Origin of the sequence: Novosphingobium sp., from assembly GCF_020852455.1 — a bacterium.
Lineage (GTDB): Bacteria > Pseudomonadota > Alphaproteobacteria > Sphingomonadales > Sphingomonadaceae > Novosphingobium.
On sequence record NZ_JADZAT010000002.1, the window covers coordinates 1 to 42,361 of the forward strand.

General features: G+C 64.5%; 33 protein-coding genes and 1 tRNA gene. 18 read left to right on the forward strand and 16 right to left on the reverse strand.

All coding sequences use genetic code 11. The features are described from left to right. From IT549_RS00825 to IT549_RS00850, 7 genes are all read right to left on the reverse strand, one after another. A partial coding sequence (locus IT549_RS00825) for a DUF2285 domain-containing protein (protein WP_292969265.1) occupies positions 1 to 410 on the reverse strand: 410 nt, incomplete at its 3' end. Further along, the gene (locus tag IT549_RS16155; protein WP_080758809.1) at positions 343 to 558 is read right to left on the reverse strand and encodes a DUF6499 domain-containing protein; all 216 of its coding nucleotides are present in this window, start codon (positions 556 to 558) and stop codon (positions 343 to 345) included. The genes IT549_RS16155 and IT549_RS00825, both read right to left, overlap by 68 nt. Positions 559 to 758: 200 nt before the next feature. Next, positions 759 to 1,289 (reverse strand): antirestriction protein ArdA, encoded by a 531-nt coding sequence (locus tag IT549_RS00830; protein WP_292969267.1) that lies wholly within the window; start codon positions 1,287 to 1,289, stop codon positions 759 to 761. 361 nt (positions 1,290 to 1,650) lie between these two features. Continuing rightward, a complete protein-coding gene (locus IT549_RS00835; RefSeq protein ID WP_292969268.1) occupies positions 1,651 to 2,757 on the reverse strand; it encodes a hypothetical protein in 1,107 nt (368 codons plus the stop codon). After that, complete coding sequence (locus tag IT549_RS00840; protein WP_292969270.1) at positions 2,754 to 3,587, reverse strand: hypothetical protein; 834 nt, start codon at positions 3,585 to 3,587, stop codon at positions 2,754 to 2,756. The genes IT549_RS00835 and IT549_RS00840 overlap by 4 nt, the downstream gene beginning before the upstream one ends. 163 nt (positions 3,588 to 3,750) lie before the next feature. Beyond that, complete coding sequence (locus IT549_RS00845) at positions 3,751 to 4,617, reverse strand: site-specific DNA-methyltransferase (protein ID WP_292969272.1); 867 nt, start codon at positions 4,615 to 4,617, stop codon at positions 3,751 to 3,753. After that, a complete protein-coding gene (locus IT549_RS00850) occupies positions 4,614 to 6,440 on the reverse strand; it encodes an N-6 DNA methylase (RefSeq protein ID WP_292969274.1) in 1,827 nt (608 codons plus the stop codon). The genes IT549_RS00845 and IT549_RS00850 overlap by 4 nt, the downstream gene beginning before the upstream one ends. A gap of 486 nt (positions 6,441 to 6,926) precedes the next feature. On the opposite strand from IT549_RS00850, the gene IT549_RS00855 reads away from it, so the two are divergent. After that, positions 6,927 to 8,108, forward strand: coding sequence for a phospholipase D-like domain-containing protein (locus IT549_RS00855; RefSeq protein WP_292969275.1), 1,182 nt, complete (start codon positions 6,927 to 6,929; stop codon positions 8,106 to 8,108). 287 nt (positions 8,109 to 8,395) lie between these two features. On the opposite strand, the gene acs is transcribed toward IT549_RS00855, so the two are convergent. Next, positions 8,396 to 10,336: an acetate--CoA ligase gene (gene acs, locus IT549_RS00860; RefSeq protein WP_292969278.1), complete on the reverse strand. Its 1,941-nt coding sequence runs from the start codon at positions 10,334 to 10,336 to the stop codon at positions 8,396 to 8,398. Between the two features lie 115 nt (positions 10,337 to 10,451). Between acs and IT549_RS00865 the strand changes: the two genes are divergently transcribed. After that, positions 10,452 to 12,197, forward strand: coding sequence for an MFS transporter (locus IT549_RS00865; protein WP_292969280.1), 1,746 nt, complete (start codon positions 10,452 to 10,454; stop codon positions 12,195 to 12,197). Further along, entirely contained in the window at positions 12,194 to 14,062 is a 1,869-nt protein-coding gene (locus tag IT549_RS00870; protein WP_292969282.1) for an AMP-binding protein, read from the forward strand. Before IT549_RS00865 ends, IT549_RS00870 begins: the two co-directional genes overlap by 4 nt. Here the strand turns inward: IT549_RS00870 and IT549_RS00875 are convergent. Continuing rightward, positions 13,993 to 15,447, reverse strand: a complete 1,455-nt coding sequence (locus IT549_RS00875) for a phospholipid carrier-dependent glycosyltransferase (protein ID WP_292969284.1) — start codon at positions 15,445 to 15,447, stop codon at positions 13,993 to 13,995. The two genes, IT549_RS00870 and IT549_RS00875, sit on opposite strands and share 70 nt — an antisense overlap. An 86-nt stretch (positions 15,448 to 15,533) precedes the next feature. Between IT549_RS00875 and IT549_RS00880 the strand changes: the two genes are divergently transcribed. The 3 genes from IT549_RS00880 to IT549_RS00890 are packed head-to-tail and all read left to right on the forward strand — an operon-like array spanning position 15,534 to position 18,066. Beyond that, positions 15,534 to 17,036: a phospholipase D-like domain-containing protein gene (locus IT549_RS00880; protein WP_292969286.1), complete on the forward strand. Its 1,503-nt coding sequence runs from the start codon at positions 15,534 to 15,536 to the stop codon at positions 17,034 to 17,036. Continuing rightward, positions 17,033 to 17,641, forward strand: coding sequence for a GTP cyclohydrolase I FolE (gene folE / locus IT549_RS00885; protein ID WP_292969287.1), 609 nt, complete (start codon positions 17,033 to 17,035; stop codon positions 17,639 to 17,641). Before IT549_RS00880 ends, folE begins: the two co-directional genes overlap by 4 nt. Before the next feature lie 2 nt (positions 17,642 to 17,643). After that, positions 17,644 to 18,066, forward strand: a complete 423-nt coding sequence (locus IT549_RS00890) for a PaaI family thioesterase (RefSeq protein ID WP_292969289.1) — start codon at positions 17,644 to 17,646, stop codon at positions 18,064 to 18,066. A gap of 193 nt (positions 18,067 to 18,259) precedes the next feature. On the opposite strand, the gene IT549_RS00895 is transcribed toward IT549_RS00890, so the two are convergent. Then, entirely contained in the window at positions 18,260 to 18,739 is a 480-nt protein-coding gene (locus IT549_RS00895) for a peroxiredoxin (protein ID WP_292969291.1), read from the reverse strand. Between the two features lie 175 nt (positions 18,740 to 18,914). On the opposite strand from IT549_RS00895, the gene IT549_RS00900 reads away from it, so the two are divergent. The 9 genes from IT549_RS00900 (at position 18,915) to trxA (ending at position 32,581) form a co-directional block, all read left to right on the forward strand. Further along, complete coding sequence (locus tag IT549_RS00900) at positions 18,915 to 19,367, forward strand: S-adenosyl-L-homocysteine hydrolase (RefSeq protein WP_292969293.1); 453 nt, start codon at positions 18,915 to 18,917, stop codon at positions 19,365 to 19,367. 197 nt (positions 19,368 to 19,564) lie between these two features. Next, on the forward strand, positions 19,565 to 20,977 hold the full coding sequence (gene ahcY / locus IT549_RS00905) for an adenosylhomocysteinase (protein ID WP_292969295.1): 1,413 nt from the start codon (positions 19,565 to 19,567) through the stop codon (positions 20,975 to 20,977). A gap of 212 nt (positions 20,978 to 21,189) precedes the next feature. After that, a complete protein-coding gene (locus tag IT549_RS00910) occupies positions 21,190 to 23,547 on the forward strand; it encodes a PAS domain-containing sensor histidine kinase (RefSeq protein ID WP_292969296.1) in 2,358 nt (785 codons plus the stop codon). Beyond that, positions 23,544 to 23,987, forward strand: coding sequence for a tRNA (adenosine(37)-N6)-threonylcarbamoyltransferase complex ATPase subunit type 1 TsaE (gene tsaE, locus IT549_RS00915; protein WP_292969298.1), 444 nt, complete (start codon positions 23,544 to 23,546; stop codon positions 23,985 to 23,987). The genes IT549_RS00910 and tsaE overlap by 4 nt, the downstream gene beginning before the upstream one ends. Beyond that, a complete protein-coding gene (locus IT549_RS00920; protein ID WP_292969300.1) occupies positions 23,984 to 24,967 on the forward strand; it encodes a phosphotransferase in 984 nt (327 codons plus the stop codon). Before tsaE ends, IT549_RS00920 begins: the two co-directional genes overlap by 4 nt. Further along, positions 24,964 to 25,695: a nucleotidyltransferase family protein gene (locus IT549_RS00925; RefSeq protein WP_292969302.1), complete on the forward strand. Its 732-nt coding sequence runs from the start codon at positions 24,964 to 24,966 to the stop codon at positions 25,693 to 25,695. Before IT549_RS00920 ends, IT549_RS00925 begins: the two co-directional genes overlap by 4 nt. Beyond that, complete coding sequence (gene addB / locus IT549_RS00930) at positions 25,688 to 28,675, forward strand: double-strand break repair protein AddB (protein WP_292969304.1); 2,988 nt, start codon at positions 25,688 to 25,690, stop codon at positions 28,673 to 28,675. Before IT549_RS00925 ends, addB begins: the two co-directional genes overlap by 8 nt. Further along, entirely contained in the window at positions 28,672 to 32,184 is a 3,513-nt protein-coding gene (gene addA, locus IT549_RS00935) for a double-strand break repair helicase AddA (RefSeq protein ID WP_292969305.1), read from the forward strand. Before addB ends, addA begins: the two co-directional genes overlap by 4 nt. Before the next feature lie 76 nt (positions 32,185 to 32,260). Continuing rightward, positions 32,261 to 32,581 (forward strand): thioredoxin, encoded by a 321-nt coding sequence (gene trxA / locus IT549_RS00940; protein ID WP_292969307.1) that lies wholly within the window; start codon positions 32,261 to 32,263, stop codon positions 32,579 to 32,581. A 96-nt stretch (positions 32,582 to 32,677) separates the two neighbouring features. On the opposite strand, the gene IT549_RS00945 is transcribed toward trxA, so the two are convergent. The 4 genes from IT549_RS00945 to rlmB all read right to left on the reverse strand — a co-directional run bounded on the left by IT549_RS00945 (position 32,678) and on the right by rlmB (position 36,608). Then, a complete protein-coding gene (locus IT549_RS00945) occupies positions 32,678 to 33,511 on the reverse strand; it encodes an inositol monophosphatase family protein (protein ID WP_292969309.1) in 834 nt (277 codons plus the stop codon). A gap of 121 nt (positions 33,512 to 33,632) precedes the next feature. Further along, entirely contained in the window at positions 33,633 to 34,859 is a 1,227-nt protein-coding gene (gene argJ / locus IT549_RS00950) for a bifunctional glutamate N-acetyltransferase/amino-acid acetyltransferase ArgJ (protein WP_292969311.1), read from the reverse strand. 68 nt (positions 34,860 to 34,927) lie between these two features. Beyond that, complete coding sequence (locus IT549_RS00955; RefSeq protein WP_292969312.1) at positions 34,928 to 35,791, reverse strand: hypothetical protein; 864 nt, start codon at positions 35,789 to 35,791, stop codon at positions 34,928 to 34,930. A 16-nt stretch (positions 35,792 to 35,807) separates the two neighbouring features. Beyond that, a complete protein-coding gene (rlmB, locus tag IT549_RS00960) occupies positions 35,808 to 36,608 on the reverse strand; it encodes a 23S rRNA (guanosine(2251)-2'-O)-methyltransferase RlmB (RefSeq protein ID WP_292969314.1) in 801 nt (266 codons plus the stop codon). 145 nt (positions 36,609 to 36,753) lie between these two features. Between rlmB and IT549_RS00965 the strand changes: the two genes are divergently transcribed. Both IT549_RS00965 and IT549_RS00970 read left to right on the forward strand, forming a co-directional pair. Continuing rightward, a tRNA-Tyr gene (locus IT549_RS00965) sits at positions 36,754 to 36,839 on the forward strand. Between the two features lie 196 nt (positions 36,840 to 37,035). Further along, complete coding sequence (locus tag IT549_RS00970) at positions 37,036 to 38,247, forward strand: site-specific integrase (protein ID WP_292969315.1); 1,212 nt, start codon at positions 37,036 to 37,038, stop codon at positions 38,245 to 38,247. Here the strand turns inward: IT549_RS00970 and IT549_RS00975 are convergent. Together IT549_RS00975 and traA are read right to left on the reverse strand one after the other, a co-directional pair. Next, entirely contained in the window at positions 38,244 to 38,999 is a 756-nt protein-coding gene (locus tag IT549_RS00975; RefSeq protein WP_292969316.1) for a DUF6118 family protein, read from the reverse strand. The genes IT549_RS00970 and IT549_RS00975 overlap by 4 nt on opposite strands. A 10-nt stretch (positions 39,000 to 39,009) precedes the next feature. Beyond that, complete coding sequence (gene traA, locus IT549_RS00980) at positions 39,010 to 41,895, reverse strand: Ti-type conjugative transfer relaxase TraA (RefSeq protein ID WP_292969317.1); 2,886 nt, start codon at positions 41,893 to 41,895, stop codon at positions 39,010 to 39,012. A 172-nt stretch (positions 41,896 to 42,067) separates the two neighbouring features. Between traA and IT549_RS00985 the strand changes: the two genes are divergently transcribed. Further along, positions 42,068 to 42,361: conjugal transfer protein TraD (locus IT549_RS00985; protein ID WP_292969319.1), on the forward strand; the 294-nt coding region annotated here is incomplete at its 3' end.

A 42,361-nucleotide genomic window follows, 5' to 3' on the forward strand; every position in this document is an offset into this window, starting at 1 on the left:
AGCTGGGCGGGAACGGCCCGGAAGTCGGGACCGGGTGCGCGGCCGTTGAGGGACCGCCAGAAACGGCGCGCAGCGTGTGCGCGAAGCTCCAGAAAGGAATCCATCGGCAGGGTGACGGCATAGAAGGCGGCGGCATCCGGCACCGGCTCGGGAAGCCAGAATTGATGTGCGACGCCATCCACCTGCCAGATGCCGTGCCAGCCATCGGCAGCGCGGCGCAGATCGAGGCCGGCGAGATGGGCAAGCGTCAATATCGGTTCGGTGTCGCCGTCCTTATGCTCGACCGGCGAGAGCATCACCGCTTGCGGTTGAAGGCTCGGACTCCAGATTGGTGGCGGCCGGTCATGCGGCGCGTCGGGATCGCACGGGAAATCGCAACCCCCAGCGATCCGCGAACGCTTCAAGGTCACGGCCGGACGGTCCTCCGGTTAGTGCGATGGTCTGGAACTCCTGACGATAATCGTCATTCCGGCGCAGATATTCCCAAGCGAAACCGGCGGCCGAAATGTGCTTCGCGTGCCTGTATGCCACCGGCGAACGCCAGTCGATGCTAAGCATGGCGTCACCTCCCAAAGCCGGGGCGCGCAAGGCAGCGCCCAGCCCTTAGAGGTTCAAAGATCGCTGGAAATATAGAAGCCGCTCAAAGCAGATACCTTGAGCGGCCAGCCCGATCATTCTTGGTTATTTTCTGCTTAACACTATTTCGATGATTCTGCGAGACGCCCGCCCGCAAAAGTGCGGGCAAGACGCTCCGGCTTTCATTGGCTGGAAAACACATGCACCTCGTCATGTGCGGTTTCGACTGTGAAAAACTCGCCGTTCATTTCAGCGTCGCGGGCCATTGCTTTCCAATCAATGTAGTAGCGTAGCGCCTCGGGGATCGCCATGCCGCTTTCAGCGGTCAAGTCCTCCATGAAGTCGGCAAGGCTGGCGAACTGCCCATGATAGCAGTCTTGCAAGGCGGTTTCGGCTTGGTCCATGTCATCGTCGCACTGATCCAGCAGGCCAGCGCCTAGCGCGCCATGCTCGGCGATGAAAGCGCCCATGCGTGCCACGGTTTCGATGCCGGCATATTCGCTGATCGTAACGCCCTCGAAGCCCTCATAATCATGGATGGCATATTCCTCCGCGTGCTCGATGGGGGACTGTGCGAGCATGGCGGCAATCTCGTCCCTGATTTGGTCCGCGTCCTGATCCGCGTCGATCCAAGCCCCGTGCAGATACCCGTTATTGTAGGCGGCAAGGCAGGCGACATAGATGCGGGGATTGCTGTCGGAAAGGTTGGTCATGTCTCTGATCCTCGCGTTTGGGGTTCAGAGCAGCGAAGCGCCGCTCCTGAACCCTTGCCCGGCGGCGAGCCACGGGTAGCAAGGTGCAGGAGAAGTCTTTGGCACCGTGGAATAAATGGAGGGGACCCGCTTGCGGGGAGCGGGCCGTTTATGCCGCGAAAGGCTGGAGAGTTTTCTTGCGCCGCGCGAGGGCAACGCCCTTAGCAATCTTCTTCGTAACGATCAGATGAGACGCGGCGGCAGTCGCTCCGGCCCGGAGGCGAACGCGCTTTCACATTGCGCTGTAGAGAGCCGGAGGGCCGCCAGTGACAAAGCCCCGGCGCGAGCGCGGCGAAGCCTCTGGGGATGGGTGAGTAGTTGCCTAGCGAGTTTGAGGCAGCACGCGCCACCACGTCGCCCCTCGCTGCGTCTTCCGTGTGCTGCCGTCTCGCATGCCTTCGTTCAATAGTTTCACGATTTCACGCCCATCTGTGGAAGAAGCATCATGTACTACGAACATGATGCCGTCATCGCCGCGATCGAAGCGAGCAACCGGATCGGCCATTTCGGCGATCTCGGGAAGCTGTAGCTTCATCGTGTTGGGTGCCTCGCCGGCCTTCCTAGATAGCGTCATCGACCTTATACGTCCGGTCCTCGCATCCCGCAAAGTTCGGCTTCCGGCAAAAAAGTGGTCGACGACGCGCAGAGGAATCTGCGTCTGCGTTCGTCCTCGACCATGTCGAAGTCGCATGACTAAAGATCGTGCAGGCGCAACATCGTCGATCGGAGTCGCAGACTGGCCGAGATCTTCGAGCACAATTTCTAGTTGCCATCCAAGGGCTTTGGTGGCGAAGGCAAGCTCGGGCAGATCATCTAGCCTAAAATCCCGTATACGCGGCAACCTTAGTTCGAGAATCGCCTGTCTCTGAGACAAATGCATAGACCCCAAGACTTCAACTATCTTTGGCACCATGCTATAGCGTCTGACCAAATCGCGGCGCGCAAGCCGGGTGAGATAACTGTTTACCCGCCACCGGTCTGCTCTGCTAATACCCCAGTTTCGTGTCAGCCACTCATAGGCAACTGCCGCACACCGTGCGGCTTCTGAGCGATCAATTCCCTCGGCCAATGCGAGTAGCGAAAGTGGGGAAGCGTACTCCATCTCGCCATGGTATGCCCCCGTGCTCTCCCACAGCTCTGCCCTTGTGCCAACGTGCACTTTATCGCGCCAGATGAATACGTCGATCCATATATCGCCATGAACAGCGGAGCGGAATTGGGAAGCATCGAGAACTTGGGCTTCCGTCGTCGAGTACAACTCGAAAGCGCTGATATGAGCAGCAGGGTCGCCTGGTGCTGATGGTATCGCGGCATGAAGTGCGTTTGCAGTCGGGGAAGTCGCGAAGAGCGGCAAAGCGAGGCCATGGTCGGTCAAACGCTCGTAAGCAATGAGCACCATAGTTAGGTCGCTATCACCAAGGGCGGTCATGCAGCTAAGGCTCCGAGCCGGCGCTTCATAATTTGGGTGATGATGTCAGCAAACGAATCTGGTGTTTCGTTAGGACGCCAATCGTAGGTTTCAAAATCTACATTCAAGCCACGAATAGAATTTAGAAATTCAGTGTTTGTTCCGTTCGGATCCTCAAGTAGTTGTTCTGGGAAGATTAATAACCGACCGTGCCCTTGCCTGAGATCTACGGACTGAGCATACGCGAGTTCTATGGCTGAAGCGCGACGGTCCGGTTTATCGCGGCCCGTGGAGGCAAGCGAAGCAATACGGAGCCAATTCTGAGCTACGGACCGCCAAATTGGAACTGTGCCAGAAAGCCCTGATCTAATCCTCGCATCAAAATATTCATCAACTCCTCCGAAAGCCCATGTGATGTGCCGTAGAGCTGACGCTAAGTCGGGCTCAAGTTCATAATCATCGATGTAAATTGAAGGGTCTGCGACCTCGTCATAAAAACCCGCCATGTATGCGCCGGTATCAAACGGATACACGTGGTATGGAGCCGGAAGCGCGTCCGGGGACAGCGCTATCGCGAACGGAAAGAAGTTTAGCTGATCACTTTTTTCACCGCCTCGACCGAAGCGATAAGCAGGACGTGCAACGAAAAAGTAAACGAGTTCTTTACCAAAAACGTTGCATTGACGTCGCTCTAAAATTCCTTGATCGATGATACGCCTTCCCCAGCCTACTGAGGTAACATGTATTAGGTCAGGAGGAGAGATAGACACCGTTGGATAAGCCGCCTTGGCAAGCTCAACGAGCTCACGATTAGCGGCAACTCCACGAGGCTTTCTCTTGGCGTCTGTCATCACCAAATTTCACTCCTTCCACCTGAAGTTTGAGCAACCTGCGGAGGTTGCCGCAAGCTAAGAAGCTCGCATGTTCGGGACTACCTTCCCAGATCGGGCGGCCCATCGATCCACGTGAAGATATAAACGCTGCCGCGTGCCGGTTTCCAGTCCTCGAAAACCGTTACTCCGCTGCAAGCGTAGAAGGCTGAATTCCCATCACCTCATCGTACCGCCTAACCTTCGCGCCCTTCGACCGAGAGACGCCAGGCTTTGCAAATATAATGATGTATTCGTGCACGTTCTTGAAGAGGAAATTCGGTGGGTAAGGGTAGCTCCCGAATATCGGTCGTTGGCCATTTGCTGAACCCCAGCGACCTCCGGTTCCGTCCTTCGACCAGATGATCTCGTTTATCATTACAAGGCCTATTTCGCGCAGCATCACACCAATGTCCGTACTGAGCGGGAACGTGAGTAGCCCGTGATCGGTCATCTGGTTGACATTCGCAGTTACAACGCACAGCTTCCGCCCTGGCCGGAGCACTCGGTAGCACTCCTTAAATACTTGTCGGAGTTCATCCAGAAAGTCGACGTAACTTCCTGCGGTGCCAATGTCGGTGTTTCGGCCCCCGTAGTCTGCCTTGTCCCAATAGGGAGGGCTGGTGACGATCAGGTCGATGCTTCCGTCGTCAATTCCAGATAGATCGCGAGAGTCGCCTTGGCGTGCCTCGAAAGCGTTAAGGTCGAGTTGCTCCCTTTCCACCCTCGACCGCATCTCTTTGACAAAGTCAGCATTCTGGTCAATGCAGATTGTCCGGCGTCCCTCCCGGATCGCGGCAACCGCCGTTGAGCCGACCCCACCGAAAGGATCGAGCACCGTCTCGCCCCAGAAGCTGAACAACTTGGTTAGGCGCTTGGGAATTTCGGTCGGGAAGGTTGCCGGGTGGATTTCATGACTGACATTAGCGATACTCCATACCGTCTTTGTATATTCTCGCCACTCTTCTTTGGTGAGTGCGCTGAGCGCCTTTACCTCTGCACTAGGCTTCATTTCTGTACTCCTATGTCTCTTTTATTCCTCGCGAGCCGGACTGTGCCGTCGATCGACACCACTTGTCGCTCGAAGTCGCGCAACATCGCGGAGGCATCGGTGTCGATACCAATCAGACCCGCTAACAGCATGTCGATCTCGCTTCGCACATCGCCGATCTCTGTTGGTCGAAAAGCAAATGTCAGCCGGTCGCGATTGGCGCTGCAGATCACGTCTCGCTGTAGACCAGCCCAAGCTGACCTCCCGAGACGCGCAAGCTCTTTCGCTGGTCCCTTCTGAATTTGCATATTCAGAAGCGGTAGTTCCGCAAGAAACCAAGCTGGCACATGGAAACCGTCGCACTCAACGTGCCATAGCCAATAGGCCATTCGCGACGACAGAATCGCCGTCACGATGTCGGCCTCCTCCATTGTTGCGCAGCGCATCCGATTAATTCCGCTGGCGCTCAGCGTTCCGCGCCAGCTGAGCTGGTCGGGGTAGTTTCGAAACACATTAAGAAAATTATAGGCTGTGCCAGCCACGAATACGTCTGCACTCAATGTAGTTCCGACAATCTCCGATGCGGTCGCCTTTGTCGGTTCCGGGCGTGCGCCTGATCGAAGTCGGTAAGGCTCTAGCGCGCGGTAGAGTGCGAATTCTGCGCCGGAGCCGAGCTTAGGCACGAGACGTGCTATAGATGCTTGACCGATCTTCACAGCTCTCGCCTCCGAAAAGATGGTCGAGCGCTGCCTACTCGTCCACTTCAGAAGACGGCTTGTCCGAATAGACGCAGGCGCCGGCCCAGGGCGCCGAATTGCAATCGTTGCACGGGTTTTCGCTTCTTCTCCAAATAGGGCGTGTGGCTGACGGTCGAAGAATAGAAGGGTCCACTCCCCTCCGTGGGCAGTCATCGCTGAGCGGCAGCGCCGGTGATCGCTGGATCGATTCGCGCCAAGAGCTAGTGGCACGACCAGAGCAGCAGCGTCATCCAGACCGCTCGCCACTGTCCAACTCATCTCGATGAAGGGAAGATAAAGCGAGGTTGTCGGCCGACCATCGGCCATGTGCACGGCTCCGCCGGTCGCGTAGGGCGGATTACAGATGAGGCGAAGCGGCCCTTTCCCCGGAGCTAGTCGCGCGCGCAGATCGCCAGACCGGGCAGCCGTGGGCGTATCGACTGCCAGCAGGTTACTTCGAATGGCAGCCCACGTAGCCAAAGGATTCTGGGTTTCACCCGCAACCTCGGCTAGCAACGTGAAAGCTGCAAAGTCGCAAGCCTGAGGAGAGATGTCACACCCAGTAAGCCTAGATTCTGCAAATTTTACCCGGTCATCCGCTCGATAACGACGCAATGCAGCCGCTAGGAAGACACCACTGCCGACAGCAGGATCGAGCCACCACTCGTCAGATTCAGCTCTCGCCGAATCCGCGATGGCTGACACCATGAAATCTGCCACGTCGGCCGGCGTGTAGAATGACCCAACCTTTTTGCGTTCGGCCCGACTGAACGAGAGCGACGTATCTCGCATCACATCGAGCCGAGTGGTTCGGCCATAAGTATCAAGCAGATAAGGGAGTAATTCCGACAGGTTCGTTTGGCCGTTGAGTGGTTCTAGCGGAGCATTGAGCGCCGACCACTCCGCAGAGCTGCCTACGCCAAACCAGCCGTAGGCACGAACGCCGTCAGCCGGAAGACCTGTGCGAATCATGTCGACTAGGGTTATAGCGACCGCAGCCCATGCAGCCCTTTCGAGCAAGGGCACTCGCATCATGTCGCGTAAGGACGCATCCTCGATCCAACTACCATCCAGCTTAAACTTACGGGCGACGCCAACTGCTGCCAAGACATGCTCACGCAGAGGCGCAACCAAACCTTCAAGCGAGCGCCCTGCTCTGGGCGATGCCGATCTTACCTTCGTCATAGACGAACCTCAGGCACCGCCAATAACGCAGTTTTCAACCACCGTTCATTCAGTTCGCGCTCTACGAGCTCAGCCGCGCAATCCGAGTTGGACCGCCCAAGCGAATCGGCGTGAGCACGAAACCGTTCAGCGTGATCCGCCTGCACATAGGCAGATACCTTTTTCGAGCGTGCCTCGTGAGCTGATAACGATCCGGTAACTGGCTGAAGTTGCCGGAGCTCGATCTCGCGCAAAATGAGAAGGGTCAGAAGAGCTGAACCGCTCGTCAGGCCAATTTCCTTAAGGTAGGCTTCGAATCGAAGATGGCTGTTGGCTCGCACGTACGCATGTACGGCAAGCTTTCCCGCTCTCTCTCTGGATTCTGGATTACACCTCATCATGAGGTGAATATGACTGACTCAAGATGAGGTGTCAACTGAGTTCATCTTTTGTTCTGATATTATTTGGGGTGTCTCGTTAATGCTCATTCCTCAGTTCTATGGGCGACCGTTCGTCGATACGTTGGTACGCGAGTTCGCCGGGGCCGATCGGGCTTATGTTGCCACGGCTTGGGTAAGGGCATCCGGCGTCGGCCTTCTCTGGGACAGCATCACCAACATGCTTGGACGGGGAGGGCGGCTGAGAATTGTAGCCGGTATCGATCGCGAAAACACCTCGCGAGAGGGCTTAGCGATGCTCTTGGCCCTAGAGGGAGACGTGCGCGTTTACGTCCGACACAATGAGGCAACTCCGATCTTTCACCCGAAGCTATATGGCTTTCGAGCAGGAGGAGAGTGCCGCGTGCTTGTCGGCTCCAACAACTTAACTGGAGGGGGGCTGTCGCAAAATGAGGAGCTGTCCGCACTGCTCGTCGAGGAAGTCGGGGGCGTTCTCGAACGTTCACTGAGGGCATACATGCGGCAACTGCGCAACCCCGCCGATGACCTTGTAAAACTACTGGATGCAGAACTTCTCGATCACCTCACGATATCTGGCTATGTAGAAGCGGAAGCTCGGCTAAGAGGCAAGGCGAGCAACACAGGTCCATCCCGTCTACCGGAAAATAGACTATTCGGGTCGCGACAGCCTATCCGCCGCCGCATCCCGTCGACAGTGCCGATCCCGAACGCTATTAATCCGCGCCCAGACACGCCAGTGGCCGACTGGACTCGTGTATTTGTAAAGCTGCGATTGGCTCGTGGAACGCAAGGCCAGTTGCCGCTTGCAGTTGCACGCGAGGTCAGGCGTCGATTAGGCGAGATCAATTTGGACGGACCGTTTACCGTCATCGATCGGCACACCCGAGCAGAGCGTCAGATCAGCCCCACTTATCCAAAACGTCGTCCGGAAATTGCCAATACATATAAGATTGAAGCCATGCCGGCGGAGGGACACGCAATTCTAAAACTTGAACTGGTGGGCAGGCGAGTGCTGGCAGAGTTCTTCGATAGCGCAGAAGCGGATGGCCAAGCAGTTTACGAGTTTCTGATCGATGGCTTGAGATCGGAGCCTGCGAGCACCGTGGACCCAAATGGTGCCGCCGCACGGCGTCATGTGGGGCAGAGTCTAGAAGAAGCGACCGAAGGAGTAACACTTTACCGCTTTGACTGATGCTCAAACTTGGGTGCGCCCATAGTACGGCGCAGACTGCTGCGCTCGCCTTTTTCTGATCTCGCACTCGGATGACACACCCGAACCGCCTGAAGGGCGCTAGCGCCACTAGCCACTAAAGCCGGAATCCATTGTGATTTCGAGTCTCTTGGCCTGTCGGTGGGAGCGAGTTTAGAGGGCTATAGCGTAAACGTAGCTATCATCATCACCCGGTGCGGCGCGCCATTACAAAAACGGCCCTCCGCAAGGAGGGCCGTTTTCGTTTCGGACGCTGCCTTGCGGCCCGGTTACGCGTTCGGGCGATTGGCCAGCAGGTGATCGACCACCGATGGATCGGCCAGGGTCGAGGTGTCGCCCAGATTGCCCACGTCGTTCTCGCCGATCTTGCGCAGGATCCGGCGCATGATCTTGCCCGAGCGGGTCTTGGGCAGGCCCGGGGCGAACTGGATCACGTCGGGCGTGGCGATCGGGCCGATCTCATGCCGCACCCAGGCGACCAGTTCCTTGCGCAGCGCTTCATCGGGTTCGACATTGGCGTTGGTGGTGACGAAGGCATAGATGCCCTGACCCTTGATATCGTGCGGCATGCCGACCACCGCAGCCTCGGCCACCTTGGCATGGGCAACCAGCGCGCTTTCGATTTCGGCGGTACCCATCCGGTGGCCGGAGACGTTGATCACATCATCGATCCGGCCGGTGATCCAGTAATAGCCATCTTCATCGCGGCGGCAGCCATCGCCGGTGAAGTACAGCCCCTTGAAGGTGCTGAAATAGGTCTGGAAGAAGCGTTCGTGATCGCCCCAGACGGTGCGCATCTGCCCCGGCCAGCTGTCCTTGATCACCAGACAGCCATCGCCCGCGCCGCGGATTTCGACCCCGTCGTTATCGACCAGCATCGGCTCCACGCCGAAGAACGGCTTGGTCGCCGAACCGGGCTTCAATGCGGTGGCGCCGGGCAGGGGGCTGATCAGCACCCCGCCGGTTTCGGTCTGCCACCAGGTATCGACGATCGGGCAGCGGCTGTCGCCAACCACGCGGTGATACCATTCCCAGGCTTCGGGGTTGATCGGTTCGCCAACCGAGCCAAGCAGGCGCAGGCTGGACCGGCTGGTGCGCTTCACGAACTCATCGCCTTCGCGCATCAGCGCGCGCAGCGCGGTGGGCGCGGTGTAGAAGATTTCGACCTGGTGCTTGTCGATCACCTGCCAGAACCGGCTGGGATCGGGATAGTTGGGCACGCCTTCGAACATCAGTGTGGTCGCGCCGTTGATCAGCGGGCCATAGACGATGTAGCTGTGGCCCGTCACCCAGCCCACATCGGCGGTGCACCAGTAGATCTGCCCGGGCCGGTAATCGAACACGTACTGATGCGTCATCGAGGCCCAGACGCCATAGCCGCCGGTGGTGTGCAGCACGCCCTTGGGCTTGCCGGTGGAGCCCGAGGTATAGAGGATGAACAGCGGATCTTCCGCGCCCATTTCCTCGGCCGGGCAGTCGGCGGATTGGGCGGCGGTGCCCTGGTGCCAATCGACATCGCGGCCTTCGACCATGGTGACAGCCGCGCCGGTGCGCTTCAGCACGATTACCGTATCGACCGATCCGACCTTGGTCAGCGCTTCATCGACGTTGGCTTTCAGCGGAACGGCCTTGCCGCCGCGCAGCCCTTCGTCGGCGGTCAGCACCACGGTGCTGTCGCAGTCCTCGATCCGGCTGGCGAGCGAATCCGGGCTGAAGCCGCCGAACACCACCGAATGGATTGCGCCGATCCGCGCGCAGGCCAGCATCGCCACGGCGGCTTCGGGCACCATCGGCAGGTAGATCGTGACCCGGTCACCCTTCTTGACCCCGCGCGCCTTCAGCAGGTTGGCGAACCGGCAGGTATCGGCGTGCAGTTCGCGGTAGGTGATATGGCGGGCGGGTTCGTCCGGGCTGTCGGGCTCCCAGATGATCGCCACGGTATCGCCGTGCTGGGCCAGATGCCGGTCAAGCGCATTGGCGGCCAGGTTCAGCGTGCCATCGGCGAACCATTTGATCCCGAAATCGGCTTCGTTGAAGCTGGTCTGCTTGACCGTGGTGAAAGGCCTGATCCAGTCGATCCGCTGGGCTTCGGCGCGCCAGAAGGCATCGGCATCATCCAGCGAGTGCCGGTACATGTCGTGGTAGCGCGCTTCGTCGATCAGCGCTCCGCTGGCCCACTGTGCCGGCACCGGATAGATCGCATCGCCCATTGTCGCACTCCCGTCGATTGTCTAGCCTGCCTTGGCCCAAGCCATGCGGCGGCTTCAAGTCCAATCTGCAACGCTGCGGCAAAGGTGTATCGAATAAGAGACGGGGGACCACGAATTGACCGAGCCGGCCGCGCTGCCCAAGCATCATCCTGCCACCCATGACGAGAAACTGGTGATCACCGCCAGCTCGCTGGGCACGGTGTTCGAATGGTATGACTTCTATCTCTACGGCCTGCTGACCGCGATCATCGCGGCGCAGTTCCTGACCGGGCTCAATCAGACCACGTCCTACATCATGGCGCTGCTGGTGTTCGCGGCCGGCTTTATCGTCCGACCGTTTGGCGCGCTGGTGTTCGGGCGGATCGGCGACATGGTGGGGCGGCGTTACACCTTCATCATCACGCTGCTGGTGATGGGCCTTTCGACCTTTCTGGTCGGCTGCCTGCCCACTTACAAGACCGCGGGCGTACTGGCTCCGATCCTGCTGGTGGTGCTGCGAATGTTTCAGGGACTGGCGCTGGGCGGCGAATATGGCGGCGCGGCGACCTATGTGGCTGAACATGCCCCTGACGGGAAGCGCGGGTTCTACACCAGCTGGATCCAGATCACCGCCACCGCCGGACTGGCGATGGCCTTGCTGATCGTGATCCTGGTCCGATCGCCGGTGACCGGGGTAGGCGAAGAGGCGTTCAAGGAGTGGGGCTGGCGCATTCCCTATCTGCTGTCGGGCCTGTTCCTGGCCGTGGGGCTGTGGCTGCGGCTGAAGCTGCACGAATCGCCGGTGTTCCAGAAGATGAAGGAAGAAGGCAGCGCGTCGAAGCGGCCGCTGTCCGAAGCCTTTGGCGAATGGAAGAACCTGAAGGTGGTGCTGATCGCGTTCTTCGGTGCGATCGCCGGGCAGGCGGTGGTGTGGTACACCGGCCAGCTCTATGCGATGTTCTTCCTTGAAAAGATGCTCAAGGTCGATGGCATCACCGCCAACACCCTGATCGCCATTGCCTTGCTGCTGGGGGCGCCGTTCTTCCTGTTCTTCGGCTGGCTTTCGGACAAGGTCGGGCGCAAGCCGATCATCATGGTGGGCTGCGCGCTGGCGGCGCTGACGCTGTTCCCGGTGTTCCACAGCCTGACCAGCGCCGCGAACCCGGCGCTGGCCCGGGCACTGGCGCAGGCTCCGGTAACGGTCACCGCGAACCCGGCCGAATGCTCTTCGCAGTTCGATCCGGTCGGCAAGAACCCGTTCGACACCACCAGCTGCGATATCGTCAAGAACGCGCTGGCCAAGGCGGCGGTGAACTATACCAATGTCGATGCCCCGGCAGGGACCCTGGCCTCGGTGACGATCGGCGGGCAGACCTTTGTTGCACCCGATCCCGCGAAGCTTGGCGGCGATGAGCGCAAGCAGGCGATCGCCGCCTTTTCTGCCCAGGTGATCGGCGCGCCGGCCGTGGCCGCGGTTCCGGCCAAGGACGGCAAGTCCGCGGTCGAGGCCAAGCCGGCGGTGACCGGCGAACTGGCCAAGGTCGGCTATCCGACCAAGGCCGATCCGGCGCAGATGAACAAGGTGCTGGTCGTGGCGATCCTGTTCTACCTCGTGCTGCTGGTGACCATGGTCTATGGCCCGATCGCGGCGATGCTGGTCGAACTGTTCCCCAGCCGGATCCGCTACACCTCGATGTCGCTGCCCTATCATATCGGCAACGGCTGGCTGGGCGGGCTGCTGCCGGCGATCGGTTTCGCGATGGTCGCGGCCAAGGGCGATATCTATTACGGGTTCTGGTACCCGGTGGTGGTCGCCGCGGCGACGCTGGTGATCGGGCTGCTGGTCCTGCCCGAAACCTACAAACGGAATATCGACGGATGAGCGAAAAGTATCAGCGGGCCATTCAGGAAAGCCGCGAGGACGCCGAACTCTTCTGGACCCGGGCGGCGGCGCTGATCGACTGGATCACGCCGCCGGCCCGGGCCTATGGCGAACCGCGCGGCTGGTTTCCGGGCGGCACGCTCAACACCGCGTACAACTGTATTGACCGGCACATCGCCGCCGGGCGCGGTGATCAGCTTGCGCTCGCCTATGACAGCCCGGTGACCGATACGGTCCGGCGCTTCACTTACGCCGAACTGCACGAAGAGGTTGGCCGGGTTGCCGCGATGCTGGCCAGCCTGGGGGTGGCCAAGGGTGACCGGGTGATCATCTACATGCCGATGGTGCCCGAAACCGCCTTCGCGATGCTGGCCTGCGCGCGGCTGGGGGCGGTGCATTCGGTGGTGTTCGGCGGCTTTGCGCCGCTCGAGCTGGCCAAGCGGATCGACGATGCCACCCCCAGGGTGCTGCTGACCGCGAGCTGCGGGATCGAGGGCGCGCGGACCATCGCTTACAAACCGATGGTCGATGAGGCGCTGGAGCTGGCTGCGCACAAGGTCCAGGACGTGGTGCTGTTCCAGCGGGAACGGCTGCCCGCCGAGTTGAAACCCGGTGAGCACGACTGGATGGAACTGCGCGCCGCGACCGCCGGCGATCCGATCCCGCCCTGCGCCGAACTCGCCGCGGACGATCCGCTCTATATTCTCTACACCTCTGGCACCACCGGCACGCCCAAGGGGGTGGTGCGCGAAAATGGCGGCCATGCAGTGGCGCTGGCCTGGTCGATGGCCAATATCTACGGGATCGGGATCGGCGATCCGTTCTGGGCGGCCAGCGATGTGGGCTGGGTCGTGGGCCACAGCTATATCGTCTATGGTCCGCTGATCGCCGGGGCGACTTCGGTGCTGTTCGAAGGCAAACCGGTTGGCACGCCCGATCCGGGCACCTTCTGGCGGGTGATGCGCCGCCACGGGGTGAAAAGCTTCTTCACCGCCCCCACCGCGATCCGCGCGGTACGCAAGGAAGACCCCGAGGCGAAGCTGCTCGCCGAGATCGGGACCGGCGATTGCCGGGTGATCTTCCTGGCCGGCGAACGCGCCGATCCCGATACGATCGCCTGGCTGGAGGAAAAGAGCGGGCTGCCGGTGATCGATCACTGGTGGCAGACCGAGCTGGGCTGGCCGGCGATTGCCAGCTGCTTCGGCCTTGATGATCTACGCCGCAAGCGTGGCAGCGCGGGCTTGCCGGTGCCGGGCTATCACTTCGCGATCCTGGGCGAGGATGGCCAGCCAGTGCCGCAGGGGCAAAGCGGGGCAGTGGCGATCAAGGCGCCGCTGGCGCCCGGCGCCTTCCGCACGCTGTGGAACAACCCCGCCGGGTTCGACAGGAACTTCGCCTCGTACCCCGGCTGGTACGAAACCGGCGATGCCGGGCATTTCGACGACGATGGCTTCCTGCACATCATGGGCCGCACCGATGACATCATCAATGTCGCCGGGCATCGCCTCTCCACCGGGCAGATGGAGCAGATCGTCGCGCAGCAGGATGGCGTCGCCGAATGCGCGGTGATCGGCGCTGACGACGCGATCAAGGGGATGATTCCGATCGCCTTCGTGGTGCCGCGCGCCGGGTTTGAAGGCGATGACAGCATGGCCACACGGGTGCTGGGCGCGGTGCGGCACGAACTGGGCGCGGTGGCCGCGCTCAAGACCGCCTATGTGGTCGGCTCATTGCCCAAGACCCGTTCGGGCAAGATCCTGCGCAATCTGCTGCGCAAGATCGTCAATGGCGAGGATTACGGCATTCCGCCGACGATCGAGGACCCGGCGGTGCCCGATCTGATCGCGCTGGCAGTGCGCGGCTGAAGCGAGCTGTCGCACCGGGCCAGCCCGGCCTGGCACAACCAGTCCGGCACCGGGCGGAAGGTTGCCAGCGGCCAGGCCAGCAGGCCGAAGCCGACCACCAGCGCACCCAGCACCAGCGCCGGGCGGCGCGGCAGGCCGTGGTGCTGCCATTCCAGCGCGGCCAGCGCATGGCCCAGCAGCAACGGGATGAAATAGTGATAGCTGTACAGCACCCGCTGGCTGTCGAGCCATTGCAGCGCGGCCATATTGGCCAGCCAGCCCGCCAGCAGCGCGGTGCGCAGCGGGCTTTCGCGCAGCCGCCGGGGCAGCAGGCAGGTCAGCACGCCGCCCAGCGAGATCAGCCAGGCCGCCAGGTTCGGCACCAGCCCGATCGAACGCAGCCGGCCCTCGCTGCGGTCCGCGCGGTACAGGATCACGCCCTGGCCCAGCAGCCACTGCCAGGGGTGTGATCCGTTGGCGTCGCTGGGCGGGGTGATCGCCAGATCGTGGGCCATATAGGCACGGATGCTGCCCGCCGCGTTCAGCGCGTCGCTCAGGCTCCAGTCGCCGGTTTGATAGACATGGACCCGGTCGGGCGGATCGAACGTCTGGTCCTGCTGCCCGGCGGGAGTGGTGGGGTCGGGGGGATAAGTGGAGAGGTTCATCCAGGCACCCAGCACCAGCACAGCTGCCAGCAGTCCGCCTGCGGCTCCCGCCAGGCAGCGCGCGGCGACTGCGCGCCAGTCACGCGCCTTGAGCCACGGCCACAGCAACACCGGGACCATCGCGCCCAGCACCAGCGCATTGGCCCGCACCAGCGCGGCAAGCGCGATGAACAGCCCGAACAGCACATACCCGCCAAGCCGCTGCCCGCGCAGGATCGCGGCGGCGGCCAGCAGCGCGGCCAGCACGAAGCTCAACTGAAAGGGATCGAGCTGGGCAGACCGGAACTGCACCAGTAGAGCGGTATCGCCCAGCACCAGCAATGACAGCAGCAGCGCGGCGGGGGCGCTGCCGGTCAATTGCAGCATCAGGGCGGCAAACAGCACGGCGGCCAGCGTACCGAACAGCGCCGGGGCCAGGCGCGGGCCTGCATAGTCAAATCCGCGGGGCATCGCCGCCGCTTCGATCTTTTTGGTCGCGCCTATCGCTTGCCAGTCAGCCCCGGCATTGCGCCCGCTGGCCTTGTCGCCCGCCGCGATCAGCATGGTGCCCAGCGGCGGGTGGGTGGAATACTGGGTCCGGTGTTGATGATAGCGCGCAGTGCTGGTCAGGTAATAGGCCTCGTCCCAGACCGGCGCCTGGGGTTCGCCCAGCCGGTTGAAGCACAGCCAGCCGGCCACCAGCGCGACCAGCGCCAGCAGCAGCGCGGCATGGTGCAGGGGCGGGGCAGGGCGCATCTCCATCGCCCTGCGGCATGTCACAAGCCGCGCTTCGGGAAAAGCGCAGTGCGGGCGTGACCTGGCCCGCTGTCGTGGATAAGAGTAGCGCCATGGACCCGGCGCCCGCATCGCAATCGCCTTCGGTCTGGCGCTTTGCCCGCGCCAGCCGCGCCCATGTGGTGATCGATGCGGCGGCCTATTTCACGCTGATGCAGCAGGCGATGGTTGAGGCGCGCCAGCGAATCCACCTGATCGGCTGGGATTTCGATACCCGGGTGCGGCTGGGGCCGGGGCGGCGGTTCTGGAACCTGCCGCGCAAGGGGATCAACCCGGCGCGGCTGGGGGCCTTTGTGGTGTGGCTGTGCGAACGCACGCCCGGATTGCAGGTGCGGGTGCTCAAGTGGAATTTCGGTGCGCTCAAATTCCTGCTGCGCGGCACCATGATCCTCGATCTGCTGCGCTGGTTCCTGCATCCGCGGATCGATTTCAAATTCGATTCCGCGCACCCGCTGGGCTGCAGCCACCATCAGAAGGTGGTGGTGATCGACGATAATTTCGCGGTCAGCGGCGGGATCGATATGACCTCTGACCGGTGGGACACGCCCGAACACCTGGAAGACGATCCGCGCCGCCGCCGGCCCTATGGCACCAAGCTGTATGGCCCCTGGCACGACCTGTCGATGATGGTCGAGGGGGAGGCCGCAGCGGCGCTGGGCGAACTGGGGCGCGAACGCTGGTTGCTGGCTGGCGGCGCGCCGATGCTGCCCTGTGCCCCGCAAGCCGAAACGGCTTGGCCACCCTCGCTCAAGGCCGAATTCCGCGATGTCGAAGTCGGGATCGCCCGGACCCGTTCGGCCTGGAACGGGTTGGACGAGGTGCGCGAGATCGAGGCGCTGTTTGTCGAACACATCCTGCGCGCGCGGCGCTTCATCTATGCCGAAAGCCAGTACTTCGCCTCGCGCGCGGTGGCCGATGCGATTGCGCGGCGGCTGGCCATGCCCGATCCGCCGGAAATTGTGCTGATCAATCCTGAAAGTGCTGACGGCTGGCTGGAACAGACTGCGATGGACGGGGCCCGGGTGCGGCTGTGCCACGCGGTGGGCGAATGCGATCCGCAGGGCCGGTTCCGGATCTTCATTCCCTACAACGCAGCAGGCACGGCGATCTATGTCCACGCCAAGCTGATGATCGTCGATGACGAAATTGTCCGGATCGGTTCGGCCAACATGAACAACCGGTCGATGGGGCTCGACAGCGAATGCGATGTGTTCATCGATGCCGCGCGCCCCGGCAACGATCACGCCGCGCCGGCGATCCACCGCCTGCGGGTGACGTTGCTGGCCGAACACACCGGGTTGTCGCGGGAAGAGGTGGAAGCGGGGCTGGCCGCCAATCCATCCATGATCGACCTGATCGAAGCTGCCCCCGGCAAGGGCAAGCGGCTTGAACCTTTTGTCTTGCGTCCGCTGACGGATGCAGAGAAAGCGGTTGCCGATAATGCGCTGCTCGATCCAGAGCGGCCGGAGGATCTGTTCGAACCGTTCAGCAAACGGCACGGGCTGTTCCGTCGGGGTGGTTTCCTGCGCCGCCCGCGTGAGTGGAGAAGACGATGAGTTGCGATTCCGATTGCGGTGATGCCGGGCCGATGGCCAAGCTGCCGGTGCCCGAAGATGTACAGGAAGCGATCCGCACCCTGATCCGCTGGTCGGGCGATGATCCGCAGCGCGAAGGGCTGATCGACACGCCGGCGCGGGTCGCGCGGGCGTGGAAGGAATATTGCCAGGGTTATGATGAAGACCCGGCGCTGCACCTGGCCCGCCAGTTCGAGGAAGTCGGCGGCTATGACGAACTGGTGCTGCTGAAGGACATCCCGTTCCAGTCGCACTGCGAACATCACATGGCCCCGATCACCGGCAAGGCGGCGATCGCCTATATGCCCAAGGACAAGGTCGTCGGCATTTCCAAGCTGGCCCGCGTCCTCCACGGTTTTGCCCAGCGCCTGCAGATCCAGGAACGGCTGACTGCCGAAGTGGCGCAATGCATCTGGGACAACCTGCACCCGCACGGCGTTGCCGTGGTGATCGAGGCGCAGCACGGCTGCATGACCGGGCGCGGGGTCAAGACCCCTGGCGTGGGCATGGTCACCAGCCGGCTGATGGGCTGCTTTCTGGAAGACCATCGCAGCCGCAAGGAAGTGCTCAGCCTGATGGGCTACTGATCATGGCTGCATTTCAGCCGGTGATGAGCGTCGAGGAAATGGAGGCCTTCTTCGTTGAGGCCTTTCCCCAGCGCGGCAGCCAGACCCGCGTCACCGAAATCGCCCCCGGCCGGGCCCGGGTGGTGCTCGATCCAGTCGATGCCAACCTGCGCCCCGGCAACCTTGTTTCGGGTCCGACCCAGATGGGGCTGGCCGATCATGCCGCCTATGCGGTGATCCTGGCGCACATCGGCCCGGTCGCCATGGCGGTGACCAGCAACCTCAACTTCAGTTTCCTGCGCGGGGTGCAGATGCGCCAGGTAGTGGCCGATGCCCGCCTGCTCAAGCTGGGGCGGCGGCTGGCGACGGTGGACGTGGTGCTGTGGCAGGATGACGAGAGCAACCTGGTGGCGCAATCGACCGTCACTTACGCGATCCCCGGTTAGCCGCATAAAAAGGCCCGGGCGATCCGGTTGGACTGCCCGGGCTTAAGTGAGGGTTGGGGGTGCCTTCCCTCTGGGTCGCAACATTTTAGTAGCGATTCGCAACTGAAATTGCATTGCGCGAAATCAAAACCCTGCGACAGAATCAAAACCCCTCCCGAGATGGGAGGGGTTGTTTGTTTCGCCTTGATGGAAATCAGAGCTGGTCGAGCATGTATTCCGCGCTCGAGACCCGGAATTCGCCGGGGGCTTCAACGTGCAGCTGCTCGACGGTGCCGTCGTTGATCACCATGGCGAAGCGCTGGCCGCGCTTGCCCAGGCCAAAGGCGCTGCCGTCCATGGTCAGGCCCAGCGCTTCGGCGAAATCGCCGTTGCCGTCGGCCAGCATGGTCACGTCCTGGCTGCCGCCCGACTTGCCCCAGGCGCCCATCACGAAGGGATCGTTGACCGCGGTGCAGGCGATCTCGTCAATCCCCTTGGCCTTGAGCTCACCCGCCTTGTCGACAAAGCCGGGCAGGTGCTTGGCCGAACAGGTCGGCGTGAAGGCTCCCGGAACCGAGAACAGCGCGACTCGCTTGCCGGCGAAATAGTCGGCGCTTTGCACCGCTTCGGGACCCTGTTCGGTCGCCTTGACCAGTTTCACATCGGGCAGCTTGTCGCCAACAGCGATCGTCATCGGAATTCTCCCTTGCTGGAATGCAGTGTTTGTGCAGCAACATATAGGTGCTGATGGCCGCTCCGCAACCGGCTGGGGACATGGTTAAGATCGCTTTACTGCCCCGCTTTAAGATTGGGTAAACCGGTTGGGCGAAGCTCTCTCTTACGGGAACAGGCCCGTCGGGAGACTGCACATGAAAATCAAAGGGGTCGCGGCAAGCCTCGCCGCATTCGCACTGACCGTTTCATTTCCGGCTGCGGCGGGCGGTTACAGCCAGGCCGAGAAGATTCGCCGGCTTGATATCATGCTGATGGTCACCGGGCTGCGCTGCCGCACCACGGCCGACAACTTCCAGCCCGAATACGGCCGGTTCACCACCAATCACATCGGCACGCTGAACGCCGCCGCCCAAACCCTCAAGGCCGAATTCGTGGCGCGCCACGGCGCGGTGGGGGCCAATCGCGCGCTGGACCGGCTGAGTGTGCAGATGGCCAACCAGTATGGCCAGGGGCACCCGTGGCTCAACTGCCGTGAACTCAAGCAGGTTACCCGCACCCTGGCCGACATGCGCGGAACCGCGCCGCTGTATGAAGCAGCCGATGATCTCCTGAACGATGGCAGCCGCCAGATGGCCTGGCTGCGGTAAGCTCCCTGGCAGGAATTCGGGTGAGGCGGTGCGCCTGTCGGGTGCAGTGCCGGCGTCTCACCCGAACCGCCGGGAAAAGGATATAAAGCTATCGTTATATTTGCCACGAAGGCGGCAAGCGGCTAAGTGCGGCGGCATTCATGGCGCCGCCCTGGTTCGTATGGCGGGCGCCCGACCGATCTTAAAGGAGTTGCCCCGTGGCCAGCCTTGCCGCCCAACATGACTATGTGATTGCCGATCTTTCGCTGGCCGAATTCGGCCGCGCCGAAATCCGGATTGCCGAAACCGAAATGCCCGGGCTGATGGCCCTGCGTGAGGAATTCGGCGCCTCGCAGCCGCTCAAGGGCGCGCGGATCACCGGTTCGCTGCACATGACGATCCAGACCGCGGTGCTGATCGAAACGCTGGTCGCGCTGGGCGCCGAAGTGCGCTGGGCCACCTGCAACATCTATTCGACCCAGGACCACGCCGCCGCCGCGATCGCCGCTGCCGGGATCCCGGTGTTCGCGATCAAGGGCGAAAGCCTGGCCGAATACTGGGACTATGTCGGTTCGATCTTCGATTGGGACGACGGCACCGGGCGCACTGCCAACATGATCCTGGATGACGGCGGCGATGCCACCATGTTCGCGCTGTGGGGCGCACGGGTTGAAGCCGGCGAGCCGCTGTTCGAACCCAGCAATGCCGAGGAAATCGAATTCGTCCGCGCGCTCAAGGAATTCATGAAGCGCAAGCCCGGCTACCTTTCGGCTTCGGTCGCGCACATCAAGGGCGTGTCGGAAGAAACCACCACCGGCGTCCACCGGCTCTACCAGATCGCCAAGGACGGCAAGCTGCCGTTCCCGGCGATCAATGTGAACGATTCGGTCACCAAGTCGAAGTTCGACAACCTCTATGGCTGCAAGGAATCGCTGGTTGATGCGATCCGCCGCGCGACCGACGTGATGCTGGCCGGCAAGGTCGCCTGCGTCGCCGGGTTCGGCGATGTCGGAAAGGGCTCGGCCGCCTCGCTGCGCCAGGGCGGCGCGCGGGTGATGGTCACTGAAATCGATCCGATCTGCGCGCTGCAGGCGGCGATGGAAGGCTATGAAGTGGTGACCATGGAAGAAGCGGTCCAGCGCTGCGACATCTTCGTCACCGCCACCGGCAACGAGGACGTGATTACCGCCGAACACATGAAGGCGATGAAGCCGATGAGCATCGTCTGCAACATCGGCCACTTCGACAGCGAGATCCAGATCGCCGCGCTCGACAACTACAAGTGGACCGAAGTTAAGCCCGGCACCGACCTGGTCGAATTCCCCGATGGCAAGCAGATCATCGTGCTGGCCAAGGGCCGCCTGGTCAACCTGGGCTGCGCCACCGGGCACCCCAGCTTTGTGATGAGCAGCAGCTTCACCAACCAGACGCTGGCCCAGATCGAGCTGTTCACCCGCAACGACAGCTATGAAAACCGCGTCTATGTGCTGCCCAAGCACCTCGACGAAAAGGTTGCCGCGCTGCATCTGGAAAAGCTGGGCGTGAAGCTGACCAAGCTCAGCCAGAAGCAGGCCGACTATATCGGCGTTTCGGCCGAAGGTCCGTTCAAGCCGGAACATTATCGGTATTGAGGCATTTCAGATCCTCCCCAAATTCGCGCAGCGCATTTGGGGAGGTGGCAGCGGCTGCAAGCCGCTGACGGAGGGGTAATGACGCGAGGGCCGAAACCCCTCCGTCATTTGCTGACGCAAATGCCACCTCCCCATTTGTGGCCTTCGCCAAAAATGGGAAGGATCTTGGTCATGTGCTTGCCATTCCGCCGCCCCGCGCATAGCTGTCGGCCATGACCCTTTCCCCCAACGCGCTGGTTCTGCTGGGGCTGCTGCTGGCGGCCTGGACCATGGCCGCGCTGTGGGCGGTGGCGAGCGCGCGAACGCGTGAACGCAAGGCCGAGGCCGGGCTGCGCCACGCCAAGCGGCTGGGGCGGATGGTCGATGAAAGCCCGGCCTTGCCGCTGCTGGTTCGGGTCGATGGCAAGATCGAGGCGCCGCAGCGGTTGGCCAACTGGCTGGGGCTGGAAAGCGTGCCGCAGTTCCTGACCGAACTGGATGGCGGGCGGATCGATGGTGGCGGCGGCGGGCTGACCAAGGAACAGCTCGACGAGCTGACCGAGGCCGTGCGCCGCACCCAGCGCACCGCGGCGCCGTTCCGGATGGTCGTCACCCCGCGCGGATCGAAGCGCAGCCTGGCGCTGCGCGGGCATCTGGCCGATCCGCAGGTCTCGCCCGGCGGCGCGGCGCTGGTCTGGGTGTTCGACTTTTCCGACAGCGAGAGCGAGCTGGTCCAGCTGCGCGATGAAGCGGCGCGGGCGCGCGGCGATTTCGAAGCGCTGGTCGGCCTGATCGAGGCCGCACCGATGCCGATGTGGTTCCGCGGGCCCGATGGCGCGCTGCAACTGGTCAACCAGGCCTATGTCCGCGCGGTCGCCGGGCAGGACGCGCGCCAGGTAGTGGCCGACGCGGTGGAGCTGATCGAAAGCGTTGACGGGCTGACCGCGCGGCAGGTCGCCACGCAGGCCGCGGCCAAGCAATTGCCGATCGAACGGCTGGTTTCCGCAACTATCGACGGCCAGCGCCGGGCGCTGCGCGTGTCGGACCTGCCGCTGGGCGACAGCGGGGTGGCGGGCTATGCCGTGGACGTCGAGGAAGCCGAAGAGCTGGCCCGCACGCTCAAGGCCTTCAGCGATGCCCAGCGCGCCACTTTGGGCCAGCTCTCGGCCGGGGTGGCCCAGTTCGATGCCCGGCACCAGCTGGTCTTTGCCAATCCGCCGTTCCAGCGGATCTTTGCGCTGGGGCCGGCGACCATGCTCGATCTGCCGCCGTTCGAGCGTCTGCTCGATCTGGCCCGCGATGCCGGGCGGGTGCCCGAAGCGCGCGATTTCCCGGCCTGGCGGCGCGAACGCGCGGCCTGGTTCCTGGCCAGCCAGGCCCAGGAAGAAGCCTGGGTGCTGTCCGATGGCACGCACCTCAGGATCGTGGCCCAGCCGCTGCCCGATGGCGGGCTGACGCTGATTGCCGAGGATCGCACCGAACAGCTCAAGCTCTCGGCCGCGCGCGACACCCTGCTGCGCACCCGCACCGCGACCTTCGACAGCCTGTTCGAATCGCTGGCGGTGTTCTCTCCCGACGGGCGGATGCAGCTGTGGAACCGCCGCTTTGCCGCCGACTGGGGGCTGGAAAACGACTTCCTTGATACCCACCCCAAGATCGAGCTGCTGCTGGAAAAGATCACCCGCAAGCTTGAGCGGCCGATCAAGGCCAAGCAGGTCGGCGATGTGGTCCGCGCCGCGACGCTCGATCGCCGCCAGACCCGGGGCCGCGCGGTGCTGACCGACGGGCGCACGCTGGAATTTGCCGGGGTGCCGCTGCCCGATGGCAATGGCCTGCTGACCGTGCTGGACATTACCGATACCCAGAAGGCCGCCGAAGCGCTGAAACAGCGTAACGCCGCGCTGGAAGAAGCCGATGCGATGAAGACCCGCTTCCTGGCCAACATGAGCTATGAATTCCGCACGCCGCTGACCTCGATCGGCGGTTTTGCCGAACTGCTGCAGGCCGGGCTGGGCGGCGAGCTGTCGGATTCGGGCAAGGACTATGTCTCGGCAATTCTCCAGTCAGTTGAACGACTTGGTGAGCAGATCGAATCCGTTCTCGACCTTTCGCAAAGCGAAGCCGGAATGCTGCCGCTAGTCCAGGACGAGCTGGATGTGCTGGATCTGGTCAAGGCGCTGGTCGCCGATCGCGCGGGCCGGATCAAGGAAGCCGGGCTGACGCTTGACCTGCGCGGCGACAAGAGCGCGGGGCGGATCGTTGGCGACCGGCGGCGGCTGGGCCGGGCCATCGGCCACCTGATCGACAACGCGATTGCGGCCACGCCTTCCGGCGGGCGGGTGCTGATCGAGGCGACCGGGCGCAAGGGCAAGGCGCAGGTGGTGATTTCCGACAACGGCGCGGGGATGGACGCGGCCACGCTGGCCCGGGCCATGGAAGGGATCAAGATGGCGGCTGACGGCAAGGGGGTTGAGCGCCGCCAGGGCCTGGGCCTGCCACTTGCCCGGCAACTGATCGAGGCGCACGGCGGCACCCTGCAACTGATGTCCGAACCGGGGCAGGGAACCGCGGCGATTGTCGAGCTGCCGTGATCGTCGAACTGCCCGACCTCACTGCAACCGAAGCATTCGGCGCGCGGATCGCCGCGCAGCTGCGGCCTGGCGATGTGGTGGCACTGTCGGGCGGGCTGGGAGCGGGCAAGACTACGCTGGCCCGCGCGATCATTGCCGCGCTGGGGCATAGCGGCGAGGTGCCTTCGCCCACTTTCGCGATCATCGAAACCTATGATCCGCCGCAGGTGCGGCTGCCGCTGGTCCATGCCGATTTCTATCGGCTCAACGATCCGGCCGAGGCCGAGGAGCTGGGGCTTGATCACTATCGCGAAGGGGCCGTTCTGCTGGCCGAATGGCCTGAACAGGCCGGCGGTTTCGGGCACGAGCCCGGCTGTCTGGCGATCCGGCTGGAAAGTGCGGACAGCGCGCGGATTGCCATTGTCGAACCGGGACCTGATTGGCTAGGGCGCCTGCCATGAGCGATGCACTTCCCGCCGGCCTTGATGCCTTTCTTGCCAATGCCGGATGGAGCGGCGCAGACGTTGAACCGTTGCCCGGCGATGCCTCGTTCCGCCGCTATTTCCGCGTCCGCAAGGGTGAGAAAAGCGCCATGCTGATGGACGCCCCGCCGCCCAACGAAGATCCTACGCCGTTCCTGCGCTCGGCCACCTGGCTCGATGCCAACGGCCTGCGCGCGCCGCGGATTCTGGCGGAGGAGGCCGCGCGCGGGCTGGTGCTGCTGGAAGATTTCGGCGACGTGCGGATGCGCGAATATGTCGAAGAGTGGCCCGATGACGAACGCGTGATCTATCGCGCGGCGATCGACGTACTGACCGAACTGCACCGCCTGCCGCCCGGGCCGTTCCTGGACTATTCGATGAGCGAATATGTCCGCGAGGCGAAGCTGCTGACCGAATGGTATTGCCCGGCGCAGAACCTCTATCCCGATACCGCCGGCTATATCACCGCCTGGGAACAGGTGCTGGCCCCGATCCTGCCGCGCCAGCGCCCCGGCGTCTGCGTGCTGCGCGATTATCATGCGGAAAACATCATGCTGCTGGGTTCGACCGAGGAGCAGGGGCTGCTCGATTTCCAGGACGCGCTCAACGGCCATCCGGCCTATGATCTGGTTTCGCTGCTGCAGGATGCCCGGCGCGACGTTTCGCCCGAACTGGAGACCGAGATGTTCGACTATTACGTCGAGCAGACCGGCGCGGGCGATCAGTTTCTGGCCGATTACGCGGTGCTGGGCGCCCAGCGCAACGCCAAGATCGTGGGCATTTTCGTGCGGCTGTGGAAGCGCGATGGCAAGCCGCGCTATCTGGGCATGATCCCGCGCGTCTGGGCGCTGCTGGAACGCGACCTGACCCACCCGGCGCTGGCCCCGGTGGCAAAGTGGTTCGATGCCAATGTGTCCGCCGAGCTGCGCGCGGCGGGCGGGGGCAGCTGGCCGGTATGAGCCGGGGCAGGCTGGTTTCGGATACCGCGATGGTCATGGCCGCCGGGCTGGGCAAGCGCATGCTGCCGCTGACGGCGAACAAGCCCAAGCCGCTGATCGAGGTGGCCGGGCGCACATTGCTTGATCTGATGCTCGATCACCTAGAGGACGCGGGGATCGCCCGGGCGGTGGTCAATGTCCACTATCTGCCCGAACAGATCGAAGCACACCTCGCCGGGCGGGCACAGCCACATTCGGTGATCTCCGACGAGCGCGATTTGCTGCTCGAAACCGGCGGCGGGATGGTCAAGGCCTGGCGTGCCGGGCTGCTGCCTGACCCGTTCTACTGCGTGAACAGTGACAACGTCTGGATCGATGGTCCGCGCAACACGCTGTTCGATCTTTCCGAAGCCTGGGACGCGGAACGGATGGATGCGCTGCTGCTGGTCGTCCCGCGCGAGCGCGCCTTCGAGCATCGCGGCAGGGGCGATTTTCACGTCGAGGCGGATGGCCGCCTGCGCCGGCGCGGGCCTGACGAGGACAGCGCGCCCTTCATCTTCATCGGCGCACAGGTCGTTTCGCACCGCTTGCTGCGCGATGCGCCCGACGGGCCGTTTTCGACCAACGTGCTGTGGGATCGGGCGATCACCGAAAGGCGGCTCTACGGTGTGGTTCACGCCGGCGAGTGGTTTGACATGGGCACACCGCAATCGATCGCGCCGGCGGAAGCCCGGCTCGCCGGTGGCTGAGCGCCGCGCCCCCCACGTCTATTCGATCGCCGCGCATCGCGGGTTTGCCGATGCGCTGGTTGCGGGGCTGATCCCGCGCTATGCCGAGCCTGAGCTGGGCCTCGCGCGGCTAACCCTCCTGCTGCCCAGCCGCCGCGCCGAACGGATCGTGACCGAGGCTTTCGTGCGCCTCTCAGGCGGCGGGATGCTGCTGCCGCGCATGGCGATGGTCGGCGATCTTGATCTGGACGAGACCCTGGGTCCGCTGCTCGATCCGCTGGGCGCGGGCAGCGATGTGCCGCCCGCCGCCGACCCGGCGCGGCGCTGGCTGCGGCTGGCCGAACTGCTGCGCGCGGCGATGGGCGATCAGGCCCCCAAGGCGCCCGGCCTGCTGCGCCTTGCCTTCGAGACCGGACGGACGATCGACCGGCTGGCGGTTGAGGGGATCGAATTCGCCGATCTGGTCGAGGAACGTATCGCCGGGATCGTTGGCGCGCAGGCGCAGCACTGGATCGATTCGACCCGCACGTTTGCCACGGTGCTGGCGCACTGGCAGGCCGAGCTGGCGTCGCGCGGCGAAGTCGATCCGCCGGTGCGGCGCAACCTGCTGTTCGAACGCGCCGCGCGCCGCTGGCACGAAGAGCCGCCGGCTCAGCCGATCGTTGCGGCCGGGGTGACCAGCGCTTCACCGGCGCTCGCCCGCTTGCTGCGCGTGGTCGCAGGCCTGCCAAACGGTGCGGTGATCCTGCCCGACCTCGATCTGTCGCTGGGCGATGATGTGTGGGACATGCTGGGCACTGCGGGGGCACCCTTGAGTGACCGCGAAGTGCCCTTTGGGGACCGCGATGCGGCCACCCATCCGCAGTACCACCTGAAGCTGCTGCTGAACCGCATGGGGGTGCGGCGCGACGAGGTTGATCCCTGGCACCGCGCCGGGCTCGCCGCCGCGCCGCCCGAACGCAGCCGGGCGATTTCGAACCTGTTCCTGCCGCCGCAGGCCAGCGCCAGCTGGGTCGATCTGCCCGCCGCCCAGCGCCGCCTGTCGGGCGTCCGGCTTATGGAATCGGCGCATCCGGGCGAGGAAGCGCAGGCGGTCGCGATCCTGATTCGCGAGGCGCTGGAGCAACCCGAACGCCGGGTCGCACTGGTCACCCCGGATCGCGGCCTCGCGGGCCGGGTGGTCGCGCATTTGCGGCGCTGGAATATCGAGGCGGATGACACCGCCGGGCGGCCGCTGTCGCAGACCGCAGTGGGCCGGGTGCTGTTGCTGCTGGCCGAACTGGTGGCGACCGCCGCTTCGCCGGTGCCGCTGCTGGCGTTGCTGGTCCACCCGCTGGTCCGCAGCGGCGAGGGCCGCGCGGAGTGGCTGGAACATGCCCGGCGGTTCGACCTGCAATTGCGTGGTCCGCGCCCGGCTCCGGGGCTGGAACCGCTGCGCAAGGCGGCGGAAAAGCTGGCCAAGGCTGATCCCGGCGCGGCGGAATGGTGGGCTGAATGCGAGGCGGTGATCGCGCCCCTGCTCGATTGGGATGAGCAGCTCGGCCTGGCCCTAGCACTCGACCGGCTGGTCGCGGCGGGGGAGGCACTGTGCGGCGCAGACCTGTGGCGGGATGCCGATGGCCGCGCGCTCGCCGCCATGATCGAGGAGCTGCGCGGCGCGGCGGGAGATGTTGGCACGCAATTGGCCCCGCAGGACCTGCCGGGCGTGCTGCGCGATGCGATGGACCGGGTCGCGGTGCGCCCGCCGTGGGGCAAGCACCCGCGAGTGGCGATCTATGGCCTGCTCGAAGCGCGGATGAGCCGGGCCGATCTGGTGATCTGCGCCGGGCTGGCCGAAGGGACCTGGCCCGCCAGTCCATCGCCCGAACCGCTGTTGCCCCCCGCGGTGCTGCGCGCGCTGGGGGTGCCGGGGGGTGAGTTCCGGATTGGCCTTGCCGCGCACGATCTGGCCGGGGCGCTGGGCGCGCCCGAAGTGGTGCTGAGCTGGGCGCTGCGTGATGAAGGCGGGCCGGTGATCCCCAGCCGCTTTGTGCTGCGGGTAGAGGCGATGCTGGGCGAACTGGCCGATGGCCACCGCGAGAAGAACGCAGTGTCGCTGGCGCGCGAGATCGACCGCGCCAGTGCCGCGCCGCCCTATCCGCGCCCCGCGCCGCGTCCTTCGCCAGCGCAGCGCGACGTTGCGCTGGCGGTGACCGCGCTTGACCGGCTGCGCGGCGATCCGTTCCAGTTCTATGCCAGCGCGGTCCTGCGGCTGCGCAGCCTTGACGCGCTCGATGCCGATCCGACTGCGGCCTGGAAGGGGGAGGTGGTGCACAAGGTGCTCGACCGCTGGCACCGGGCCGGGGGGCGGGCGGGCGAACTGCTGGCGCTCGCGGCGGAAGAACTGGCCGAAATGCGCGCGCATCCGCTGGTCCGCAGCCTGTGGTGGCCGCGCCTGCAACGTGCGCTCGAATGGATCGACACGCAGATCGCCGAGCAGCGCGGCGAGGGCCGCGAAGTGCTCAAGACCGAGATCAAGGGCGAAATGGACTATCTTGGCGTCAAGGTCCACGGCCGCGCCGACCGGATTGACCGGCTGGGCGATGGCAGTCTGGCGGTGGTCGATTACAAGACCGGCGCGCCGCCATCGGGCAAGATGGTCGAGAACGGCTTTGCCTTGCAGCTTGGCACGATCGGCCTGATCGCGGCTGAGGGCGGGTTTGAGGGCGTCGCCGGCGAGCCAACCCGGTTCGAATACTGGTCGCTGGCCAAGAGCAAGGCCGACCGCGAGCAGTTTGGCGAGATTTCCGAACCAGTGAAGGAAGGCAAGAAGAAGAGCGGGATCCCGCGCGAGGAATTCCTGTCCAGGACCGAGGAGTACCTGCGCCAGGCGATCCTTGACTACATCAAGGGCGATGTGCCCTTCGTCGCGCGGCTCAACCCCGATCTGGGCGGCTACAACGACTATGACCAGCTGATGCGGCTCGACGAGTGGCAGGCGCGGCAGGAGCAGGGCGAATGAGCGGCGGCGACAAGCTGTTCCCGCTCACCCCCGAGCAGCGCCCGGCGGTCGATCCGGGCGAAGTCGTGTGGCTCTCGGCCTCGGCGGGGACCGGCAAGACCCAGGTGCTGTCGGCCCGCGTGCTGCGGCTGCTGCTGCAAAGCGATGTCAGCCCGTCCGAAATCCTCTGCCTGACCTTCACCAAGGCCGGCGCGGCGGAAATGGCGGCGCGGATCAACCGCGTGCTGGCGCGCTGGGTGCGGCTGGAAGCGACCGCGCTGGCGACGGAGCTGAAGTACATCGGTGCCGATTTCGGGCCGGAAACGCAGGCCCGCGCCCGGACGCTGTTCGCGCAGGTGCTCGATTGCCCGGGCGGCGGGCTGCGGATCGATACGATCCACGCCTTTGCCCAGTGGCTGCTGGCGGCCTTCCCGCACGAGGCCGGGCTGGTGCCGGGCGTCAAGGCGATGGAGGACCGCGACCGCGCGCTGCTGCTGCGCGAAGTGCTGGCCGCGATGCTGGTCGAGGCCGAGGCACACAACGACGCAGCGACGCTGGGCGCGCTGGAAGCGCTATCGGTGCGGCTTGGCCCCGATGCGGTCGAAACCTGGCTGCTGCGCTGCGCCGGGGCGCTTGAGGCGTTCACCGGGCCGGGCGGCTGGCAGGCGCCGATGCACACCAATGTGCTGCGCCTGCTGGGCCTGCCAAGCGATGCCAGCGAGGCGGACCTTGCCGCGCTGTGCGGCGACGACGCGTTTGACGTCGACGGCCTGCGCTGCCTGCAATCGGCCTACAACCGCTGGAGCGCGGCCAGCGCCGAAGGTCCGCGCCAGGCGATTGGCGAGTGGCTGAGCAGCACGCTGGAGCGCCGCGCGGCGAACCTTGACCAGCTGTGGGACGCGCTGTTCACCCAGAAGGGCGAACTGCGCAACCGCACCAACAAGAACCTGCTGTCGTTCGAGGAATTCTTCGTCGAGGCGGGCGAGGGGGTGCGGCAATCGCTGCTGCGGGTGCGCGAACGGCGCAGCCTGCTCGAGCTGGCCCGGTGGCTGACCCCGGCGCTTGAGCTGGGCCGCAAGTTCGCGCTGGCCTGGGACGATGCCAAGCAGCGCGCCGGGCTGATCGACTTTGACGACCAGATCCGCGTCGCCGCGCGCCTGCTCAAGACCGAGGCACTGGCCGACTGGATCCGCTACAAGCTGGACCGCCGGTTCGATCACGTGCTGGTCGATGAAGCGCAGGACACCAACGAGGCGCAGTGGCGGATCATCGAGGCGTTGACCGGCGAATTCTTTGCCGGCGAGGGCGCCGCGGGCGACAAGCTGCGCACGCTGTTCGTGGTCGGTGACTACAAGCAGGCGATCTTCCGTTTTCAGGGCACCAGCCCCGAAAACTTCGAGGCAGCCAAGCGCCGGGTGCGCGACGAGATGGCGGGGCTGGCCGGCAATGTGCAGGCCTTGCGCGGCAGCGGCAGGTCGCGCGAATTGCAGGAGCGCGGGCTGGGCACGAGTTTCCGCACCGCGCGCCCGGTGCTGGAATTCGTCGATATGGCGATTGCCCGGATCGGGGCAGAAAGCTTTGGCCTGAGCGGCGAAGTGGTCACCCACGAAGGCGAGGAGCGACCCGGCCAGGTGGTGCTGTGGCAGGTCGTCTCGACCAGGGACAGCGACGAGGACGATAGCGCCGCCAACGACAATGCCCCGGTCGGTGACGACGAGGGCGCCGAGACCTGGCTCGACCGCGCCGATCGCCAGCTGGCCGACCGGATCGCGCGGCAGGTCAGGGACTGGATGGAGCATGGCTTCCCGCTGGTGAAGGGGCAGCCGGCGGGGCAGGCGCGGCGCGCCACGCCCGGTGACGTGATGGTGCTTGTGCGCAAGCGCAAGGAACTGGCCGGGCTGATCGTGGCGCGGCTCTATGCCGCCGGGGTGCCGGTGGCCGGGGTGGACCGGCTGCGGCTGGCCGCGCCGCTGGCGGTGCGCGATCTGATGGCCGCGCTGCGTTTTGCCGCGCAGCCGCTCGACGATCTCAACCTGGCCTGCCTGCTGGTTTCGCCGCTGATCGGCTGGAGCCAGGAGCAGCTGCTCGAATATGGCCACCGGCCCGAGGGGCAGCGGCTGTGGGATCACCTGCGCCGTCAGCGCGGCGGTGTGGTCGATGCGGCGACGGGGCAATTGCGCGATCTGCTGGGCAGGGCCGATTTCGAGCCGCCGCAGGCGCTGCTGCACTGGCTGCTGACCGGGCCGTGGCAGGCGCGCCAGCGGCTGGTCGCGCGGCTGGGGGGCGAGGCGAACGACCCGATCGACGAATTGCTCAACGCCGCCAGTGCCTTTGCCGCCAGCGAGGTCGCCGCGCTGCACACCTTCATCCGCTGGTTCGATGCGGGCGAGGGCGAGCTGAAGCGCGAGGCGGGCAAGGCCGGCAATGAAGTGCGGGTGATGACGGTTCATGGATCGAAAGGCCTGCAGGCGCCGATCGTGGTCCTGGCCGATGCCGCCGACAATCCTGACAGCTCGCGCGGCAGCCCGCTCAAACTGATCGATCCGGCCAGCGATCCCGCATCGCCGCGGCTGATCCCGCTGCCGCCGCTGCGCAAGGATGAGAAGGCCGGGCCGATCCTCGAGGTTGAAAATCGCGCCGCGATTGAAGAGCGGCAGGAGCACTGGCGGCTGCTCTATGTCGCAATGACCCGCGCGGAAGAGGCGCTGTTTGTGGCCGGATCACTGGGTCCGCGCGAAAAGGCCCCGGCGGAGGACAGCTGGTACGCACGGCTGCAAGGCCTGTTCCTTGACGAGGAATGGCTGCCCGATCCGATCTGGGGGCGGCGGCTGGAACATGGCGCGGGGCCGGATCTGGCGGCTCCGCCGGCCGAGGCGCGCGGCGGGCAACTGGCGCTGCTGCCACCCTGGCTAGAGCGTCCGGTAGCGTCCGAACCGCGCCCGCCGCGTCCACTGGCGCCATCGGCGCTGGGCGAGGATCGCGCGGTCGATCCGCCCTATCCGCCGGGCTCAGGCGGCGCGGCGGCGCGGCGCGGGGTGCTGCTCCACCGCCTGCTCGAACGCCTGCCCGATGTTCCCGTCGCCGATCGCAAGGCCGCGGCGCAGGGCTGGTTGGCGAAATCGGCCGCCGATCTGGCCGCACCGGCCCGCGCCGAACTGGCCGAGGCCGCGATCCGGGTGCTGGAGCACAAGCACTGGGCCGAACTGTTCGCGCCTGGTGCGCTCGCCGAAGTGCCGATCGCGGCCACGGTTGGCGGGCAGGTGGTGGCCGGCACGATCGACCGCCTGCTGGTGCAGCCCGAGCGGATCCGGCTGGTCGATTTCAAGACCGCGCGGCGCCCGCCCGCCAGCCTTGATGAAGTGCCGGTGGCGATCTTGCGGCAGATGGCCGCCTATGCCGCCGCGCTGGAAGCGACCTATCCCGGCCGCCCGGTCGAGGCCGCGCTGCTCTATACCGAAGTGCCGATGCTGCTGGAAATTCCGCCCGCGCTGCTGCTGGCGCACAAGCAGGCTTTGGCGCTGGCGCAGTAAAGCTATCCACAACGAGGCGTTGCCTTCGCTGCGGCTGCGCCTAAATTGGCGGCAAGACATTCTCAGGAGATTCCCGATGGCCACCAAAGCCGTAACCGATGCCAGCTTCACCGCCGATGTGCTCAATTCCGACAAGCCCGTGCTGGTCGATTTCTGGGCCGACTGGTGCGGCCCGTGCAAGATGATTGCCCCGGCGCTGGAAGAAATCAGCGAGGAACTGGCCGATTCCGTGACCATCGCCAAGGTCGATATCATGGAAAGCACCGACGTCTCGTCAAAGTACGGGGTCCAGTCGATCCCGCTGATGGTGCTGTTCAAGAACGGCGAACCCGTGGCGCAAAAGCTGGGCGCCGCGCCGAAGAGCCAGCTGAAGAGCTGGCTGGAATCGGTTCTCTAAGCCACCTATTTCTATTTCCGTCACCCCGGACTTGATCCGGGGTCTCGCTTTCCTTCGGTGTCGCGCTGCGGCTCAGGAACCAGCGGGACCCCGGGGTCAGGCCCGGGGTGACGTGTTTCCCTGGTCGGGCAATTGTGCCAACCGCTCCGCCAATCCATCCCACAGCGCTTCGCTGGCCGCGCCGATCAGTCCCGGCATATGCGCCTCGTCCACCCGGTAGGGCCGCCCGTCGGGCCGCGCGACCTTGCCGCCGGCCTCGTTTACGAACAGCACACCGGGGGCGTGGTCCCAGGCCAGAGTGCGTTCGAAGATCGACAGGTCGTTCACCCCCAGCACCAGCCGCGGATACTGTTCGGCGGCGCAGCGCGGGATATCGACCAGTGAATAGTAGGGGGCGATGTGATCCTTCATCGCCGCGCGCTTGGCCTGGTCCATGAACACCAGACTGATTGCGGCGACCGGGGGATCCTCGCCCGTGGTGCGGGCCGTGATGCGTTCGCCGTCGATCCACGCGCCCTGACCGCGCTCGGCATGGACCAGCCGGTCACGCAGCGGATCATAGATCCACCCGGCAATCGTTTCGCCCGCCTCGGCCAGTGCGACCATCAGCCCGAACGGCGGCCTGCCCGCAGCGAAATTGTTGGTCCCGTCGATCGGGTCGATGATCCAGCACAGCGCATCGCCCAACCGGTCCAGCAGCGCGGGATCGGCGTGGGCAGCTTCCTCGCCAACGATGGTCGCTTCGGGCAGCAGCTGCGCCAGCCCTTCGGCCAGGATCAGCTCGGCCTCCTTGTCGGCCACGGTGACCACATCGTCCGCCGCCTTGGCATCGATCTGGTGGCTTTCAAGGCGCTGGTAATGCGGCATCACCGCCCGCGCTGCGGCATCGCGCAGCACGGCCTCGACCGCCTTGTGCAGCGCGTGGTTCAAGTCCCCCTCCCGCTTGCGGGAGGGGTTAGGGGTGGGTGAGTCGGATTGTTGCGCAAGGTCGCCAAGTGGCCCACCCCCAACCCCTCCCGCAAGCGGGAGGGGGGAGCATGACGTTGACCTGTCATGAGCGATAGTCCGCGTTGATCGAGATGTAGCCGTGGGTCAGGTCGCAGGTCCACACCGTGGCGCGGCCCTGGCCCAGGCCCAGATCGACCTCGATCGAGATATCCTGCCCCTTGAGATGAGCGGCGACCGGAGCCTCGTCATAGTCGGCCAGCGGCAGGCCTTCGCGCGCGCACCAGGTCCCGCCGAAGCCGATCGACAACCTGTCGCGGTCAGCCGGCTCACCGGCCTTGCCCACTGCCATGACCACGCGGCCCCAGTTGGCGTCCTCGCCGGCGATCGCGGTCTTGACCAGCGGCGAGTTGGCGATCGCGAGTCCGACCTTGCGTGCGCTTTCATCGCTGACCGCGCCCGAGACGGTTACGGCGATGAATTTCTGCGCGCCTTCGCCATCGCGCACCACCAGGTGGGCCAGCTGGCGGCAGACATCCTCCAGCGCGGCGGCAAAGGCATCGGCGCCCGGGCAGCCGGTGCAGTTGAGCTGCTGGTTCCCGGCCGCGCCGGTGGCGAAGGCCAGCACGGTGTCGCTGGTCGAGGTGTCGCTGTCCACCGTGATGCAGCTGAAGGTGCGCTGGTTGGCTGCGCTCAGCAGTTCCTGCAGGAAGCCAGGGGCAATCGCGCAATCGGTGAAAATGTAGCCCAGCATGGTCGCCATGTCGGGGGCGATCATCCCGCTGCCCTTGATGATCGCGGCCAAAGTCACGGTCTTGCCGCCGACCACCGCCGTGGCCATCGCGCCCTTGGCGAAAGTATCGGTGGTGCCGATGGTGTTCGCGGCTGCTTCCCAGCCGCATGGTTCCTCCAGCAGGACGGCCTTGATCCCGGCTTCGGCCTTGTCCCTGGGCAGCGGCACGCCGATCACCCCGGTTGAGGAAACGAAGACCTGTTCCTGCGGGCAGCCCAGATGGGCGGCGACCTGCGCCATGATCGCCTCAACCGCCTCACGCCCGCGATAGCCGGTGAAGGCATTGGAATTGCCGGCGTTGACCACCAGCGCCCGCGCGCGGCCCTGCGCTACGTTGGCGCGGCCCAGTTCGACCTCGCTGGAACAGCAGACGTTGCGGGTGAAGACCCCCGCCACCGCCGTGCCTTCGTCCAGCTCGACATAGGTCAGATCGCAGCGGCCCCAGTCCTTGTACCCGGCCCGCGCCACGCGCGGCGTAACCCCGCCGATCGCGGGCATGGCGGGGAAGGGACGGGCGAGCGGGGAGACCGGGTGTGACATGACCCTCGCGCCTTAGGATTCAAGGCGCGAGGGGGCAAGGGCCAGAAATGCGGTGGGCGAGGCTTGGCCTACTTCCCCAGCCCGATCAGCGCATAGGGCGGGATCGGGTTGTGGCCCGACACGTCCCAGTCCAGCTGCTTGCCGGTGGCGATCACCTTGGGCCCGTGTTCGGTGTTGTTGGCCAGGATCACGGCATCGGTGGTCAGCGTGAAGTGACCATTGGCCATCGGGAAATCGGGCAGGTCGGCAGCGGGCATCTTCGATTGCATGATCGTTTGCGCGGCATTGCCCATCGGCATGCTGAGCGCGGCGGCCTGCATCAGCGGCGAATCGATCCGCACTTCGCCATTGGCGCGGCGGTTGGCGACCAGGAAGGGGACCACCCCGGGCATCTTCTCGATCGAGGGGAAGGCCATGTCGTAATCAAGCCGGCCGCTGATCGCGACATCGACTTCGTAAGTGCCGTTGCCCTTGTAGATCACGCTTTTCCAGCCGTTTTGCCCGCGCAGGCGCTGGGCCAGTTCCTCGGCCGCCTTGGGATCGTTCGGATCGACCCCGCCAAAGGCTTTCTTGAAAGTCTCGCGATCGCGCGCGGCCTTTTCGACCTTGGCCTGCTGATCGGCCTCCCAGTCTTTCTTCTGCTGGGCAATCTCGTCCTTGGTGCAGTCGCGTTCGGTATCCCCGTCGTCCTTGTAACACGGCATCTGCTCAAACGGCTTGGCCTTGTCGGCGGCCATGATCATCTCGGCCATCTTGGTCAGCCCGATCACCAGGATCTCACCCTTGTAGGTATAGGTGAAGGTGCCGTCCTTGCGCAGATCCAGCGTGGCCAGGAACTTGCCCGGCATCACAAAGCAGGCGGCCAGCGCCAGCGAAAGCAGCGTGGCCATGGCGGCAGCGGCCAGGCGGCGCGGAGTGAACTTGGCAGTCATGCGGGTCCTTCCCCTGTCAGGTGCGGGTGGCGATCGCATAAAGCGCAATCGCCGCGGCGTTGGAAACATTGAGGCTTTCTATCGCGCTGGAAATCGGCAGTCGAGCAAGCGCATCGCAGTGCTGCACGATATTGTGGCGCATGCCGTCACCTTCGGCACCCAGCACCAGCGCGACCGGGCCGGCGGGCAGGGCTTCTGCAAGGGTCGATTTGCCTTCGCCATCCAGCCCGATCCGCCAGTATCCGGCCTCGGCAATTTCATCGAGCGCGCGCGACAGGTTGACCACACGCACCCACGGCACCACTTCCAGCGCGCCCGATGCGCTCTTGGCCAGGGTGCCCGATTCGGGCGGGGCGTGGCGATCCTGGGTGACGATCGCGCAGGCGCCAAAGGCCGCGGCCGAACGCATGATCGCGCCCACATTGTGCGGATCGGTCACCTGATCGAGCACCAGCAGCGGGCGCGCGGGATCGCCGGTCAGCACCTGTTCGAGGAACATGTCCTCCAGTGCATCGCAATCGAGCACCAGCCCCTGGTGCGGCGCATCGCGCGCCACCAGCCGGGCAAGATCGGCGGGCGAGGCCCATTCGACCGGGAAATCGGCCGGCAGGTCACCGCTCAGCGATTCCACCCCTTCGCGGGTCGCCCACAATTTGCGGTGCCTGCGATCGGGGTTCATCAGCGCGGCTTCGACCGCGTGGCGGCCCCACAGCCGTACCGCGCCGGTGCTGGCCCGGCCTGATCCGCGCCCGCCCTTCATCCGGCCGGCACGGCCGCGCAGCGCGCGCGATGGCTTGTCTTCCTGGCGGCGGCTCATTGCAAGATATCCTGATTCATCGCGCTTCCCTGCCAGTCACCCCATTGACAGGCAAGCAACACTTCGGCATTGGCGCGCTTCCTCGGCCGGAGGGCCCCTTTCGGGGGCACGCAAACGGGGCAACCCGATACCGGTAAGCTGGTGTGGACAGGTGGCCGAGTGGTTAAAGGCAGCAGACTGTAAATCTGCCCGCGCAAGCGTACGCTAGTTCGAATCTAGCCCTGTCCACCACCGCCCTTTCTCATGCGGCTCCCGAAAATCCCTAGAAATCCTATGAAACCAAGGGTATTGTCCCTGAAAAGGGCTACCCTTGTCCGCTGCCGTCTGCCTGCACCCGGCAGCGAATGTGGGGAAGGTGTGGGGAAGGAATCGCTCTTCCCCACACTTCAATGCTCTAAAGTGGCCTGCGAAAGTGTGGGGAACGATAATGGGCAAACTCTCGGCGGTGGCAGTCAAGGCAGCCTTGGCGAATCCGGGCACCTATCAGGATGGCGATGGACTATTCCTGAAGGTCGGGAAAAGCGGCGCTGCTTCGTGGCTTGTGCGGCTTCAGCAAGATGGCAGGCGACGCGACATTGGGCTGGGTAGCGCAAAACTGCTGACGCTCGCGGAAGCGCGCGAGAAGGCGATGGACTTGCGCAAAGCCATAAAGGTGGAAAAGCGCGACGTGCTGGCTGAACGCAAAGATGAGGCCGCCGCAAAGGTGACTTTCCGCGGGGCAGCCCGTCAATATCACACCGAGAACGAGGCTGGATGGAAAAGCGCCGTCTATGCCCGCCAGTGGCTCGCCAGTCTGGAAAATTACGCATTCCCGAAGCTGGGCGACATTCCGACTGGCGGCATTACGGCTGCCGACATCATCTCGGTTCTAACGCCAATCTGGCAGGAGATTCCGGAAACAGCTCGCCAAGTACGGAATCGGATTTGCGCAGTGCTGGACTATGCACACGCCAAGGGATGGCGCTCGACCGAAGCGCCATCGAGCAATAGCAGTCTGAAAGCCGGGCGCGGGCTGCCGCGTCAGGTCAAGCAGCGGCAAAACCGCAAAGCCATGCCCTATGTCGCTGTTCCGCAGTTTATGACCGCATTACGGCGCAAACCGTCCTATGGGCGGCTGGCGTTGGAACTACTCATCCTCACCGGCACGCGGTCGCAGGAAGTCCGTCTGGCGACATGGCCCGAGTTTGACCTCGATGGCCGTTTGTGGACGATTCCCGCCGATCATATGAAGCGTGCCAAGTCACACATGGTTCCACTCTCTGACGCGGCTTTGGCGGTGTTGGCGAAGGCCGACGCCCTGCGACTGGAAGGAACCGACGTTGTTTTCCCCGGTGTGGCGGGCAACGCGATGTCCGATATGACGTTACTCAAGGTGCTGCGTGACATGAGCGAGCCGTTCCACGTTCACGGGTTCCGATCCGCCTTCACTGACTGGGCCGCGAATGAGGGCTTTGCCGACGCCGTGGTGGAGGCAGCACTGGCACATAAGACGCCCGACGCGGTGCAGGCAGCGTATCGCCGCACGACCTATCTTGGCGCACCGGGTCAGCCGGGCGCACGGGTAAAGCTGATGGAGGCTTGGAGTCGCTATTGCTCAGGCAAGGTTGGTTCGGACGGGTCTTGTGCTTCTTCCGGTTAGCGCTCCGCCCGAATCCTGACCGCGCAGCGGACGGGCTGTCGCGAAGTTGCGGCGGACTTCCTGCAAGCCTCAATAGCATCCCGGTTATCGCGCTGGATGTCGGCGGCATGAAGCAGCGCGTTCCATGCCTGTGGATCACCAGCCTGCATCAACCGTGCTCCCGCGTCCCATATCGAAGATGCGCCAACCATCCGGGTAGCGATGCGCTCCGGCCAGTTCCAGCTATCTGGCATGGCGCGGGCGATGGTGCCGGGAAGGAATGACCAGAGGAATATCCCGGCGAGCACACAGCCACCTGCCACCTGGAAGAGCTGCTGACGCTGCTCGCCTGCTGTTCGCGCCTGTGCGGTGAGAGAGCGCAAGTCCCGCGTCGCATGGTCCATGTCCGCCCGTGCCTGTTTGATTCTGTCGTGATCCGATCGCCGCGCCGATTCCGCCACGGCTTCAATGCGCGCCCCAAGGCTATCGGGCGTCAACTGCATAGCAGGGTGGTCGGCGATGGTGTTGATGCCGCGTGAGATTGCACCCAATCGCTTGGCCATGTCTGTCAGTGTCGTGCCGTAGTCGGGTATCACAATGTCCGCGCGCTCGGCGGCAAGGTGCTGCACGGCGCGGCGCATCAGGGCCAGTTCGCCTTCAAGGCGGGCGAACGCTTCGGCGGCGGGATCGCTTGCGGCCTCCGGGGCGGGAGGATCGGGTTCCGGCTCAAGGTCCAGTTCCAGTTCGACGTCATCGGCTTGCGCATTTTCCATTTCGTTTCTCCTACAGGCCCATGCCGATTGACCGGCTCCGCTCCATGGTCACGGAAGCGGCAAGGTCGCGGGCCAGATCGCGACCGAGTTCTGGTTTGACGCCAAGTTCGTGCGCACGTCCGCGCACCAGGGATTCGACTTGCGCGTCCCGCTCCAGGCCCTTCGTCATATCGACCATACGGCTGGAGACCTGGCGCGCTCCGTTCGTGTCGCCGCGCTGCTGCATCGTTTCCCGAAGCCGCCCCAGCCGCTGCCAGTCATTGACGAACCGGTCGGCGCGCTGCGCCGGATCGACGCGGATTTCGGCTTCAAGCTGCATGGCGCGCATTGCGCCCTGAGTGCGGCCATCGGCGGCCTCGCGCGCCAACTCCGGCTGGCGCTGCATTGCGCTGACAAGATCGGCGGCGGCATGGGGCCGGATTGTGTCGAGAGCCTTCCCGGCTTTCTCCAGCGCGTCGCGCTGGTGTGGCAGGATGGGTAAATTCTGCTCGCGCATCTGGCCAATGTCGGCGGCGGCACGGGCATAGCGTTCGATTGCTCGGCGCGGGTCAGACAGCCCGGTCTGTTCGGTCGGCAAGACTTCGAGCTTCTGCGCTTGCGGACGGAATCCGGCGAAGATCGACTTCGCCCGTTCCGGCAGTTGCCGGGCAATCTCGACAATGCGTTCGCGGAAGGTGATGCCGCGCCGTTCGGCAAACTGCTGCTCGGGCTTGTAGTCGCTCGCCATGTCCTTGCCGCGCTCGCGGCTGAGCGTGCGGACAAGCTTTGACTGATCGGCGAAGTCGTCACGGCCATAGTGCAATGCCAAGCCGTCGCGGTGGCGCGACATGCCAACGTAAGCTCCGTGGCTGTCCATACCCGGCGTGGCCAGCACATGGGCGCGGTCGACTGTCATGCCCTGCGCCTTGTGGATCGTGGCGGCATAGCCGTGATCGAGGTGCGCATAATCCTTGGTGTCGAAAGCGACACTGCGGCCATCATCGGTGCGCACGGCTATGCGTTGCGGTGTCACCTGCTCGACGGTGCCCAGCGTGCCGTTCTTGACGCCAATACTCCGCTCGTTGCGCAGGAACATGATACGGTCGCCGCTGGCGAACTGACGCTCGCCGCGCTCGGCGCGGATGGTCATGTCGTTGCCCAGGTCGCCACTTGCGCGCAGTCGTCCGCGCGCCGCCTCATTGAGCCCGCGCACTTCGTCATTGGTGTGGGTGAGAATGATCCGTGTATCGCCGGGGCTGGCCTGCCGGTCACGGTCCCAGCGCTCGATCAGCTCGCCGCGTGCCGCTTCCCTCGTTTCGGCGGCATGCACCATATCGCGCTCGCCATAGGCCTGAATGGCAAGTCCGGTGCGTCCGGTGGCAAGGTGCCGCGTGGCGTCCTGCTGCCAGCCGTCATGCTGGCGGCGCACCTCGCTGATTTCGACGCCGCCGTGCCGTTCGTGGATCACGCGGAAGGCGGCTCCCGCTTCGATGGCCTGGAGCTGCTGCGGGTCGCCAACCAGCACCACTTTCGCGCCCGCATCGGCGGCATGGGACAGCACGCGCTCCATCTGGCGCGTGCCGACCATGCCTGCTTCATCGATCACCAGCACGTCGCGCGACGTGAGCAATTCGCGGCCTTGGCCCCACTGATGCTCAAGGCTGGCGATGGTGTGCGAAGCGATGCCGGAACCATGCTCCAGCCCCTCGGCTGCAATGCCGGACAGGGCGGCACCGCGAACGGTATAGCCAGCGCTTTCCCAGGCCTCGCGCGCCACGCCCAGCATCGCGCTTTTGCCGGTCCCGGCATAGCCGACGACAACGCTGAGGCCGCGATTATCGGTCACATGCTCGAACGCTGCGCATTGCTCGCCGGATAGCGCCAGCCCGCGTTCCGCCGCGCGCGCCAGCGCTTCTTCCCGGCCTGAGCCTTGAACCGGATGCCGTTGTCGTTCCGCAAGCAAATCCGTTGCTCGCTCAAGCCGCTGTTCGGTCTCGATCATCTGCCGCGATGTGAACCGGTCCTCGCCGCGTCCGTCCTTGCCCAGCGCAATCATATCAGGCGAGCCGCGCACCGCGCTCATTGCCAGATCGAACTGCTCTTTCCCGTCGCTGTGCCGGTGCACGAACATCGCTAGGTCACGGCCCGTGAACGTGGCTTGGCTGTGCGTGATCGCGTCGAGGGCGACCTTGGGATTGCCGATGATCCGCTCGCCGTTGCGCTGCGCGACAGCGCGGTGTTCCTCGATCCGTTCGGCCTCAAGTCCGCGCACGCCCATGCGCGAAGCGGCGGGGCCGATCTTGTCCTGCGGTTCCAGCGCAATGCCCTGCGCCTCCAGGCTGCGGTGATCGATCCGCGCATCGATATCGAGTTCGGCAAGGCGCTCGTTGACATGTTCGGCCCAGCGCTCGCGCCATTGCTCGACTTGGCTTGCCTTGTTCCACTCGCGCACCTTCGTGCCGAACCCATCTTTCCCGACCTCGCGCATGGTGAGCATGACATGGGCGTGGGGCTTGGGCTGGCCGTCCGCGCCAATATCCCAATGGACATTGAGATCGGCGATCATGCCCTTTTCTACGAACTCGACCTCGGCAAAGTCGCGCGCCAGCTCAATGCCCTGTTCCTTGGTCAGCTCGCGCGGAATGGCAAATTCGACCTCGCGGGAGAGCTGCGCATCCTTGCGTTTCTCGGCAGCCTCGACGGCATTCCATAGCTTTTCGCGGTCGGCAAACTCCTCCGGCGCGCCTTCCGGCAGCATCACTTCGGAATGGACGACCCCGTCCTTGTTGGTGAAATCATGGTCGCGGTCGAGCCGTTCGTCGTGCAGCCGCTCGGCTCCGCGATAGGCTGCGGCGGCCACGGCGCTGCGCCCGCTCGACCGGCTAATGACTTTGACGGAGAGATGGAAGATCGCCATGACGGCAATCCATCTACGCCATGAGCGCCACGTCGGCACGACGTATAAGCGCGCCCTCCCATGATAAAATCCTGCTCGGGACTATTCAATATCAGGCCGTCTCGACGACTCTACAGCATTGGGAGAACATAGATATTATCATCAGCGCATCACCTCTCGATGGAGACAGAAGATGCGCAAACCCCGTGACTTTGATTCGGAACTGAAGGCGCTTGCCGATAAGGCAAGGCAACTGAAGGAACGCCGCGTGCAACAGCTTGGCGAACTGGTGATCGCCACCGGGGCCGATGCGACCGACGCCGAGACGCTGGCCGGTGCGCTGCTTGTCATTGCGGAAAGCAGCGATGCCCAAAAGAAGGAGGCGTGGCGCAAGCGCGGCGCTGCCTTCTTTCAGAGCAAGGCGCGCAAGCGTGGCGATGGAACTCAAGGCCAGCCGGATGGCACTCTCCCGCTTGACGGCGGCGCG

What these genes read in the sequence shown, in the direction of transcription:
- IT549_RS16155 (WP_080758809.1), bottom strand. Translation starts at nt 558, where the DNA reads ATGCTTAGCATCGACTGGCGTTCGCCGGTGGCATACAGGCACGCGAAG.
- IT549_RS00830 (WP_292969267.1), bottom strand. Translation starts at nt 1,289, where the DNA reads ATGACCAACCTTTCCGACAGCAATCCCCGCATCTATGTCGCCTGCCTT.
- IT549_RS00835 (WP_292969268.1), bottom strand. Translation starts at nt 2,757, where the DNA reads ATGACCGCCCTTGGTGATAGCGACCTAACTATGGTGCTCATTGCTTAC.
- IT549_RS00840 (WP_292969270.1), bottom strand. Translation starts at nt 3,587, where the DNA reads ATGACAGACGCCAAGAGAAAGCCTCGTGGAGTTGCCGCTAATCGTGAG.
- IT549_RS00845 (WP_292969272.1), bottom strand. Translation starts at nt 4,617, where the DNA reads ATGAAGCCTAGTGCAGAGGTAAAGGCGCTCAGCGCACTCACCAAAGAA.
- acs (WP_292969278.1), bottom strand. Translation starts at nt 10,336, where the DNA reads ATGGGCGATGCGATCTATCCGGTGCCGGCACAGTGGGCCAGCGGAGCG.
- IT549_RS00870 (WP_292969282.1), top strand. Translation starts at nt 12,194, where the DNA reads ATGAGCGAAAAGTATCAGCGGGCCATTCAGGAAAGCCGCGAGGACGCC.
- IT549_RS00875 (WP_292969284.1), bottom strand. Translation starts at nt 15,447, where the DNA reads ATGGAGATGCGCCCTGCCCCGCCCCTGCACCATGCCGCGCTGCTGCTG.
- IT549_RS00880 (WP_292969286.1), top strand. Translation starts at nt 15,534, where the DNA reads ATGGACCCGGCGCCCGCATCGCAATCGCCTTCGGTCTGGCGCTTTGCC.
- folE (WP_292969287.1), top strand. Translation starts at nt 17,033, where the DNA reads ATGAGTTGCGATTCCGATTGCGGTGATGCCGGGCCGATGGCCAAGCTG.
- IT549_RS00890 (WP_292969289.1), top strand. Translation starts at nt 17,644, where the DNA reads ATGGCTGCATTTCAGCCGGTGATGAGCGTCGAGGAAATGGAGGCCTTC.
- IT549_RS00895 (WP_292969291.1), bottom strand. Translation starts at nt 18,739, where the DNA reads ATGACGATCGCTGTTGGCGACAAGCTGCCCGATGTGAAACTGGTCAAG.
- IT549_RS00900 (WP_292969293.1), top strand. Translation starts at nt 18,915, where the DNA reads ATGAAAATCAAAGGGGTCGCGGCAAGCCTCGCCGCATTCGCACTGACC.
- IT549_RS00910 (WP_292969296.1), top strand. Translation starts at nt 21,190, where the DNA reads ATGACCCTTTCCCCCAACGCGCTGGTTCTGCTGGGGCTGCTGCTGGCG.
- IT549_RS00920 (WP_292969300.1), top strand. Translation starts at nt 23,984, where the DNA reads ATGAGCGATGCACTTCCCGCCGGCCTTGATGCCTTTCTTGCCAATGCC.
- IT549_RS00925 (WP_292969302.1), top strand. Translation starts at nt 24,964, where the DNA reads ATGAGCCGGGGCAGGCTGGTTTCGGATACCGCGATGGTCATGGCCGCC.
- addA (WP_292969305.1), top strand. Translation starts at nt 28,672, where the DNA reads ATGAGCGGCGGCGACAAGCTGTTCCCGCTCACCCCCGAGCAGCGCCCG.
- trxA (WP_292969307.1), top strand. Translation starts at nt 32,261, where the DNA reads ATGGCCACCAAAGCCGTAACCGATGCCAGCTTCACCGCCGATGTGCTC.
- argJ (WP_292969311.1), bottom strand. Translation starts at nt 34,859, where the DNA reads ATGTCACACCCGGTCTCCCCGCTCGCCCGTCCCTTCCCCGCCATGCCC.
- IT549_RS00955 (WP_292969312.1), bottom strand. Translation starts at nt 35,791, where the DNA reads ATGACTGCCAAGTTCACTCCGCGCCGCCTGGCCGCTGCCGCCATGGCC.
- rlmB (WP_292969314.1), bottom strand. Translation starts at nt 36,608, where the DNA reads ATGAGCCGCCGCCAGGAAGACAAGCCATCGCGCGCGCTGCGCGGCCGT.
- IT549_RS00970 (WP_292969315.1), top strand. Translation starts at nt 37,036, where the DNA reads ATGGGCAAACTCTCGGCGGTGGCAGTCAAGGCAGCCTTGGCGAATCCG.
- IT549_RS00975 (WP_292969316.1), bottom strand. Translation starts at nt 38,999, where the DNA reads ATGGAAAATGCGCAAGCCGATGACGTCGAACTGGAACTGGACCTTGAG.
- traA (WP_292969317.1), bottom strand. Translation starts at nt 41,895, where the DNA reads ATGGCGATCTTCCATCTCTCCGTCAAAGTCATTAGCCGGTCGAGCGGG.